Source organism: Rhodococcus sp. PML026, assembly GCF_000963615.1.
Lineage (GTDB): Bacteria > Actinomycetota > Actinomycetes > Mycobacteriales > Mycobacteriaceae > Rhodococcoides > Rhodococcoides fascians.
In genome coordinates, this window is sequence record NZ_KQ031368.1 from 57,672 (window position 1) to 115,342 (window position 57,671).

The following is a 57,671-nucleotide window of genomic DNA, read 5'->3' on the forward strand; positions in this document are numbered from 1 at the left end:
GAGTCTGTTGCGCGAGCATGGGGTACAGCTCGACGTCGTCGACGACCCCGCCTGTCTGCAGCTCATGGAACGCATGTTGGCGGAGCGCCCGGGCCTGTGGCTCGAAGACATCGGCGAGGAGGCATGAGCAACCGAGCCGATCACGAGTCCACCGCACAGAAGGCCGACGAACCGGTCGACCTGGACTACCCCGTCACGCCCGTGCCCCGCACTGCCCGCAAGCCGTTCTTCTCGTTGGCCATTGTGCTGCTGGGCTTTACCATCTTCACGCCGACAATGCTGGCCGGTGCTGCGCTCGGCACGGCGTTCAGTTTCTGGACCCTCATCCTGGTGATCGTCGCCGGCTCGGCGATTCTGGGCGCGTACGTGGCCGTGATGGGATTTGCCGGTGCACGTACAGGTTTGACGACCGTGCTCATGGCGCGTTACAGCTTCGGCACCCGCGGATCCAAGCTCGCGTCGTTGCTCCTCGGTGGTACGCAGATTGGTTGGTATGGCGTCATCATCGGCACCATCGGTGAGCTCACCTCGCAGGCATTGGGCTGGGAGTCCTATGCCGCGCGGGCGGCGGTCATGATCGGTGCGAGCATCCTCATGTGCATCACCGCCTGCTACGGATACCGCGGGATGTACTGGGTCTCGGTCGTGTCGACGCCATTGATTATTGCCTTGGCGTGTTGGGTGGTCTCCCGCTCTCTCGACGAGGTCGGTGGGTTCTCCGGTCTGACGTCGATCGCACCCACGACGACCATGACGGTCACGCTCGCCATCACGACGGTCGTCGGCACTTTCGTCTCCGCGGGGACACAGGCACCCAATTGGACTCGATTCGCACGATCCGGGTCGCAAGCGGCGTGGGCGTGCATCATCGGGTTCCTTCTCGGCAACGGAATGATGATTCTGTTCGGAGCGATCGGAGCAATCACCTTCGGTGAGGGCGATTTCGTTCTGGTTCTCTACAACCTGGGACTCGTCGGCTGGGGCCTGATTCTGCTCTTCGGTAACCTGTGGAAGAGCAACGCGGACACCGCATATGCCTTCGGCGTCGCCGGCGCGGAAATGTTCCGGCATCCCCGGAAGGCACCGTTCATCATCGGCGGCTGCGTCATCGGGACCGTGCTCGCACTCGTCGGTGTGCACAATCATCTGGTCGACTACCTGAGCTTGCTCGGCACCTTCATTCCTCCGTTGGGCGGTGTTCTCATCGGAGACTTCCTGTGCCGCTGGCGTCAGGGCATACCCGAGGGGCACACTCCCCCGCTCGTGCATTGGCGACATCTCGCGGTCTACGCCTTCGCGGCATTCCTTGCGTGGCTGTCCGGGGAACTCGAATTCGGAATACCACCCCTGATCGGCATCGTGGTCGCCATCGCGCTGACGGTGGTTCTGCATCGACGTGCCGCGGCGTCAGCAAGTGGCTCCGTGGCCGCTTAGGGTTGTCGACACGACTGTCAACCCCGAGGCCAGTGTTGGGCGAAAGAGGTGGCCGAAGCCGATGATCATCACCGGATTGTTCTTCGCGGAGTACGCGCGAGTCAGCGAAGACATGCTCGACATTCTCGGCGGTGTATAAGATACCTGCACGGTTCCTCGCGACACCCGAATGCTCGAATGCCGTCTCGTGGCGCTACTGCAGACGGGGCCCGACGACATCGGTAAGGACTTCCCCGCGACGCTCGAAGTGCTCGACGCGAAGGGCGAACACATCGTCAATCAACGTGGTCTCCAGATCCCCGGTGCCGGATTTACCGGGGAGAATCGATTCTGGTTCCTGCCGATGCAGATGGTGTTCCGCGACGAAGGACGGCACAACTTCATCCTCAGCGCCGGTGAAGCCACAGCGAGCGTAGGGCTTCGCATCGCGTTCGGTTAATCGAGCGGTAAGAGGCTTTCGGTCAGTTACTAGAGCGCCCGCAGCCGGGACAAGACGCCTGACTGCTAGTCGACCCACTCAGCGGGACAACGCGTGCAGGGTCGCCTCTCCCGCGCGATATCCTGCCTCGAACAGCCATGGCCACTCGGAGAAGTCCTCTGGATCGACCACTACCGTCTCCACGCGGCCGTTTCCCCGCCGCTTTGGCTTGTTCTCGGGATGCGACGGGAACCGATCCTTCAAATAGGCCGGCTCGAGGCTCTGCCGAAAGATCAGCCACGTTCGCGGTGAGAAACCCACTGCTTCAGCACGTTTCGCAAGGTCGATCCAGGCTTCACTGTTCGCATATCCACCCTCGAGTACCAGCCTCCGGGTCTCGAGCATCGGGAACACCCCGAACCATATCGGCGGATAGCTCAGCAGCGTCTGGCACCAGGCACGACGACGATCCGGCGGAATGGGTTCCCATTTGGCTTGTGCTGCTGCGAGTCCGTCATCTGCAGACATTTTTCACCTCGTCCTGGAGGTGCGACCTCCATCGACTTGCGCACCCGCGGTCGCGAGATGCGCCGGTTCTTCCCCTGGGGCACCCTGTCGATGGAGACGGGGTTGCCGGACAGCCGGCCAGGTACCTACGGCTGTCGCTCTTGAACCTTCCTCGACAATAGCCGAGGGGTACGGCTGCGACAATCCTGTGGGTCAGCGGAGCATCTTCCGACGAAATTCGCATCCAGATCGGGACCCGCACTTCAGCTCGCACACCAACTGCGCAGCGGCGCAGTATCTGTCCAGACGGACCGGTGGCACCGATCGCGTTGGGCCTCGGACCTGAAAGGTCACCTGCCCAGACGCTCACCGATCTCCGCGATGGACGTCAACGTCCGCTGATCGGCGTACTCGGCTTCATCGAAGTAGCGCTTGAACACCGACCGCATCAATTCGATGACCTCGATGTGCTGCGTCAGCACGACGCGCAGCGAGCGATCACCGCTGTAGGCAATCCTCTCGAACTTTTCGCCGAGCTGCCTGGCCGAATCCAAGGAGCCGAATGCCTTGACGTCGACCAAGTTTTGCGTCTTTACCACCATGTCTTTCAAGTGCCGGATGTAGGCAGCACACACCTCGTCACACCGGAACGCCACGCCTTCTGGAATCTCGAGCTGCCCGGAATCTGCCTGCATCGACAGCGCCTGCCACTGCTGCATCGACGACGCCAGCTCGTTGGTCTCCGAACCCATCGATTACATCCACCTATTCTTCCGACGGCAAGGACAGTCGGAGCGAACGCGCCAACCGTTCGACCTCAACACACGGATTTTCAAGAGGTGGTGTCATCACCAACCCGTCGAGATTCAGGTAGACGACGCCACCCGGGTGGCCGAAGGCGACGCCGCAGTTGACCTCGTCGTACTTGATGGTCCGCTGGAAGCGCATGCCGTCGGAACCCTCGATGGGCTCGAAATTCTCGAACGGTCCCCGCTCACGCAAGTAGTCCAGACTTTCCGTGGAAGAAAAGATGCCGACGCGATACCACGGCGTCGGCAGAGGGTTCGTCCAAAAACACGTCATCCAGTCTTCCGAAATTGGCAGATCTCCTACCAAGTTCGAGGACTTCGTCTCGACTGCCAAGCCTGCGTCCTCGATGGCCGAGTCCGGGATAGTGCACGGATCCCATGCACCATCTGCCGGTGCGGTTGTCGACACCGAGGTCGTCAACGGCGACGCAACAGGCATGCCTTCGGTCGCCCGTCCGCATCCGGTTACCGCCAGCATCACCCCGACCGCACCCGCGATCAGCAATCGCATCTTGCTCACAGCACTCCATCCAGGTAAGCCATCCTTGATGTTGGACGCAGCTAGCGACGCATCGGTTCCATTGGATCGGAGGCGAGCATGCCCTGCGTTTGCCGATAGGTGCGACGCGCTGTGGACCGAATGATCCCAGTGATGAACGGGCACCACTCCGGCCGAGGTTCTCGACGTAGATCGGACATCCGTCATCATTGATGCGTGATAAAACAGGCAACTTGTTTTGCTTTGCTCGGCGCTGTGATCGCGGTACTGGGTCACGCAGTGACCGGAACTTCGGGGTACGCGGCGTACGTCTCCGGCGAATCGTTCTATGGACCCGACACCACGCTGGGGCTATGGGTGCGACCCGTCGTCGCCGCTTCGACCGGCGCGGTGATCGGCATGTTCGCAGGGCTGGTGCTGCACCTGTGTGGCTATCGATTCATCGTCGAACCCTCTCGGCGCGTGGGGCTCGTAGTCGTTGCCGGTCTGGTCGGAGTGACGCTGGGGATGATGCCAGTGCTGATCCTCGTCGGCACAAGCTTCTCCGGTTCAAGTTCGGGCGTATCGACCGACTACGTGCTCCCGATATACGCAGGCACCGGAATATTGGCCTACGTGGTCGGAGTCGCCTCGGTCCGGTTGCTGCTCAGGGCAACTCATGATCCGTTGTCGTCTCGGACAACCAAGGTTGTAGCTGTCTTTCTCCCGATCGGAGGTGTCCTCGCTACCCTCGCTGGAATGGGGACCGCCTGGATTCTCGGATTCTCCACGACGGTATCCACTTTCGTCGCGGTGATGGTGGCGGTGCTGTGCGTACTCGTGGCAACATTCGCGCTCGCTCGGGCGTGGGCGTTGCGTACGACGGCATAGGCGCTCGAAGATCTACCGCCGAGATCGTTTAGCCTGAGGGCAATTCACGAACGAGCGAGCGAGCCGATGATCATCACCGGATTGTTCTTCGCGAAGTAGGCGCGAGTCACTGCAGACATGCTCGACGTCCTCGGCGGAAACCTGCACCGTCCCACACGAAACCCGCAGGCTCTAATGCCGGCTGGCCGCACTGTCGCAGCCGGGACCCGACGACATCGGTAAGGACTTCCCGCGACTCTGGGGGTTCTCGACGCCAAGGGCGAAGACACTGTCAATCAACGCGGTTTCCAGATTCTCAGTTCCGACTTCACCGACGAGGATAGATTCTGGCTCCTGCCGATGCAGATGGTTTTCCGCAACGAAGTACGGCACAACTTCATCCTCAGCGCCGGTGCCGCAGCAGCGGGCACCATCCGATCCGACGGCGTTTTCGGTGCCCCTCGCTATCGAACTTTGTGTGCCAGACGCCGTCCAGCGTCGATCAACCATTGTCGCGGATCCGCCATGGCGGCCTCACTGCTGCCGGCAAGGTCCGTCAGCGACACGGTCCGCACCTCGACGTCCGACTTCACCGCCCCGGCGACCACCACTACCGGAACCGAAGCGTCCGAACACATCTGAACTACATATCCGACCAGTTTGCCAGTCAGCGACGTGCGATCGAAGGTGCCCTCACCCGTCACCACGAGGTCGGCGGAAGAGACAGCAGCCGACAGTCCCGTCAGGTCCGACACCCGTTGCGCTCCGGCGGATACACGAGCCCCCAGCGCGCACAGCCCAAATGCGACCCCTCCCGCAGCACCGGTTCCCGGCATGGACGGGTCGGCCGGCAAGCCCGCATCGGCGAGCAGATCGGCCCAATACTCCAACGCTTCGTCGAGAGACTCGATGTCAGCGGCCGACGCACCCTTCTGCGGCCCGAAGATGTGTGCGGCACCGTCGAGTCCGAACAAGACCGCGCGCGTATCGGTCAGCAATTCGATATCGGACGGCACCCCCGCGAGGCCCGACGCATCCACCGACCGGGCGGCCACCAGACCTGCACCGCCCTCCGGAACGTCCTGACCCGATTGGTCCAGCACCCGAACGCCAAGCGCCCGAAGCACTCCTAGCCCGCCGTCGGTCGACGCCGAGCCCCCCAGCGCTACCGTAATTTGATCCGAACCGCAGCCTCGAATGACCTCACCGAGCCCGCGGGTGGTCGCAGCAAATGCATTCAGCGACTCCATCATCGCGATGCCCGACGACTCCGAAAGCTCGATCACCGCCCGGCCGTTGTCGAGCATCAACCATCGCGCGTCGACCGGCCGACCGTCCGGGCCGCAGACACCGCGCACCGATGACCACGTCGAGTCTGCCGAGCACGCTGCGAGCACGTCGAGCGTCCCTTCGCCCCCATCTGCCTGCGGCATCGACACCAGGTCGTCACCCTTGCGGACAGCCGCCCACCCCTCGATCAGTGCCGCGGCGGCATCCACAGCGTCGATGGTGCCTTTGAAGGAATCGGGGGCGAAGAGAACTCTCATGCGATCAGACTGGGAAGAACCAGATCGCGGTAGCGCTGCTTCATCGTCTCGATCACCTGGTCTCCATCGGTCGCCCACACGGCAGCGTTGAAGATCTCCACTTCGACATCACCTCGGTACCCAGCGTCCTGAATCCATCGGCCGATGGATTCGAAGTCGATCACACCGTCTCCCATCATTCCGCGCGACAGAAGCGGGTCGGCCTCCATCGGCACCAGCCAGTCGCACACCTGGTACGAGCTGATGCGGCCACGGTCACCTGCCGTTCGGATCAATGACTCCAGGTCCGGATCCCACCACACGTGAAAGGTGTCGACCACGACGCCTACCGCTTCCACCGGATGCGGCTCGGCCATCGACAAAGCCTGTCCCAGTGTGGAGATGACAGCACGGTCGGCCGCGAACATCGGGTGCAGAGGTTCGAGCGCTATGCGAACCCCCCGCTCGAGTGCATACGGAACGAGCAGAGCCAGCCTCTCTTCCACCCGAGCCCGCGCTCCGACGAGGTCGCGATCGGGGATGCCACCCATGACCATCACGAGCTCGGGCGCTCCGAGTTCGGCGGCTTCGTCGAGAGCGCGACGGTTGTCATCGAGACCGTCGTCGTCGATCGCCGTGAGGAACCCACCGCGGCAGAGGCTCGACACCCGCAGACCGGCATCGGAGATGAGCTTGGCCGATTCGCTGACACCGGCCTCCTGAATCCGATCCCGCCACGGGGCCACCGCACCCAGCCCGGCTCGCGCGGCCCCGTCGACGGCTTGCGTCAGCGTCCAGCTATTCGTCGTCTTGGTGTTGAGAGATAGTGACGCGTAGGGGTTCTCGATATCGAACGGTAACAATTTCACGAGGACACTCCGTTCAGATCCAGGTATAGCCCCATACGATGCGCAGCCAGCGACGGATCCGACAAGAGCCCGGCGCGATCGGCGAGGACGAACAGCGTGGTCAGGTGTTCCACACTGCGACCCGACGACAGACCGCCCACCATCGAATAGCCCGGTTGCTTGCCGTTGAGCCACGACAGGAACGCAATCCCGGTCTTGTAGTAATAGGTGGGCGCGGCGAAGATATGGCGGCCGAGCTCCTGCGTCGAACGCAGAATGGTCTCGGCGCGTGCAGTGTTCCCGCGGTCGAGCTCCTGCAACGCCGTCGACGCCGCCGGGTAGATGCCGGCGAAGATGCCGAGTAGTGCATCCGAATGATGCTGTCCATCGCCGATGATCAGCTCGGGGTAGTTGAAGTCGTCGCCGGTGTAGAGGCGGACGCCTGCGGGCAGCCCGGCTCGTAGTTCGATCTCGTGCTGAGCGTCGAGCAACGACACCTTCACTCCGTCGACCTTGGCTGCGTGCGACTCGATCAGCCCGCGGAAGGTACCCGTAGCGGACGAAATGTCAGCGCTACCCCAGTATCCGGCGAGCGCGGGATCGAACATCGTTCCGAGCCAATGTAATACGACAGGCTGTTCGACTTCGTCGAGCAATGTCGAGTAGACGTGCAGATAGTCGTCGGGTGACGTCGCCACCCGAGCCAGGGCGCGTGAAGCCATGACGATGACCTTTGCTCCCGACTCGGTGACCACCGAGATCTGCTCGCGGTAGGCGTCGAGCACAGCAGCGAGACCGTCTTTGCCCGACGGCAGCGCGTTCAAGTCGAGTTGGTCCGTTCCCGCGCCGCAGGCGAGTGATCCTCCGACGCGAGCGGCCTCGGCTCCAGAGCGACTGATCAGCTCGGACGTAGCGGCCCAGTCCAGGCCCATGCCGCGCTGAGCGGTGTCCATCGCATCGGCGACACCCAATCCGTAGGACCAGAGTTCATGGCGGTACGCCATGGTGGCGTCCCAGTCGATGTCGGCGGGTGCCCCCGGGGTGTTGTCTCCTGTGGCCCTGGGGATCACGTGCGCTGCGGCATATGCGACGCGTGAGGTGATGGGGGCGGTGGGCTTGGTCCACTCACCCGGTTCGCCGAGCGCGTAGACCCCGCGGCCGGGGAGGGTGATCGACACCCTGGAGTCGACGGCGGTCACAGCGCGATCTCCGGGACCTCGAGGCGACGGCCCTCGGCGGAGGATCGCAAACCGAGCTCGGCCAGCTGCACACCGCGGGCAGCGGAGAGCAGACCGTAGCGGTGCGGCCGTTCAGCGACGACGTCGCGCAGGAACTCTTCCCATTGCAACTTGAACCCGTTGTCCAAGTCCGCGTTCGCGGGAACCTCGAGCCACTGGTCGCGGAACGGTTCGGTGACGGGCAGATCTGGATTCCATACAGGCTTCGGGGTGTGCGAACGATGCTGGGCGACGCAGTTGCGCAACCCCGCGACCGCCGATCCGTGCGTGCCGTCGATCTGGAATTCGACCAGTTCGTCTCGGAACACTCGCACTGCCCACGACGAGTTGATCTGGGCGACAACGCCGTTCTCCATCTCGAAGATGCCGTAAGCGGCGTCGTCGGCGGTGGCGGCGTATTCGTTGCCCTGCTCGTCCCAGCGCGTCGGGATGTGGGTGGCGGTTTTCGCAATGACGGTCTCGACCTTGCCGAGGATGCCTTCGAGCACGTAGTTCCAGTGGCAGAACATGTCGACGACGATGCCGCCGCCGTCCTCGGCCCGGTAGTTCCAGCTGGGTCGTTGGGCGGGCTGACCGTCGCCTTCGAAGACCCAGTAGCCGAATTCGCCCCGTAGGGAGAGGATGCGGCCGAAGAATCCCTCGTCGACGAGCCGCTTGAGTTTGACCAGGCCTGGGAGGTAGAGCTTGTCGTGCACGACGCCGGCCGTGATGCCTGCGTTCTGCCCGATGCGGGCCAGTTCGATGGCTTGCGTCAGCGTTTCGGCTGTCGGCTTTTCCGTGAAGATGTGCTTGCCGGCCTTCATCGCCGACGAGAGCGCCTCGGCGCGCCGCGAAGTGACCTGAGCGTCGAAGTAGATGTCGACGGACGCGTCGTCGATGACCGATGCGCTGTCGGTGGTGTACTCGGCGATACCGTGTCGGCTGCAGAGCTCTTGGAGCTTGGCTTCGTTGCGGCCGACCAGGATCGGCTCGACCTGTATGCGTGAACCGTCGTCGAGGAGGAGCCCGCCGGCGTCGCGGATGGGCAGGATGGAGCGAAGAAGATGCTGACGGTAGCCCATGCGGCCGGTGACGCCGTTCATGGCGATGCGCAAGGTACGGGTGGGTGTGGGCATGAGAGATTGCCCTTTCTGTGCACTGATGACGAAGGACGTGGGACGACGGCGAGCCATGACGGATGGGGCCGCGGCGACGGTGTGGCGGAAAGTCCACTACGCGTCGTGAGGGAAAGTCAGCTTCGGAATGCGCTTTCCAAGCTATGCTGTCGATGTCGATCGGTCAAGTGCGACCGTCGATCACAACGATTTCGCAGGGGGTGAGGGGTTCATGGCGGCAGTCCGACTCAGCGATGTGGCTGCGGCGGCCGGCGTCTCGCAGGCCACAGCGTCGCGGGTGCTCAACGGCTCGTCACGAGTGCCCGGCGAGGGTGTCGCCGATCGCGTCCGTGCAGCGGCGGCGGATCTCGGCTATATCGCCAACGCGCAGGCCCAGGCGCTGGCTCGGTCGTCGACCGGACTGATCGGGCTCGTGGTGCACGATGTGGCCGATCCGTACTTCTCCTCCATCGTTCGCGGCGTGCAGAACGAGGCGCGCGACGCAGGCAAGCTGGTGCTCCTGGCCAGTACCGAGCGCGATTTCGCTCTCGAGCGGCAGTCGGTCGCCACCTTCATCTCGCACCGCGCCGATGCCATCATCCTGGCCGGCTCAAGGCAGAGCGGCGACTTGGACCGAGCGTTGGGACAGGAGTTCGCGGCATACCGCGACAACGGCGGCAGGGTGGTGGTGATCGGACAACCGGTGCCGTTCGCCTCTGCGGTCGAACCGGAGAACTTCGCCGCATCTGCGGCTTTGGCGCAGGCCCTGCACGAGCACGGCCATCGTCGCTTTGCCATCATCGGCGGACCGGGAAATATCCGGACCTCGACCGATCGTCGCAACGGCTTCGTCGAGACACTGTGCACACACGGCATCACACCGGAAATCGAAGTGGCCGGGGACTTCTCGCGAGACGGCGGCTACAGCGCCGCGCGGCGTCTGGCGGCTGCGCTCGAACTCTCCCCCGGCCACGGCGCTCCACCGTGCGTGTTCGCAGTCACCGACGTCATGGCCATCGGGGCAATCGCAGCGTGGCGTGAGCTGGGCCTGAGCGTGCCGGAGGATGTCTGCGTCGCCGGATTCGACGACATCCCTACACTGCGCGATCACTCTCCGAGCCTGACCACCGTCGCACTCTCGTTGGTGGATATCGGCGAGAGAGCCGTGCAGCTCGCCCTCGATCCGGACAGTCGCCCTGGCAGCCGGGAGTGGGCACCGGGCACCGTCGTCCTGCGCCGTAGCACCTCTCTGAACAGCTGATTGTCCGAATTGCTTGACACTGTGGGCGCGATCACACTACGTTGGGCGACAGCTTCGGAAAGCGCATTCCAGCGGGTGTAGACGGACCCGCCTCCTACTAGATCGAGGACTCCATATGACGACAACATCGTCGGTCGAAGTCCGTTCTGCCACTGCGTCGGTTCCTCAACCCGCACCGACCCGTCGTCGACGGTTCCCTTCGCTCCGCAATACCTGGTCCGGCCTCTGGCGACCTCTGGCCCTCGTGGCCGTGCTCGTCGCCGCATGGTGGGCCGTCACCGCCTCCGAACTCGTTGCGCCCTATATTCTTCCGTCACCCGGTGACACGTGGTCGACGATGGTGGACAACGCGTCCTACCTCGCCGGCCACACCTGGGTGACAACGTACGAAACCGTCGCCGGCTTCATCATCGCCAGCGGCGTCGGAATCGCCGTTGCAGTGGTGATGATCTACTCGTCCTCGATCGAGAAGACGATGTACCCGCTCATCCTGTTCGCACAGGTGATCCCGAAGATCGCCATCGCGCCACTGTTCGTCGTGTGGCTCGGCTTCGGTCCCAGCCCCAAGATCCTCGTGGCCGTCCTCATGGCCTTCTTCCCCATTGTCATCGCCGGAATGGCGGGATTGCGTTCCGTCGATCCCGAGATCCTCGAACTCACATCTACCATGGGTGCGAGCAAATGGAAGACGTTCTGCAAGGTGCGTTTTCCGGCGTCGTTGCCGCAGCTGATGTCCGGCCTCAAGATCGCCGCAACACTCGCGGTGACCGGAGCGGTGGTCGGTGAATTCGTCGGGGCCAACGAAGGTCTGGGGTACGTGATCCTCCAGGCCAACGGAAACATCGACACAGCAATGCTTTTCGCCGCACTCATCATCATGTCCCTACTGGGAATTCTCCTCTTCCTGATCATCGAGATCGCCGAGAAGTTCCTCATCCCCTGGCACGCATCGCGTCGCTCCACCGCGTCCGTCGGCGCTGTGTGACCCGCTTGCTCCCCTCCATCGAAGGACACATTGCATGAAGCTCAAAAACGTTCTGGTGGCGACCGTCGCGTCGTCCGCTCTCGTACTTGCCGGATGCAGCGGAGGAGGTGGAGGCGACGAAAAAGCCCCGGGTGCCGACGGTGAAACCACCGCAACCTCGCTGATGCTCAATTGGTATCCCTACGGCGAGCACGCCCCGTTCTACTACGGCGTGCAGGAAGGAATCTTCGCCAAGCACGGTATCGACCTCACCGTCACCGCAGGCCAGGGTTCGACCAAGACCGCCCAGGCAGCGGGCTCGAACCAGACCGATTTCGGCTGGGCCGACTCCGCGGCCGTCATGTCCAACATCGACAAAGGTGTGAAGGTCAAGAGCCTGGGCGTATTCCTGCAGACGACGCCGTCGGCCGTGCAGGTCTACGCCGACGGACCTATTCAGACCACCGCCGATCTCGCCGGAAAAACCATCGCCGTCTCCGCCGGGGATGCACCCACCACTACGTTCCCCATCTTCCTCGACCGCGTAGGCGTACCCGAGGACCAAGTTCAGCAGCAGAGTTTGGACTCCGCAGGCAAGATCGCCGCGATGCTCTCGGGTCAGGTCGACGGTCTCATCGGCTTCGCGCACGACCAGGGTCCCAACATCGCGAACAAGTCCGGACGCGAGATGCGCTACCTCCGATACTCCGACGAGGGCCTGAACTTCTACAGCAACGGCCTCATCGCCAACACGTCGACCATCGAGCGCTCCCCCGAACTCGTTCAGGCCATGGTCGACGCCACCCGCGAATCGTTCGAGGCAGCTATCGCCAATCCCGAAGCAGCCGTGGCATCGATGGTCGGTAAGGACCCGCAGACTCCGCCGGAGTCGGTGCTCCTACAGCAGTGGCAGGAAACCATTCCGCTGCTCACCACGGACAACACCGAAGGAATGGCTCCGGGTGTCAACAGCGACGAGGACTGGGCCAACACCATCAGCATCCTGAGCGATGCCGGACTCACCGAGGCTGGAGCCGAGTCCTCGACCTACTGGGACTCGACCTTCACCTCCAAAGAGGAATGAGACGTGACCATGAATGCGATCACCAGCGAACGGCCTCCCACCGTGACGGACACCGCGGTCTCTGTCGAGAACCTCACCGTCCAGTTCTCGTCCAAACGAGGTGATGTCACCGCTCTCTCCGATGTCGACCTCCGGGTCGGGAAGGGTGAGTTCGTCTCCATTGCAGGGCCTTCCGGCTGCGGCAAGTCCACCCTCCTCAAAGTGGTCGCCGGTCTCACCGGTGCTTCACGTGGGTCGGTCCAGCTGGTCGGTAAGGAGGTCAAGGGCCCGCAACGTAACATCGGCTACGTCTTCCAACGTGCCGCACTGCTCGAATGGCGGACCGTGCGCAAGAACATTCTGCTTCAGGGTGAGATGCGCGGGATGAACAAGAAGGCAGCGGCCGCGAGGGCCGATCAGCTCATTGACATGACCGGGTTGAGCGGTTTCGAGGGAGCACTTCCCCATGAGCTGTCCGGCGGCATGCAGCAGCGCGTATCCCTGTGCCGTGCACTGCTGCACGAGCCGGAGGTGCTGCTCATGGACGAGCCGTTCGGCGCTCTGGACGCCCTCACCCGCGAGAAGATGAACGTCGAGCTGCATCGCATCTGGCGGGAAACCGGGACGACGGTCATGCTCGTCACCCACTCCGTCGCCGAAGCGGTCTACCTCGCCAACCGAGTGGTCGTCATGAGCCCACGGCCCGGACGAATAGTCGATATCCTCGACGTCGACCTTCCTGTGCATCGGGACTACAGCGCAACGATGGAGAAGCCCGAATTCATCAGTGTTGCAAACACTGTGCGTGATCTGCTGGGAGCGACGACGAGCGCGGACTGAGTACAACTCCCATACTCGGCCCTGCAGATGACACCGGTCTGCAGGGCCTTCCGGCGTCTCGGCTCAGGACAAAGAATACCGATGCTCTTCTCCGAGACCGAACATATCTTGCCGTCGCTGCACGCTCATCGCACCAATTCGCGCCTCGCGCATGTTTGGATTGATCTGGCTGACATCCACCACAACGTCCCGCGGTCCGAGCGCCCACGAGTTCGGCCACCCACTTCCCGGGTCCTTGGCCGCGCACCGGACGGCTCTCTCGCACGTCTTCTGGCAGCTACTCGAATTCTGGACGCGCAACGGTGGCTCGATCGCAGCAGGCCGGCCGGCTCGAGGCTTCGGTTTCCGGGCCGATCGGTCGGGTCCATGTGACACAAGGCCCTAGGGTCGCCGGTCGGCATCGATGGAGGATGAACTTCCGACGCAGCCGCAGAGGGAAGGCGAACGTGATGACCACTGGACAAGAGCAGGGTGCAACCAACAAGCCTGATCTACGGACGCGGGCGGTCGCGCGCTTGAAGAGACAGGCGGACTTTCGGGTCCATCTGATGATCTACCTGATAGTCAATGGTTGCCTGACCGGAATTTGGGCGATGAACGATCGCCCGTTCTTCTGGCCGATCTTCTCGATCGTGGGCTGGGGAATCGGTGTGCTGTTCGACGCGTACGACGCCTTCGGCCACTCCCCCAGCGAGGCACGCATCGAGCGCGAAATGAAGCGCATTCAAGAACGAGGCTGACCCACCCACCACCGAGCAGGAGAATTCGATGTCCGCTACAGATCGAGAGCACACCCACCGCACGTCGACCCGTTCCACACCGGGAACCGGAGGTGAGGCGGTGTACTTCTTCGGCGGCATCGGCAGTCTGATCTTCTGGTGGCAGGCCGCGTCAGGTTTCGGCGAACACGTTGTCGCCGTGCTCAAGTCGTTCGTCTGGCCGGCGTTTCTCGTCTACCAGGCCCTCGGGGCGTTGGCCGGGTAGCCCGACGCCGTCTCGAATCCTCCGGATCGACTATCGCGACGCGGCCCGTTCCACTACCCGTCGAGCGGTTCGGGCCACTGCCTCGTCGATCAGGAATCCCTTGCTGTCGACGGCCACACCCGAGGTGGCACGTTCCAAGTCGGCCAGCATCTCCTCGGCCTCACGCACCTCGTCCTCCGAAGGTACGAACACCGTTCGCACGGGCGCGAGTTGAGCCGGATGAATACATGCGCGGCCAACAAAACCGAGACCGGCCAGAGTGCGAGTATCGGCCTCGAACGCATCGGCATCGCGGAAGTTTCGCGACACCGCAGCAGGCGGTGGATCAATCCCCGCCGCCACGCTGGCTGCGACCACCTGAGCCCGCACGAACGACAGTGATTCCGCGGAACCGTCGACGCCCAGATCCGCAGCGAGGTCCACTTCCCCGATCTGAAGAAACTTGACCCGAGGCGCACGGGCAATCTCGAGAGCGGCAAACACTCCGGCGGCCGTCTCGATCAGTGGCGAGACCACGCCGCCGCTCGCACCGAGAAGTGCGTCGGCCTGCTCTATCTCCCGAGCAGACGACACCTTCGGCAACCAGATACCGGTCAGATTGGGGTGCAACACCGCGCGAATATCGTCCTCTTGCAACGGCCCTTGGTTGACCCGCACCCAAATCTGCACGTCTCCCGGATCGCAGGACGCGACCCACTCGGCCACGGTCGCACGGGCATGGTCCTTGTTCGCCGCGGTGACGGCGTCCTCGAGATCCAGCACCACCGCGTCGGTACCCGATGCCAGTGCTTTGTCGAACCGCTCCGGCACGTCCCCGGGTACGTAGAGGTATGTCAGAGCGGACCTCATCCAATGACTCCTGTACCCGCGACGAGGGACTTGGCGATGACGGTGCGCATGATGTCGTTGGTGCCCTCACCGATGGCCATCAGCGGGGCGTCCCGGTAGAGACGCTCGACGACGAACTCGGTGGAGTATCCGTAGCCGCCGTGGATGCGCATCGCTTCGAGGCTGGCGGTGATGGCGGCCTCGGACGCGAAGTACTTCGCCATGCCGGCCTCCATGTCGACGCGCTTGCCCGAATCTGCCTGTGATGCAGCCCAGTACGTCATCAGACGTGCCGCCTGCAGCTGGGTCGCGATGTCGGCAATCTTGAGCTGGATGGCCTGGAACTCGGCGATGGGCTGACCGAATGCGGTGCGCTGCTTGGCGTATTCGAGCGCAGCGTCGTAGGCAGCCTGCGCGATGCCGACGCTGCGGCCGGCGATGTTGAGACGGCCGATCTCGAGACCCGACAGTGCCTGCTGCAGACCGCGACCCTCGACGCCACCGAGCACTGCGTCGACGGGAACGCGTACGTCGGTGAACGTGATCTCACACGATTCGGTTCCCTTGTAGCCGAGCTTGCCCATGTCGCGCTGTACCTCGAACCCGTCGGTCGTGGTGTCGATCAGCAACAGCGACATGCCCTTGTGTGCCGGTGTAGTCGTGGTGTCGGTCTTCACCAGTACCGGAAGCACATTCGCGTGCCGTGCGTTGGTGATCCACGTCTTGGCACCGTTGACGACGTAGTGGTCGCCGTCGCGTTTGGCGGTGGTCTTGATGCCCTGCAGGTCGGTGCCGGCACCGGGCTCGGTCAGACCGACACCCGTACGCCATTCACCCGACGCAAGCTTGGGCAGCAGAGTCTTCTTCTGCTCCTCGGTGCCGTGCTTGCCGATCATCCAGCACGAGAGGTTGTGGCTGCCGAGAATGCCGGCCACACCCATCCATCCGCGGGCCAGCTCCTCGTACACCAGGGTGAACGACACCTTGTCGAGGTCGAGCCCGCCGTACTCCTCCGGCGTCGTGATCCCGAACAGGCCCATGGCCTTCATGTGCTCGACGATCTCGGTGGGGTACCGTCCCGTCTTCTCCCACTCGTTCGCGACGGGGATGATTTCCTTGTCGACGAAGGTGCGCAATGCTTTCCGGAAGGCCGTCTGCTGCTCGTCGTACGTGAAGTCCATGATGATGTCCTGTCGGTTGGAGTTTCAGGTGGCCGGCGCGATGGCTGCGGCGAGATCGAGAATGGCGGTCAAGTCGGTTTCGTCGACCAACCCGAGGACGCGGTCGGCCAGCTCGGTGGCACGAGAGTCGTTGCCACAGTTGGCGAGAAACTTCTCCAGCAGACGGTCGTCGCTCAACGGGAACCCGGCGGATCCCTGACTGCCGCCGACGGAGGCGTCGAGCACTCGACCGTCGGCGAGCGTGAGAACCGCCCTGCCCGACGCGGCGGCCGCGGGAACCTCGGACGGGAGGTTCGTCACCCGCACCTTGCGGGCAGTGACGAGAACGTCCTCACGCGCGATGGATTCGTCGGTGTAGGTCGAGACGGTGATCGCGCCGTCGTGCAGCAGCGCGGCCACACTCCACGGCAGATCGAACTTGCCGTCGTAGGTGCTGCGCGGGGACGCGACCCCGGTGTTCGGTCCGCAGACGAACGGACTCGAATCGGGGTGCACGAAGACCTCGATGTCGGCGATCTCGCCTACGTGAACCGTATTGTCCGCGAGTGCTTCCGATACCGCGTCGAGCGTCACGTGCATCAGCTGGCAACTCGGATACGGCTTGATTCCGATTCGGGTGGCTTCCCACCGCGTGCCGAGCCCCTCCGTCAACGCCGCGAAGTTCGTCGGCCGATCGGTCAACGCAGCGTAGATTCCGCGTCGACCTTCCAGCACCGACGACGGTCCCGTGGCACCGGCAGCGGCGAGCCGGGCGGCCAGCACACCGTTCATGCTCGCCGATCCGGGATGCAGTGCCTTGGTGTCGGCGTCGGTATCGAGAAACTCGAGCAGCCCCGAGCTGGACGACCCGGCGATCCCCAGGGCGTTGACCAGTGTTTCGGTGTCGAACTTCGAGAGGTGGCCGGCTACGAGCGCGGCGGTCAACGGACCCACCGCGGCGGTCGCATGAACACCCCGAGCGTGAAACCCGTGCGGGCTCACTTCACCGAGGCGACAAGCGGTTTCGAGTCCGAGAGCCGCGGCGGTCAGCACATCGGCACCCGAGGCCGACACTTGCTGTCCGACGGCGAATGCCGCAGGAAGCGATACCGCCGTCGCGTGCACCAGTGCGCCCGCATGAGTGTCGTCGAAGTCCAGGGAGTGCAGCATCACCCCGGTCGCGAAGGCGGCTGCCGGCGCAGACAGGCCTCGTGTACCGGTGAGGGGCCGCGCCTCCGGTGGGCCGCCGAGAGCATCGGCCACGGTCCAGCCCGGTCGACCGTAGCCGAGCCGTTGGGCCGCAACGGTATTACCCACGCCATCGAGAAGGTGCCGCGCAGCAGCGTGCCGGACGTCCTCGGACAGATCGGCGACGGTGACACTCGATGCCCACTCCGCCAAGATCGTCGAGGTCACGCCCGCACCTCGTCCTTCGCCGTACCGAACGCACCCTCCGCCTTCAGTTTCGCGACGCGTTCGTCATCGTAGCCCAGTTGGTCGCGCACGATGTCGTCGAAGTGCTCGTTGCGCTGCGGCGCTCGGCGGTACTGCTTGGCCTCGGCACCGAAATTCACCGGTGACGCGACCTGACGCACCGTGTCGTACACCGGATGCTCGGTCTCGACCACGAGATTGCGTGCGAGCGTGTGAGGTTCGGTCAGTGCGTGCTCGACGTCGTTGATCGGACCGGAAGGCACCCCGGCCGGGCCGAGCTTAGAGAGCCAGTGATCGACGGTATTCGTGGCGAACACCTCTTCCAGGATCGGCAGCAGCACGTCCTGATGCTTGCCACGAAGCGAGAAGTTGCTGAACCGCGGATCGGCACCGAGATCCGGGCGATCGATGGCGACGACGAGCCGGTCCCAGAACTTCTCCTTCGCGCAGCCGACGATGAGCCAGCCGTCTGTTGCCTCGAAGGCCTGGAACGGCACCAAGGACGGGTGAGCGGAGTTCTTCGTGCGGATCGGCTCGAAGCCAGCGTTGAGATGCCACGTCGCGGGATACGTGAGTAGCGACATCGCCGTGTCGTACAGCGAGACATCGCAGTCACCGCCGACGCCATCGCGCTTGGCCGCGTGCAATCCCGACAGCAGCGAGATCGCGGCGACGAATCCACCGGAGTAGTCGACCAGTGACAGACCGGATTTGGTGGGCGGGCCGTCCGGGTCGCCGGTCACACTCATCCAGCCGGCGAGACCCTGCAGAATGTAGTCGTAGCCAGGCTCTTTGGAGCGAGGGCCGGTCATACCGAAGCCGGTGAGGCTGCAGCACACGATCGCGGGATTGAGATGCTTGAGCTGGTCGTAGGTGATACCGATCTTCTCCGGCACATCACCACGCAGGTTGGAGTAGACGGCGTCGCTGGTACGAACGAGATCCTCGAACACCGCTCGCCCACTCGGGGTCGAGAGGTCAAGGGACAGGGAACGTTTGTTGCGGTTGAAGCTCTCGAAAAACAGCGAGTCCTCGCCCTCGTTGTAGGGCGGGACGTACCGTCCGACGTCGCCGCCGACGCTGGGGTCCTCGATCTTGATGACGTCCGCGCCGAGGTCGGCCAGGTGCAAGCTACCGAACGGGCCTGCGCCGTACTGCTCGAGGGAAATGATGCGTACGTCTTCGAGTGGCCTCATGCGTCGGAATCCTTAGTCTGGGGAAGTTCGAGCGGTCCGTTCTGCGCTTCGGGAAAGTAGTTCTGCCCGATGCCACTGTCGCGGGTTGCGACCATGACCGAGCGCTTCCACGAAATGACCTCGACGCCATCCTGATTGAGGCCGCGGGTGATCATCGAGACGATGCCGGCGTAGGGGCGTGACTCGGACTTGCGCAGCCCGGTACAGATGCTTTCGGCGTACAGGGTGTCGCCTGCATAGACCGGGTGGGACATCTTGATGTCGGTGAAGGCGAGGTTGGAGATCGCGTTCTGGCTCATGTCGATCACCGAAAGTCCCAGCACCACAGAGACTGTGAAGCCGGAGTTGACGATGACCTTCCCATCGGTGATGGGGTTCTGCGACGCCAGATGCGCGTTGAAGTGGTTCTGGTTGGTGTTGAGCGACAGCAGCGTGATCCACGTGTTGTCGGTCTCCGTGATCGTCCGCCCGAAGGGATGTTGGTAGACGTCCCCCACGGTGTAGTCGTCGAAGAAGCGCCCCAGAACGGCCGGATGGATTGCCACCGTGTCTCCTCGTGTCGGTTTGGCGAGTGCCTTACCTAGACCATAAACATCAGATGTTTACGGCGTCAAGGGTTCGAGAAAACCGGTAATCGGCAGACTTCACCTGAATCGACTCGGTAAAGAGCAGATGTTTACGGATTACGAAGTCGATCCATCTGTCGGTACGAGTCACCGAGGTGGTCGAGATGCTTACGCATCAGATCCATGGCGGCCATCGAGTCACCGGCCTCCACCACGTCGAGCAGTCCCCGGTGGTCGCTGTCGACGCACTGCCAGAAGCCCTCGGGCGCATGGTCACGACCGAATCGACCGGACAGGACACGGAAGACGGGTGCAGTGATGAGCTCGAGCAGCGGATTGTGGGCCGCGCGCAGCAAGACGAGGTGGAATTCCTGGTTCTTGGCGAACGTCTCGGGTCCCTGCACTTGATTGGGATCGAAGATGGTCGCGTTGAGCTGCTCGAGATGCTCGTCGGTGCGGCGGAACGCGGCAATGCCCGCCGCCGGAACCTCCATCAGGTTGCGCACTTCCATGAGCTGGTCGACGGTGACAGTCTCCGCGGCAGCCATCAGAGCGACACCGGTTTCCAGGTGCTCACTGATGTGTCCAACACTGGGGACGGCGACGAAGCTTCCCCCGGTCACTCCCCTGGTCGTCTCGATCAGGTTCTGGCTGGCCAGGGACCGGAGCGCTTCACGAATAGTGCTACGCCCGACGCCGAATTCGGCGGTGAGCTCGGCTTCGCCGGGTAGCCGCTCTCCCGGCTGCAGCTCACCGGACAGAATGCGGCTCCGAAGATGGCCGGCGAGAACCGCATACGCGGGGACACTCTTGGCGGTCGCCTTGAGCGGAGCCGATTGGGCCACGTCTTCCCCCTGATGTCGCTCGACTGTTTCTACTGACCGGTCGGCTCGAGCTTAGCGTGACCGATGCCCCGAGATGCGGAGATCGCAACCCTCGATACATCCGCTTTTTAGCAAGAAACCACGCATACCGACGCGAATCTAGGCCGATATCTGGACAAAACCGACGCAATACATCAGAGGTATTGCTTTTCCCGTCGATCATCGCCACTATGACTCATGTCACCTCAGCAGTGACCCCACGACTTCGTAGGACACGCGGAGCACGCCTTCCCGCTCCCCTCGGGCACCGACAGAACGGACGCAGCATGAAACGCATTGGAGTCGACGTCGGCGGCACGTTCACCGACCTCGTCCTGTGGGACGACGACGGCACGGTCGTCGTGCACAAGACCCCGTCCACCAATCACGATCCCTCGATCGGCACGATGGACGGCATCAAGGTCCTCGCCGAACGCGCAGGGATCGACCCGTCCGAGATCGACATGTTCTTCCACGGCACCACCGTGGCCACCAACATCGTGCTCGAGCACAACGGCTGCGACGTCGGCATGATCACCACCGAGGGTTTCCGCGACCTGCTGCACATCGCGCGCAAGAAGCGTCCTCTCAATTACTCGAACTACCAGGATCTTCCGTGGCAGAAGTGGCAGCTCGTGCCACGGCGCAACCGGCGGGTGGTCCCGGAACGCATCGATGCCGCAGGAAACATTCTGACCCCGCTCGACGAAGATGCTGTGCGCGAACAGGTTCGACTGTTGCGTGAGCGAGGCGTGCAGGCCATCGCCGTCGCATTCCTGCACGCGTACCGCAACCCCACCCACGAGCAGCGCGTGCGAGCCATCATCGAAGAAGAGTTCCCGGGCGTCTTCATCTCCCTCTCCAGCGAGGTGGCCCCGCAATACCGCGAGTACGAACGCTTTTCGACCGCAGCACTCAACGCGTTCATCGGACCGAAGACCTCGAAGTACATCGAGAACCTGGCCGGTAAGGCGAAGGCAGCGCAGGTCGGCGAGGACGTACACCTCATGACCTCGGCCGGCGGGCTCGTCACCTCCCGCAGCGCCAGCGAAATCCCGGTCTCACTTCTGACCAGCGGGGTGGTCGCCGGCCTGCTCGGCGGCTGCGCCATCGGTAAGGCATCCGGGTTCCCCAGTGTCATCACCCTCGATGTCGGCGGTACCTCCGCGGATGTCGGCGTGGCACCGGACGGTGCCCTGCGGATGAAGCATCTGCTCGACACCCGAATCGGCGACTATCACGCGATGGTGCCCATGGCCGAGGTCGACACCATCGGTGCCGGCGGCGGATCCATCGCCGTGGTCGACGACGGCGGCATGTTCCGCGTCGGACCACGCAGCGCGGGTGCCGTTCCCGGTCCCGCCTGCTACGGACACGGCGGCACCGAACCGACGTCCACCGACGCCATGGTGATGATGGGATGGCTGCGCGAGAAGAGCTTCCTGTCCGGAACAATGGAGGTCAAGCCCGAGCTGGCGCGCGAAGCGATTCAGACTCACATCGCCGACAAGCTCGACACCCCACTCGACGACGCCGCGATGGGCATCTTCAAGATCCTCGCCCATTCCATGACCGAGGCGATCAGCCTGCACTCGGTGCGTAAAGGCTATGACCCGCGCGACTTCTCACTGATCGCCGAGGGTGGAGCCGGTCCGCTGTTCGCGTGGCAGATCGCCGACCAGCTCGGTATTCCGCGGGTCATCGTGCCCGGTCACCCCGGCATCACCTCCGCTGTCGGCCTGCTCACCACCGACATCCGCTACGAGGAGCCGACGACGGTGTGGACGTCGTCCGCCGACCCGAACATCGAACTGCTGCAGGAGCAGGTCGAGCGTCTGTCCGCACTGGCCGTCGCACAGCTCGAGAAGGACGGTGTTGCGGCCGAGAACATTTCGCTCGAGCGCAGCGTCGACTGCCGATACGTCGGCCAGGGCTACGAACTCCGCGTCGCTGCACCGGACGGCGACATCGACGACGTGTGGGTCAAGACCGTCGCCGAGGCATTCCACGACGTGCACGGACGCACCTACTCTCAGCGGTTCGACGACAAGCCCGTGCAGCTGATCAACGTCCGCGTCACCGGCGTGGGTGCGGTTCCCCACGTACAGATCGCCGATATCGCCGTGGGCTCCGCCGACTCCTCGGCCGCGATCAAGACGACCACGCAGGCACTGTTCTGGCAGGACGAGACGTCCGCGCCGCAGTGGGTGGACACCCCGGTCTACGAGCGGTCACTCCTGCTGGCGAACAACGAGATCGACGGTCCTGCGATCGTCGAGCAGTTCGATTCCACCACGATCATCGGCATGAATCAGCACGCCACCGTCGACGCCGTCGGCCACATCATCATCGAGAGGAACCCCGCATGAGCAAGGCGCTGATGCCCACCACCGGAGTGTCACTGGCGGGCGAATCCACTCGAACCTGGAACGACGTCGAGGTCGATCCCATCACGCTGCGCGTCATCGGCGGAGCCCTGCAGTCGATGGCCAAAGAGATGGCTCAGGTGCTCTACCGCATGGCGTACTCGTCGCTCATTCGAGAGTCCGAGGACCTCGGCGCGGGCATCTTCGACATCAACGGACGCGAACTCTGTGAATCGGATTCGACTCCGATGCACTGCGGTTCGATTCCCGCCTACATCAAGGGCGTCAACCGTCGCCTCGCCGGAACGTACAAGCCCGGAGATGTGGTGCTGCACAATCATCCGTACCACGGAGCGGCTCACTCCCCCGATTACGGCGTGATCATTCCGATCTTCTGGCAGGGCGAGCACATCGGCTTCGCCGGGTGTACCGGTCACGTGTCCGACGTCGGCGGCAACTTCCCCGGCCTGTGCATGGACGTCGTCGATGTGTGGGCCGAGGGCAAGCTGATGGACTCGATGAAGATCTACGAGGCCGGGGTCCGCAACGACTACCTGATTCAGCACATCCTCGACAACGTCCGTACGCCCGAGCAGAACCGCGGCGACCTCGAAGCACTGATCGCGTGCTCTCGCATCGGCGAGAAGCGATTCACCGAGCTGCTCGAGAAGTACGGCCTCGACACCGTGATGAGCGCGGGCGAACGCTGGATGGACTACTCCGAGTCCATGCTGCGCAAAAAGATTCGTGAGATTCCCGACGGCAGCTACACCGCGCCCATCGGATACCTCGACGACGACGGTAAGAACCGCGACGAACCGCTCAAGGTGGCTGTGCGGGTGCAGGTCGAGGGCGAGGACATTCTCATCGACCTCACCGGCTCCAACAGCCAGGTGCCCACCGCGTTCAACGTCCCGTTTGAGGGTTCGGTTCTGCCGGTGGCTGTCTCGGCCATTCGTACGATTCTGCTCGACGAGGATCTGACGGAGGAATTCGTTCCTCAGAACGACGGGTGCTTCCGACCCGTCAAGGCCTATGCCCCCGAGGGGACGATCTTCAACCCGGACTTTCCCGCGTCGTGCTTCGCGCGGTTCTCGCAGGTGAACCGGGTGTTCGACTCGATCAATCTCGCTCTGGCCCCGGTGCTTCCGGATCACGCGATCGCGGGATCGTCCGCCGCCCTGTGCGCCATCGCCTACTCCGGTATCGCTCCGGACGGCGAATCGTATTGGGTCTACATCGAAATTAACGAGGGCTCCTACGGTGGCCGCAATGGCAAGGACGGCATGGACGCCGTCGACGCCCTGATGGCCAACACTCGCAACAACCCCATCGAGGAGCTCGAGCTCAACCACGCTATGCGCGCGTTGCGGTACGAGCTGCGCGACGAGGCACCCGCGCCAGGGAAGTGGCGCGGCGGTATCGGCAGTGTGCGCAAGTGGTTGATGGAGACCGATACGTTCCTCGGTTCCGAGGCCGACAACCGATCGGATCCTCCGGCCGGAGCTCTGGGTGGACACAACGGTGTGTCCGGCTCGTTCACCAGGAACGCCGGGACTGACCGCGAGGAAGTGTTGTACTCCAAGGTCACTCAAGAGACGATTCGTTCCGGTGAGACGCTGGAGATCAAGCTCCCCTCAGGCGGTGGCTTCGGAAACCCGTTCGAGCGTGATCCGTTCCAGGTGCTCAGCGACGTCTGGGACGAGTACCTCACCGAGGACGATGCTCGACGCGACTACGGTGTGGTCGTGAACACCGATTCGTGGACGGTCGACGAGGACGCGACGGCCGAGCTGCGCGCCCGGAGCGCGGCCTGATCGAGGACGGGACCTTCGGCGGTGTCGTCCGGTGGATCGACGACCGGAACGACACCCCGGGGCCCCTGTCCGGCCTGAGCATCGGAGTCAAGGACAACATCGACGTGGCCGGCGTCGAGACCACCTGCGCGTCGGAGTTCTTCGAGCACAACGTCGCCGACGCTGATGCCGAGGTCGTCACCCGCCTACGTGACGCAGGCGGGTCGGTGGTCGCGAAGCTGAACATGGCCGAGTTCGCCGTTGGTGTCACCTCGCAGAACTCGGCTGCGGGCCCGTCGTACAACCCGTGGAATACCGCTCGGGTGCCCGGCGGATCGAGCGGCGGTTCGGGGATCGCCGTCGCCGCCGGACTGGTCGACGCGTCCCTGGGCACAGATACCGGCGGGTCGGTGCGCCTCCCCGCCGCGGCGTGCGGGATCACCGGTCTACGCCCCAGTTGGGGATCGATCAGCAACGACGGCGTGTTCCCGGTAAGCGAGCAATTCGACACCGTCGGCCCGATGGCAAGGTCGGTCGCAGAGGTGAAGGCGCTTTTCGACGTCCTGTCCCCCATTGCGTCCAAACCATCAGCCGTGACCCGTATCGGTGTCCCCAGCGTCTTCCTCACCGCGGACGTGGATCCGGGCGTCGCGCAGACCGTCGCAGCCGCGGTGCGCACGTTCGCCGAACTGGGGTATGAGATCGTTCCCATCGAGCTGGAGCATGCCGCCGATGCTCAGGACATCGTCTACACGATCGTCTATAGCGACCTCGCTCGCCGCCATCGGCACCGGCTCGACACCGAGCCTTCTCGCTTTCAAGCCGCGACGTACGAGCGAATAAGGTTGGGCCTGAGCATTTCCGAGTCCGACCGTGCCCGTGCACTCACCGGTCGCGATCGGTTCCGTCAGGCCATGACCGCCACGTTCGAAAGTGTCGACGTGGTGTTGACCCCTGCCATGCCCGTCGATGTTCCCCCGAGGGACGGGGGCGACGACGTCGTCGCGCTCTCGCGCCGGATGGGACAATTCACGTACCCGTGGTCGTTGCACGACGGCCCGACGCTGGCTCTGCCGGTCGGGTTTCACCCGTCCTCGGGCATGCCGGTGGGAGCGCAACTCACCGCTGCGGCGCACCGTGAGGGCGCGTTGTTCGGCGTGGGCGAGCGCTATCAGTCGGAGACGGGCTGGCATCGAGCCACTCCACCACATACATCTGATCTTTAACTCATGCTGCATGGTCAATCAATGGGCTTTGTCCGGATTTACCTCACCTTGACGCCTAAAACATCTTATGTTTAAGTGGTGAGCAGCTGTTACGTACGTCTCACTACGGGTGGGCCTGCGACAGCCGACACTCCCACTTCGGCACCGTCACGCCGATCAGCAAGCGAGGACGCAGATGCATTTACGCCGAATCACCTCGATCATGACAGCAGTGGCGCTATCCGGCGCGCTGGTGGCATGCGGATCGGATCCCGGCCCCGACGCGGACCCCGCCAATCCGGTCACGATCGATGTCACCGTCTCGGCAGCGGCCGAAATCTACAGCATCCCTTGGCTTGTCGCGCAGAAGCAGGGACTGTTCGAGAAGCACGGCGTGATCGTCGAGAACATCGTTCCGGGCAAGGGCGGCAGTGCGACCATGCGCACGCTGCTCGACGGCAACATCCCCATCGGTGAGGTCAGCTACCCGTCGATCGTGCAGGCGGACGCGGCCGGTTCCGAACTGCGCATCGTCGGCGGCGGCACGCAGGGGCCGTACCCGATGAACTTCTACGCGCTCGCCTCGAATCCCAACATCAATTCCATCGAGGACGTCCGCCGTTGGGCCTACACCCGGCCCAACTCGGCGTCCGATGCTCTGACGCGTCTGCTTCCCTCCGTTGCAGGCGTCGACCCGAGCCGGATCGAGCGGGTTGCCTCCGGCGGAATCGGCGAGGGCTTCGCACTACTCGAAGCCGGCAACGTCGACATTGCACTCGTTCCCTCTATCGTCGCCGAACAGCGGCCGGAGGATTTCAAGCTGATCGTCAGCAGCCCCGACTACATGTCGCGGTTCCTGCAGTCGACGATCACGACCACCAAGGATTACGCCGCAAGCAATCCCGGTGTCGTACGGGCCATCAACGCCGGTTACACCGAGGCGGTCGCATCCATCAAGGCCGATCCTGTTGCGGCCGCCCAGATCTACGCGGACTACACCGGCTTCGATGTGGAGTCGGCGACCGCGGTGGTCGAGCGTGCATCCTCGGTCGACACCTGGGGTGGCGGCTTCGATACCGCGTCCGTCGAATCCGCCCAGGACGGCGTCGAAGCGTCCGGGAGCGATCGAGTACCCAATTTCTGCACCCTGTTCGACCCGGACTTCCTCGCCACGGGAGTAGAGACCGACGTTCCCGGCGACTGCGACTCCTGACCGCAATTTCCCACCACCAGAAGGTAGCGACGTGACTCACGCAGCGACTCGACCCCGCCCCGACACCACCTCCGCCATCGCCGTCGCCTCGTCGGTGTCGCGGCACTTCGGTGATGTGACCGCCCTCCACGAGATCGACTTATCCATCGGTAGGGGCGAATTCGTCTCCGTCGTCGGGCCCAGTGGCTGCGGCAAGTCCACTCTGCTCGAGGTTTTCGCCGGACTCCAGGATCACGATGGCGGCACCGTGCAGGTCGACGGGCAACCGCTTACCGGTCCTCGATCCAAGACTGCGGTCATCTTCCAGGAATCGGCGACGCTGCCCTGGCGAACCGTCCGCGACAACGTCGCGTTCGCTCTCGAAGTCCGAGGTGTCGGCAAGAAAGAAGGACGAGCCCGCGCCGACGAGCTGCTGAACACAGTGGGACTGGGCAAGTTCGGCGACCACTACCCCACCCAGTTGTCCGGCGGTATGCGTCAGCGTGTGGCCATCGCGCGTTGCCTGTCCATGGAGCCCGACCTCATTCTCGCGGACGAGCCCTTCGGAGCGCTCGACGAGCAGACGCGGTTGGTCATGTCGTACGAGCTGCTCAAGATCGTCGAGAAGCTCACGTGTGGAGTCCTGTTCATCACCCACAGCATTCAGGAAGCGGTATTGCTGTCCGATCGTGTGCTGGTGATGAGCGCGCGGCCCGGTCGATTCATCGACGAGATGGACATCGACCTGCCCCGTCCGCGCTCCGAAGACGTTCTCGCAAGCCCGGCGGCGACTGCTCTGCACGAACGTATTTGGTCGAGTCTGCGCGACGAGGCCAAGAAGACGATGAGCATTGAGCCATGAGTTCGCCGACGCGCGAGAGCGACCGCGCCTCCGTGGTCCCCGGATACATCCGGCCCGCCCCCTCCACCCAACTCGGCCTCCCCGCATGGGGCTGGACCGTACTCATCCTCGTCGCGGCACTGGTGGCCATCGACATCTCGGCACGGTTCTTCGCTTCTCCGCTCGACATCGTTCCGGTGACCGACATGATCTCGACGTCGCTGAGCCTGCTGACCGACCCGGACTTCCTCGTCGACGAGTTGGGCCGCACGCTCGGCATCATCGTTCTGGCGTTCGTGCTCAGCTCCGTACTCGGTGTCGGCGCCGCGTACGTGCTGTGGCGGTACGAGCTGTGGGACAGAGCGTTTCAGCCCTACCTCAACGTGTACTACGCCGTCCCGACGTTCGCGCTGTACCCGATCATGGTGGTGCTGTTCGGTGCTGGCGTGGCTCCGATCGCCATCCTGTCCACCATCTTCGCTTTCGGTGTGGTGGCGTTGAACGCACGCACTGGTTTCAACGCGGTGTCGCCGATCGTCACCAAGCTCGGGACCACTCTGATGTTGACGCGGTGGCAGTACTTCCGATCGGTTCTGCTGCCGTATGCGCTGCCGAGCATCGTGACCGGACTCAAACTGGGGCTCTCGTACGCCGTCATCTCGGTCTTGGCCAGTGAGTTCATCCTGTCGACCCAAGGCCTGGGCCACTTCATCTCCATCGCCTATGACGGGTTCGACATCGCCGACATGTACGCCGGGATCCTCATCGTGGCGCTGATCGCTTTGCTCTCGACCTCGCTGATCTCGCTCGCGCTCAACCGATTCGATTGGAGGCGCCGCTGATGAGCAGCACCTTGGACAGAGTAGCCACCGCCCCTTCAGTTCCCCCGAAGGTGACCCCGTCCGCGGGACGCACGAACGCTCGACGGTTTCTGCCTCCGGTGGTCGTGGCCGTCGTCGCGGTGTTGATCTGGTGGATCGCGGCCGTTCTGGTCGACAGTCTCATCTTCCCGACGCCTGCCGAGGCCATGGCCTCGCTCGTCGAGGACCTGGGCAAAGCAGACTTCCGCGCCAATGTCGGCGACTCGCTGCGCATTCTTGTGCTCGCGTTTCTGGCCAGCACGGTCGTGGGTTCCCTGCTGGGTCTGACGCTGGGTCTGAGTCCGTTCTGGACCCGAACCATCGCCCCGATCGTGTACTCGATCAACAGTATTCCTAAGATCGTGCTGTACCCGATCTTCCTGTCGTTCCTCGGTATCGGTGCACTGAGCCGATTCGGCTTCTCCTTCTACGCCGCCTTCATCCCGATGTTCCTCGTCGCGGTCGAGGCCACGGCATCGGTCCAACGAATCCATCTGAAGATGGCGGCGTCACTGCAGGTGAGCTGGCCCCGGCTGATCCGTCAGATCGTCATCCCCGCAGTGCTCCCGGCATTGGCGACGGGTATGCGCATGACCTTCGGCTTGGCGTTCCTGGGACTGCTTCTCGCCGAGATGTTCTCGTCGTCCAGTGGCATAGGCTACGAACTCCTGCGCAACGTCAGCCTGGTGCGAATGGAAAACATCATGGGCACGGTTGTGCTGATCCTCGTGATGGCACTGCCGCCCACCATCGCCCTGCAGTGGTTGCAAACTCGCATCACCTCGAAATACGGCGGTCGGTGACCGCAGTAAATCGGCACACACGCAGGGCTGCGCTCCGTCACTCGAACGCAGCACCGACGGCAGACCGGACCAATGCCGATACCGCTGGCGATCGGACTCCGGCTGGCCACGCAATGACCGTCGTGATCATCGGCGCATCAACGACAGGTACAGCCACATGCTCGGGCCACTGCCACGCGCGACTCGACGCTGGGATCACCATCAGCGCTTGACCCAGCGCGACCAGTTGGGCGATCTGCGATTGAGCGCGCACCTCAGGCCCGGGCCCTTTCGGATAGGTGCAGTCGAGCTGTGGCCACCGAGCCATCGGCAGATCCGGTACGTCACGGATATCGTCCATGCACAGTTCGTCTTTCGAGGCCAAGGGGTGATCACGCGGAACGATCGCGACCTGCCCCTCGGTGAGCAGGTCCTCGGAGTCGAACCCGACGAAATCATCGACGCGGTCAGAGAAATCGCGGGGAGCAACGGCGCAGACGGCCGGCGGAAGCTGAGACCGGAAGGGCGCTACGGCAGGGTGAAGATGCGCGCACACCTGGGCCGGACCACGATTCCCGGGGCACCATACAGTGAGGTGGAGAGCAAATTTAAAGCGTTCTTCTACAACGGTTTTCGCCGATAAGTCGGGATCAGAACCACGATCCGATCGGCAGAGGGCATGCGAGCAGGCGATCTTGTCAACCGAGAGTTCCGGGCCGAGCAACCGAATATGTATGGGTCACCGATTTCACCTAATGGGGTGGGTCTATATGGTATTCACCATCGACGTGTCCTCCCGGCGGATCGTCGCTCGGCATGGCTCGATGTCGAAGACCGTGGACCTGAACATAACTGACCCGTCGATCCTAACGGCCAGCCCCGACGTGGGAGTTGCGCCTCGAACGGGTCCTCGATAGGCATAGACGTTCCTCGGGGTGCCAACACTTACGTGGGAGAGGCTGAAGCCACCGGCTTCGGCCTCTCCCAATTGTCAAGACGTTGAGGACATGTGTCAGTTGTCAGCCACCGCTGCTTCCTGTTCCGCCGAATGGTCCGCTGCTGCTTCCTGTTCCACCGCTTCCGGTACCGACGCCCGGTTCGGGTTCGGGTTCGAGACCGTCCTGCTCTCCGAACGAGAAGACCGGCGTATCGCCTTGGGCTTCGCCCTCGACGACTGTCACCGGCACCTCCACCGAGCGTCGCCCCGCCTGCTCGATAATTAGATGGTGGTCACCGATTTCCGCGTCCGCAGGCACATTCACGGACAGGATCGCTGAACCGCTTTCATTCGTTTCCGATTCTCCGATGATGACCGGATCCGAAGCGAACTGCACCGCCCACGGCTGCTTGGCGAGCCATCCGCCTACGGAGATTAAGAGTTGCTGTCCACGCTGCAGCAACGTCGGTTGCGGTGTGACGACCGGTAGCGCATATCCGAGGTCTTGCATCACGCGGTAGGCAGCGCATTCGTACAGCACTACGTCCTTGACGCCGTTGACATTGCATTTTGGCAGCTTCGTCTTGGGAGAACCGTAGGACCCGTGGATAGCTATGCCTTTAAGGTCGACGATTAGGGGGTTACAGACACTATCCCCGGCCAGGCAGAACGTGCTCACGACATTGAGGTTCGATTGGAGGTAGCCGTTGATGTCGGCATCTGCTCCCCCGACACCAGCCGCGACCACACCGAAAGCGCCGAACGCGGTGCCCGAGTGTCGTTCTCCCACACGCAACGGGCGGGAGTTCGGATCGCCGAACTGGATAACCGACTTCACCATGCCGAGTTCCGAGGACGCAGAGGTGCCTTTGTTGGTCTCCAACAGGTACTTATTGATGACGTTGGCACCCTGCGAGTAGCCAGCGAGTACAACATCCGTTTCCGGTCCACAGACGGCGTGCAGTGCGGCCATGATCCTGGATAGATTGGCGTACCCAATTTCGACCGATTCTCGGTATTCTGCCTTGTAGTAGTCGGCCTCGGTCCAGCCGACCGGTATGGCCGGATATGCCACAGACATTACGTTGAAGGCGTAGTTAACCGAATTCTGTTTCTGCACATGGGCGAAAACCGGGGCGAGGCGTCCGCCCATTCCGTTGTCCGGGCCGTCCAGGTTGTATGGCTTCTCGGTGCCGGCAGATGCGCGGTAGTCGTCGATGCCACGGTCCTGCGGGTATTCTCCCGAACCGCGAACACCGATGAATGTTGGAACGTTGCAATCGGTTCCGGGCTTCAAGTCTTTGGATCCGGTTTGCACCGCGGAAGAGATTGCTTCACTAAGCTCGGCTGTGTTCGTCGCCGTGAAATAACGCCCCCCGGTCGCGTTGGCGATGCAGCTCAACTCCCCCTCCGCCGCTTCCGGGGCGTTGAAACCGACTGCATGAACTCGGAAATTGATGCCGAGGTTGAGCTTCAGCTCGCTCGCCACCGCGCAGGGATCTCCGCAGCTGCTCTGCCCGTCGCTGATCAGGATGATCGTTCGGTCACCGGTGGGAGGAAGGTCACCCGCTGCTGCCCGTAACGCGTCCGGCGTGGGGGTCAACCCGTCGGCATTGAGCCCATCGGCGGCCGCCCCGAGTTCGTCCTTGTTGTCGGTGCCGACCGGGACCAGCAACTTGCCACCGTCGCCGCACTCACCCGCGAACGAACGTAGTCCGGCTGCTTGCCCGGGGGCCAATGCATCTATCCCGGCTCGCAAAGCTGCCTTGGCCTGCTCGAGTGGTTGGCCGTACATCGAACCGGATGTGTCCACGACGAAGAGGACACTGGGCGCAGCGGGCTGCGCGTGCGCGAGCGGCACCGACATGCTCCCGACGGCCAGCATGAGAGTCGCCGCAGCGCTGATCACTACGCGGCTGAACCTCCTCAGTGGCGGTGCCCCACCCGAACGCTTACCCCACCCAAGTCCGTATGACATCCAATTCCTTTCAGCGATGCGGTCGACCGACCACGCGCGTTCGAGCGCCGCTGATGTTTATAGCAACAGAATGATGTCGCCGTCTGTCATCCAATCGTGCTAACCCGGGCCGCCGGGAAGCGAATTTGTCGAGCTTGAGTGCCCCCTCTCGCCACCTTTCGGGTGATGAAATCGAGGAGGAAAGTGTTATCGGTATCGCCATTTACAACTAAGAGTGCAGGTAGTCGATACGGTGACACAGTCCATTTCGTCGGCTGTTTCGGCGCTCCCATTCGATCGACAACATAGAGGACTATTGAACGCGCACATTTCGGGTCCAACGCGATCCCAGCCGTCGATCTCGGTTTCACCGTCGCCATCGAGATCGACCACCCACTTTCCGCACTGTCGCCAGTCCGACGCGAGGTCCTGACCGGCAGCGTAGTCGGTGAGAACGTTGGCACGGATGGAGAACATCATGGGCAAGTCATCTTGATCCTGGTGATGGCATTGCCGCCCACGATTGCGCTGCAGTGGTTGGAAAGCCGCATCACGTCGAAATACGGAGGTCGGTAATCTCGGTAGATCGGAGCACGCCGAAAAGGCTGCGCTGCGTCACTCGAACGCAATCCCGACGGCCGATTGGACCAATGCCGCTACCGCTGGCGATCGGACTCCGGCCGGCCATGCGATGACCGTCGTGATCATCGGCGCATCAACGACAGGCACGGCCACATGCTCGGGCCACTGCCACGCGCGACTCGACGCTGGAATCACCAGCAGCGCCTGACCCAGCGCGACCAATTGGGCGATCTGCGATTGAGCGCGCACCTCAGGCCCGGGCCCCTTCGGATAGGTGCCGTCGAGCTGTGGCCACCGAGCCATCGGCAGATCCGAGACGTCACGAATACCGTCCATGGCCACCTCGTCTTTCGCGGCCAAGGGGTGATCACGCGGAACGATCGCGACCTGCCCCTCAGTGAAAAGGTCCTCGGAGTCGAACCCGACAAGGTCGTCGACTGGGCGATGCATCAACGCCACGTCGGCATCACCGCGGCGAAGATATCCGGCCTGCTCACCGACTTCACACAATAAGACATCCACGTCAGCAGGGTACGCATCGAGAACGCGGCGAAGGAGCTCATGGGACGCACCGGCTTTGGTCACCAGCTTGACTCTGGCACCGGCCGCTCGTGCTCGCTGCGCTGCCGCTGAAACCGCGTCGAGCGCCGTCGCAGCGTCCCTCAGGAACACAGCACCGGCAGCAGTGAGTGCGACTCCGCGACGATTCCGATCCAGGAGGACGACGCCGAGTCGGCGCTCCATCCTGCTGATCGCCCGCGAGAGCGGTGGCTGGGCGATCCCCAAGCGCTGTGCTGCGCGTCCGAAGTGCAGCTCCTCGGCAACGGCGATGAAGTACCGGAGTTCGCGTGTTTCGAGATCGTCCACTCCAACAGCGTAGATGTGATACCCGTCGAGTATCACAGGTTGGTCGATCGGTATTGGACGCACCCGCGCTCGAAGCCGACCATGGACCGCATGACAACGAAGACCGCGCTGATCACCGGCGCCCACAAAGGGATCGGCTTTGCTATCGCACACGGACTCGGAATGCAGGGAATCAGAGTAGGAATCGGGGCCCGCAACGATGCACGACGACAGGACGCGGTGGACAAGCTTCGTGCTGCGGGCATCGATGTGTTCGGAGTCCCCCTCGATGTCACCTCCGACAACAGCGTTGCTGCCGCCGCCGACTCGATCCAGGACCTAGACATTTTGGTGAACAACGCAGGCATCTCCGGCGGCGACCAACAGAATCCGACGACGCTGGATATCGACGTATTGCGGACTACCCTGGATACCAACGTGTTCGGAGTAATCCGAGTGACGAACGCACTACTCCCGACGCTTCTCCGGTCTGCCTCGCCGCGCATTGTCAATGTCTCGAGCAACATGGGCTCGCTCGCGCTACAGACCGGCCCGATCATGGCGGCATACGCTCCATCCAAGACCATGGTGAACGCGATGACCGTGCAATACGCACGGCAGCTCGTGGACACTGCGGTGATAGTGAATGCATGCTGCCCGGGCTATGTGGCAACGTATTTCACCGGATTCGCGTCCACACGCACGCCGGAGGAGGGTGCGCAGATCGCACTGAAGCTCGCCACCCTGCCCGACGACGGACCGCGGGGCGGATTCTTCGACGACGCCGGATCGGTGGCCTGTTGAGAATCTCGGTATCGATTCGATCCCGAGAATACGAAGCCGCAGCTGCAGTCAACCTCTTGCCGCTGGATGAGTTCTTGCACAGCAGCATTCGCCCACTCCAGGCACGAGTTCTCGTGACCGTTTGTCATAACCAGAACGGTCAGCGAACCGAGTTGCTCTGCGCGCCCTGCGCAACGACGAACAGACGCTACTCAAGCCAGATCCGCTGCTCGAAGCCGCCGCGCTCCGCCCGCTTGTCAGCAGCTACCGTATCGAGATCCGCGTCGCTCAGGTTCATATGCGCGGCCAGTGCACGGACGACCTCAAGGACGTCGGCCAACTCCTCCGGCCTGCCTTCCGGTGTTGCATCACGAAACTCGCGCGCTTCTTCAAACAATTTGTCAATCAGCGCGTTTCCATAATCCTCAGCCTCAAGGGTTCGATATTTCGGGACGCGACCCGAGGCTTCGATGATCGACGGAATCAAATCACGAACAAGTTTTCCCATGCTCAGTAGTGTGCAGGTATGTCGATTCCCTCGCCCGCTGATCCGCTGACGCTTGGGCAGCACCTGGTCAGCGTTCTCGACTCCGGAGCGCGTGTCGCCACCTACAAGCTGGCCGTCCTGGTCGCGCTACTGGAGTTCTCGGTCGAGAACGTTCCCGAGGATCACGGTTCAGCGGTCGATGTTGATCTCGACGACTTGGCCCAGCGCGTTGTCGGTCTCTACTGGCGGCAGGTGCGTGACTTCGACGGTCATTATCTCCGCCAGTCGACGCAGGCGAGAGCAACGATTCCCGACGCTGTTCGGGAGTTTGCTCGTGCCACGGCAACCGCCGGCAGAGAAACGCCGTTGGACATCGCGGCCCGGAGAAACCTGGGTCTGTTCCGCGAGATGATCAAGAAGGTGAAGCTTGTTCTCGTGCAACAGCCGCTGCATCGCCTGCAGCGAGTCCCGGGCGGGTATACGGGAGAGTCATTTCTGTATGACGACACTTGGATAAGCGCCAAGGTGGGCACGAACGCTGTCTTTGCCCAGGGCAACCGGATTACGCTGTACCCCGGAGTGTGTTTTGCTCTGGCGCGATTGTCCTCGTTGCTCAAGCCCGCGTTGATGCTCGCATGGGTCGACGATGTCCGGCGAAAGAACAGCTTTCTCGACGAGGACGTACCAGATCTCGAAGGCCATCTCTTCGGCAACAGCCGAATCGCACTGATCCGTCCCAAGGCCGCGTTGATCGAGGCATTCGGTCCGACATGTTTCTATTGTTCAGCGCGCGTGGGATCGGACGCCCATGTCGATCACGTACTCCCTTGGTCAAGAGTGGGCATCGACGGCCTCGCGAACTTGGTGTTGGCTTGCCCATCGTGCAACACGAGCAAGTCTCAACTGCTGCCCGAGCGATTGCACGTCCTACGCGCGCTCGACCGTGGCCGCGACCCCATCACCGAATTGGCGGCAAGCATCGACTGGCCTGTGCAATTCGATCGAGTGGTCACATCGGCACGGGGACTTTATGCCAGCCAACCAGAGGGCTCCCCAATCTGGTTGGGCCGGAACAAAGTCACAGCTATGCAAGTCGACTATTCCTGGTTGCAGGGGTACCACATCGACGTGTCGAATATTGCCGCGCCCGAGTAGGTCGACCAACACGACGGCGAATCCACCTGAAGATGGCGGCGTCACTGCAGGTGAGCTGGCCCAGGTTGATCCGTCAGATCGTCATTCCGGCGATGCTGCCAGCGTTGGCGACGGCTATGAGAATGGCCTTCGGGCCGCGTTCCTGGAACTGCTCGTCGCCGAAATATGTCCCCTCGGTCGAAGCGGGATTCAAAAGTGCCGGGACGAGTGCTGCCGCGGATCTATGCGTGAATCAACGTCGACATCCAGCAATCGTCATCGTATCGCCCACTGAGCATCCCACTCCGGCAGCTCAATTCCGAGGCGAGCGCTGTGCCGAAAAAGCGGAGGCTATCCGCATTGACGTTGTTGCTGTAGTGCCGGAAGCATAGCTGTCCTCGGCTGTAACGCCATACGCCAAACCCCGATACTCAACGGGCTCGCGAGGGAGCTCCTTCTCTATACAGATCGGAATGTAGCGTTGCGTGTTTCGTTGTTGGTCGCCGTTGTGTCAGGCCTGCTGATCCTGAGCGGCTGCAGCTCAGACGTGACATCGAGTGCCCCCAACCCGGGAGCGACCACTCCGTCGACCTCCGCCACCGTCCCTACCCCGGCGGTAACCAGTAGCTCGGAACCTATGCCCGCCCTCACTCCTGTAAAGAGTCCGGTGGCCGAAATCGAAGCTGCACCTACCCTGGCCGAGCCCTTCGTTGTCGAGTGTCTGTTCGGGACCCCGGGGCCTGCCCGATGGAGCGACGGCACCACGCGTTTTTCCCAGTGGTGTTTCGATGAGCTGGACGGCGATGGATACCTGCGGTCCGAACGAGAAGCCAACACATTCGAGTGCGACGGCTACGTATGTCGGAACCCGTACAACGGAGCGACCCGTCCCGATCCGGACGCGGTCACACCGGTACCTACAGGCACGACGTCCGGCCGCGGATATTCCTGCAACTCGAACGAATGTTATTGGCCTGACGGCTCCTTCGTGATCGGTGCAGATCGGTGCGGCCTTCTGTGCGGAGAACCGCCGACGTCGGGCGATATCCAGACCCGATCGGGCTGCGAAGCCGGGTACATCACCGATCCCGACCTGTGCAGGTCCGTGGGTAACTAGTTTCCGACGCATTCGCGTTGTAACACCGCCGCCATTGAAACCGACCATATGGTCGTAACTGTCTGGCTCAGTGCCGGGCAACAAATCCCGCGGCATTCGAGAAAGACAAGCGATGAGCAACCAGTTCCACAACAGCCCGAACTACGGCACGATCAACATCCATCAGACCACCCATGTCGGATACGTTGTGCCACAACGATCGTGGTCGCGTCGCCATCCGATACTGACCGCGTTCCTGGTGCTGCTCGCCATCGGGTTCGTGGGATCCAATCCATGGGTGCTGTTCGTCGTCGCGGCGATCTGGATCGGCATGAAGATCTACAAGTCGAACGAGGCGAAGAAGTTGGCTGCTCAGCAGGAACATCAGCGTCTGATCAACAGCGCGAACGCTCAGAATGCGGCCTTCCTGCAGGGCCACCAGTTCGGCACACACGGCCACTTCCCGACACAGCCCTAACGCAGTGCCGCGGTCGATCGGCTCAGAACCACTATCTGAGCTGATCGGCGGCGATGCGAAGTCCAATACTGATGCGGTCGGGGGTCGTGTCCCAGCAACGAATCGCGTGTCGCCCGCGACTGACTCAGCCCTTACTCCCCTCGCGCTCGTCTACGGTCCTCCGAAGTGAAGGCTGACACCGAACACGCATCGACACCGGCCGAGCGCTTTCGATGCTGATAGTCCGCCACCGAATCGAAGGCCGCAGTCACACCTATCGACGTCGAGACGTACGTCATCGACTTACCGCGCTGGAAGCCCAGATCGGCACCCACCTCGACGGCGTCGATGTTCGATCCCAAGAACACGAAGTCCCAGCTGTACTCGGACTCCTGCCGCTGGATCAATTCCCGCACAGCAGAATTCGTCCACTCCTGACTAGAGTTCTCGTGACCGTCGGTCATCACGAGAACGGTCACCGAGCCGGGACGCTCGTCCTCCGGCATCGCGGCCAGACCGGCACCGACCTCGCTGATTAGCCGGCCGATCGCGTCGTACAACGCGGTGCCACCCCGCGGCTCTAGCACGAGTGGTGGAACGTCCTCGATGGGGACGCTGTCGTAGACAAGCTCGTACCGGTTGTCGAACTGTGCCAGCGTGACCACGGTCCGACCCTCTGCTTCACGCTCCTTGGTGATGAATGAATCGAATCCGCCGCGGGTGTCGTCGGCGATGGAATGCATCGAGCCGGACCGATCGAGCAGCGCGGCGACGAGTGACAGTTGAGGGTTGGTCATAGTTTCCTCCTTCAGGTCGCAGCCGAAACTGCTCCGAGTGAATTGGGTTGAGAGCTAACGGAAGAGCGGATGTCGATGGCTACCGAAGTGCAACCGTCGTACCTCCCGAGAACGCCGAATCGTGCAGCTCGATCTCGGCAGGCACGGTCCCGACGGGGACGTCGAACACGACGGTCGTGTCCAGCGCGTTGCCCGGGTTGATCTGTTCGTAGCCGATGCCCTCGTCGAGGTAGGCAGTCGCGAGGCTGTCGACGGAGTACTGCTTGCCGTCCGCGTCGAGCAACTTCTGCGAGGACGCGTCCAAGCTCTGTGCTCGGTCGCCGATGTTGCGGACGGTCATCGTCACCTGGACGTACTCGCCCTGTGCGGTCTGCGTCAGGTATTCCGAGCCGACGGTCGCGACGGGTGGCGCGACGGCCGTGACGATGAACTCGAACTTGCCGTCACGCACTGGTACGCCGATTCCAGGCTGAGCCGGCTCGGCCGGGGCTGCAGGAGCCGCTTCTTCCGACGACGGGGATCCGGCCGGCGCGGGAGCTGTCGGGCTCTCCGACGAACCACCACCGATGAGCCGAATGAGGACACCCAGCACGACGATCGCCAGGATGACGGTCAGGATCTTGTGTCGGGCAAACCAACTCTTCTTCTGCTCGGGAGCGGGCGGAGCGTACTGCTGCTGGGGGTTCGGGTTGTGGTTGGTCATGTCGAAATTCCTCTCGTTCGGCGATGCATCAACCACACCGCAGTCGGCCCTGTCCGCGCCTCGGCTGACCGGTCGGTGCGCCTCCTCCTTTCGGTCGCATCCGATCGGTCATGCGGGCCGTTCGGACGATTCGCAGTGTCGGTGCACGGCCGTACGCTTCTCCTCGTGAGCACCCATCGGACAGGCACCCTGCGCCGCAAAGCCTGGACGACGGCGGCGGTGGCCTTCAGCCTGTTCTGCTCGATGATGACCGCCGGGTTGGCGGGCGCGTCCGGGACGCCCGGGTGGAACCTGGGCCTCGGCGTCGCGCTCAACCTGATCGCAGGCGTCGCCTTGATTTGGCGACACGAACGGCCATGGGTCGTTGTGGGACTGGCGTCGGCCGGGCCGCTGTTCTTCGCCACCGATGCGACGGCAGCGTTGATTGCTCTGTTTGCTGTCGGTGCGTTCGCGCGAACCAAGCCGCTCGTGATTGCCGCAGTCGCTGTGTATGTCGCGTGCGGGGTGTCGTTGACGTACGACGCCCATCGCAGCCGGTACTACTCCGTCCTGACCATCGGTTCGACGAAGGCCGAGGATGGGTCCATGCCGGTGGAATGGGACGTCCCGGCGTGGATTCCGTGGGTCGTCGCGGCAGTGCTCGTCGGGTTGGTCGTGGGTGGAGCAATGCTGCACCGCACGCGATCCGACCTGACGGAGGCTGTGGTCACGCGAGACAAGGTGACGGTGGAGTCCAACGCTCTTCGCGAGGAGATGCTGCTGAATGCTGAACGTGCCCGCATCGCCCGCGACATGCACGACACCCTCGCTGCCAGCCTCAGCCGCATCTCGTTGTTCGCAGGCGGAATGCAAGTCAACAGCGGCGATGGACCCGAGAAGGTCGCCCAGACGGCGTCGATGATTCGGCAAACCGCCCACGATGCGTTGGACGAGCTCAAGCGCATCATCGGCGTGCTGCGCGGATCGGCCGATGCCTCGAGCGGTGGTCGGCAAAGCGTCGAGGGCATCTCCGATCTGGTGCACTCGGCGCGGGGCGCAGGCTTGCACACGACGTTGATACTCGACGTAACGCCCGGTGAAGTTGGTGCTGCGAGCAGTCATGTGGCGTATCGGGTGGTGCAGGAATCGCTCACCAACGCGCAAAAGCACGCTGGCGGTTCCACCATTCGGGTGGCGGTGTACGGGTCCGATCAGACGGGCGTGCGCGTCGATGTGCGCAATCAGCTGATGGGTCAACCGGCGTTCGAGCACGGGTCGGGCACGGGGTTATCAGGGTTGGCTGAACAGGTCCGCGGGGTGGGCGGCACATTCGCGGCCGGCCCGCAGCCGGGTGAATTCGTGGTCTCGTGTTGGTTGCCGTGGTACTCCTGACGGACGGTGTCGGAAGCGCGTTCTAAGCTCAGCGAACCATGACAGCGCCAGCCGTGATCACCGTACTGATCGTCGACGATGACCCCTTCGTTCGTCGTGGAGTGGCGGACATCTTCGCGAAGACCCCCGACATTTCGGTGGTGGCCGATGTGGAGGACGGCGACCAGGTGCCAGCTGCGGTGACGGCGTTCCGGCCGCACGTGGTGCTGATGGATCTTCAGATGCGACGGGTCGGCGGATTGGATTGCACCCGCGAGTTGATGACGCTCGCTGATCCGCCGAAGGTCATTGCGATGACGGCGATGGATGTGGACGATCTGGTGGTACGCGCCATCGAAGCGGGGGCGCACAGCTTCCTGAGCAAAAGCGAGGCACCCGAGACGTTCCATCAGTCGGTTCGAGCAGTGGCATCCGGCAACACGTTGTTCAGTGAGGATTCGCTCCGGAAAATCGTGGCGACGTCGGTGTTGCCGGCGGTTCCGGCATCGGTGTCGATGGACGTGCTGAGCCCGCGGGAGCGAGATGTGTTGCGCATCTTGGCTACTGGATCGACCAATGCGGACATCTCCGCCGAGCTGTATCTCAGCGAGACGACGGTAAAGACCCACATCTCCGGGATTTTCGTGAAACTCGGTGTGCGCAATCGAGTGGAGGCGGCGTTGGCTGCATTTCGGGCGGGAATGGTCACGTGAGCGAGCCGGGCCGCAACCGCTGAGGAGCAATCGAATTGGCTGTGCACATCCTGCATCGAACGAATGACGTGCCGCGAAAGGGACCGTCTGTGCCGTTCTCTGGTCAGAAAATCACACTGCTACTTCCGGATCCGGGGACCGGTGACGTCAAGAATCAACCCCAGAATCCAGAGCACCGGAATGGCTACCGCCACCGCGATGACCACGAGAAACACTGTTCCGACAGTCTCCAGATGCGTGAGCGCCCACCACAACGCCACGAACGCAAGCAACACCCCGACCGCGTAGACAGCGATACGGTCAAGCGTGCGGTCCGCGATCACCGGGCCACGGCCGAGGCGCCGCAATTCGCCCTTCGAGGTGAGTGTGTAGAGCCGAATACCGTTCTCACGCGCGAACTGTCGAGCCTCGGTGCTGTACCCGCCGTGAGAGGTGTGGAATCTGACCTTGTTCTTCATACGATCCAGCAGATAGACGTCCCGGTGGATAGCGCGCAATGTGTCGACGTCGACGTGTCTCGAAGAGACTGTTCCTCGTCCGATCACTCTCTTCCCGTCGATGTGAAAGGTCTGATCCGCAGCGCCCTTGCGAGTGCTGGCGTCGGCGAATCCCAACTTCTGCACACTGCGCCGGACGGGCTCTCGGACATCGCGGCGGGTCAGCGGCACATTCATGACGGGTAACTCTTCCTGGACGGCGATCGTAGTTTGATCTCGAGATCGTAACGGAGCCGACCGACGCGCTAACGCAGCGCCGAGAAATTCGCAGGGTCAGTCGTACGTGGCGAGTTCGCAATGTTCCTCGTCGAACTCGCGCGCTCGCAGCCGGCGCGTGACGGTCGGTGCACTGGTGCGGTGCGTGAGATCCCACCAACCGTCGGGTTGCAGCGTCCAGGTGTACCGGTGCCCGTTCCATGTGGTCTGTACCTCGATGGTCACCGGTTCATGGTGTACTAACCGCGTCGGCTCGTCGACGTTGTCGCGCTCCACTGCTCGCTGACGGCTCTACTACTGGATTTCCCGCCACCGGTCCGGCGTGAACCAAGGCCGGCCGTATTGATACTCCGTATCGACCGCCGACAGTAATTCGCGTGCCTTGCGGCCGGCTAAGTGTCCACTCTCGGGGATGGACTCCCGCCCACACCGTGTGGCGACCGCGTCAGCAAGTATTCCGTTCTCGAACACGACGGCAACGGCACCGACGCACTGCATGCACGAACTGGTATTCGGATCGAAATCAATTTCGACCTCGTCCAAACCGATGATCATTCGCGGACTGGTCGCCACCAACGACAGCACCAGGTCGCCGGCACGCATCTTGCCGCGGACCGACCAAAAATCTCCGGTGCCATAGCCGGAGTACATGTCCCTCAGCGCTTCGGGATAGGGAGTTCCGTAACAAATGTGCAGCTTGCTACGAGGCTTCAGCAACGGAAGTGGCAGCAAGTAGGACCGTGGTGGGATCGTCAGCTTGTCCATGGGGTCGAGTGTGCCAGTTCCAAGTCCGACGCATTCCCTGATCAAGCTGACCGGCAGGCGCATCTACAGCAAACGTGTCGATCTCTCGGCGGTTGTTTCCCACCGATGCTTGTTGCCGCCTTGGACACCAGACGGGGCCGGCGTTCCTAAATAGAGGGCAACCTGTAGCGATCCGAACACGCTCGATAGATTTGTGTCGAAGCTGGTCGAAGAATTAGGAAGGCAAATAGTGGGAATGTCCGCTGAAGTCGTATTTCGCTCACTTGGGAACGCCGAATTCGAGTGCGAGGTGCGCAGCCCGGAAGGGTTGACGATGCGCTGCAACGGCGCACTCAACGATCTGGAGCCTCGCGTCCTGGGTGACGATGCATTGGGAACCAACCCCGCCTTGGTCCACAACGCGTGGGCCTTCGCCAAGCACGATCACCTGTACCGCACCCTTACCGACGGCGCTGAGCGGGAAAGCCATCACACGCAGGCGATGGCACATCGTAGGACTGCGGCTGGCATCGCAGAACTGGTCGACAAACTAGGAACCGCGTCGAAGAAATCGTGGTGTTCAGCATGCTTCACGCGAAGCGACCATCGGCGTTTGACACAAGGATTCGGCACGATCCCCGCGTACCTGTGCGAATCGTGCGGTTCGCCGACACTGGGATGCGCAGGTCCAGGGTGCGCCAACATGGCCACGCGAGGTTTCGCAGCGGTACTGGTGCCGCGGTACTGCGCCGAGCACAAGCACGAGATCCCCGGGTTCGAGAGGGCGTCCTTGAACTTTGGGGCGCTGGAGGATTACCACGAATTCCTCGAATTCGAGCGCCGTAACCTCGCTCTAGGATCACGTATCGCAGCGATCTCTGTTCTTTCCGCGGGCGCACTCGCGACCGGTGCTTTTCTTGCTGCCCCAGCGATCGGCGGGGCAATCGGCAGCCTGAGCATCGCGGGGGGCGGCTACGCGGGGGCCGCGGCCAGCAGTTACGGGTTGGCTCTGCTTGGTGGTGGCTCGATCGCTGCGGGTGGGCTGGGGATGGTTGGCGGGACAGCAGTCGTCGCAGCCGTTGGCGGAGCCCTTGGCGGTGCACTGGGCAGTTCGGTGACAACTGCTTACATCGGCGCTGACAAGTCGTTCAACATCGAGCTGATCAAGCCGGGGTCCGGAATAGCCGTGATCGTAGCGAATGGGCTGTTCAGCGAAGGGACTGACACGCGCTCCGACTGGAAGAAGCTTGTCGCACGGCGCTACCCGGGTTCACCAGTCTATCGAGTTCACTGGGGGAGCAACGATCTCGGAGACTTAGCAGCAATGGTAAAAGCAATGGGTGGACAACCCGCTGCGGCGCTGGGGCTCAAGGGGCTGGCGGCAAAGGCGACAAAAGCAGGCGCGAAGAAGTTGGGTCCGTTGGCACCCGCTCTGGCGGCAGCAGCCGTTGCCAAAAACCCCTGGCATACTGCGAGAGTCAAGGCAGACCGAACGGGTGTGGCTCTGGCTGGACTGTTGGCGAGAACCGACGCTAAAAGCTACGTGCTTGTTGGACACAGCCTCGGTGCCCGCGTTGCAGCAACAGCTGCCGAAACCCTTTCGAGGTCGAAGAGTAAGCCGAAGATCGACACGGTACACCTGATAGGTGCCGCAATGGGATCGAAAGGTGACTGGCGACTTCTCAGCAATGCAGTCACCGGTGCTGTGCACAACTACCACTCGTCGAACGACAAAGTGCTCAAGTACGCCTATAAGACCGCCCAAGCTGGACAAACAGCGGTCGGATTCGCAGGCTTCCGCACCGAGTTCGCCCGCATCCACGACCACGATGTCTCAGCTATCGTCGATGGGCATTCAGAGTATCTGCAGAGCGTGGAGCTTAGCTAATAGAGCTTCGCTACCGAGTACTGCTCTCCTGCATAGAGTTTCGATCCATATCGCGCGGTTGGCATAGACGTGAACTATCGCTGAACGCACAGCTACCGCACCGTCAGGATGGGAATCCCACGTTCCTTTGACTCGTGGATCTGTTGTCTGTCCCCGGTTCACCGGAGACAGACAACAGGCTTCTTCTACAAACCTGTCGGTGCCCTCGTGTACACATGAAGTTGCAGGCAGTCTGGTAGTCCGGACTCCACTTTCGCCGACTTTCTCGGCAACACCTTCGCTCTACACAGAGGAGAACTATGGAACAAACACGCCTAGGGCCCAACGACATACCCGCTGGAGATCCCGGATTCATGGTGGCAATAGAGGTCGACCATCTGTTTTCAGACCTGCCGCCCCAACGGCGTACCGAACTGCTTCGCAGCGTCGACATGCAGTCAGCACACGTGGAGGAGTCCGCGTTCGGGAATGCCCGAGTTGTCTTCCACACCGCCCACTGCGGATGGGGGGACGCAGGACGTCTCGCCCTCCGAACAGAAGAAGACGTCCGCCTGACGTGGCCTACCGTCGGAATCGAAATCTGCCGCGCCGACGTGTGGAGCGATGAACCGTTCTTCGATCACGAGCCCGACGGTCTCGGCGCGCTACCCGACTGGTGCCATCGGAGCGATCCACGACGCCATTCGACAGTAATCGTGGAGGTCGAACCCGAAGCCAAAATACCTTCACGCCTGCGAGACTCAGACCTGGTGAGCGTCATGTATACGCCACGGGATGCACGAACGAGTCGCTCCTCCATCGGCCGACCACATCTGATCGTCGAGCAGCACTTCCATGCCGCCAGCGCCGCGATGTCGACGGCCAAACCCGCAATTTCGATCGGCATGCATCGATCGATCACCCGCATTCGATCCGTGCGATCCGACATCTATCGCGCCGAGGTTTCACATCGCGCGACGGCCAACAGTCTCGCAGCGATGCCGCAGATCCCGGAGTGGCATTACAACCTCGACGACGAGGGCCACCGATATGTCGTGGTGACCGACCTTCGAGTCCGGCTGGAGGGGTGGAGTGTCGAAAGTGTGGATGCCGACGAGACCGTTACGCGAAGTGACTTCACCTTCGGTGCCATCTGGGCCGATCAAAGTGGACGCGTGAACGGCACCGACGACGGCTGGGCGAAGGACGTGTGGGAAGCGCCGGCCGAACCAGGTTCACTAGTCCGTGCGTTCATCGTCGATGGTCGACGGTTGGAGGTCGATCAATGGGACTCGTTGGCCGCATGGATGATCGAGTCTCTGTACGACAAGCCGGTCGGATTCATCGTCGAGGTGGGTCCCAGCGACTATGTTGCCGACTCCACCGATGACGCCCCGGTAGTGTGCTCGCAGGTGGTCGTCCTGAGCGGCGGTGTGTTGATGCTCAGACGATCGCGGACCGAACTCGGCCATCTACTTCTTGCGGACTATTCGTCCGCAAGCCTGCCTCTCGACGAGTGGCAGAACGACGGCCACTTCGAGGACTGCACCGACGGATATCTGTTCACAAAGGACATTCGTCTGGTCGCGCGGTCGTGCATCGCGTGGATCCGAGTCAATGCCGCCGTGAACACGACAGGCAACATCGGTTGTTCCTACCGATTCGCCGACGAGCTCCCCCGATCCTCGTGACGCACCACCGAGTAGCTACTTTTACCCCAACCGACAGGAGATAAAAATGAAAGATCTTGGATCGATCTACCGCGCAACCAAGCTCAAGGACATGGACTCGGCTGCATTGGTGTTCGCCATCTTGCACGAGATTGATACCGACCGTGTCGACCGAACGCAGCTTGGCAATGCCCTTGAGTTAGCGACAGCCGCTCACATGTCCCAGAAGCGGATCGGGCGTGCCGCATACCCTGTAGACCCATACATCGTGCACCCCCTCAGGAACGTCTTGCGCCTGATCAGGCTCGGTTGCACCGACACCGATGTTCTCGCCGCGTCAGCTCTGCACGACACGGTCGAGGATCAACCGCGGGAGATCGTGTCGATTCTGGATGAGTCACGGCTATCGGACAAATCGAATCAGCAGGCGGCACTGGACCTCATCACCGAGCACTTCAACACAGAGACCTCCAGACTGGTTGCTGCAGTGACCAATCCGTCAACTGATGCCGTGCTATCCAAGGCCGAGAAGAACGCGGCCTACGCCGAGCATGTCGCTGACGTCATCAAGGACCCCAAGATCTTCCTGGTCAAGTTCGCCGACTTCGTCGACAACGCTGGCAGCGTGAAGTATCTCGAAGACGAGGCCAAGCGAGCGAAGCTTGCAGCCAAATACGCTCCGGTGGTCGACCGCTTCATCGCGGCATTGAACGTCAACCGCAGCCTGCTCGGTCTGGATCAAAGCGGACTGGATGACCTCGACGCCCGATTGAGGGAATTGTCGACAACACTGACGATGCTCGGGCAGTAAATTCGGGTGCTTCCCTTCGCTCGATCAGCCAACGAGAATGCACCCGAGCCGCTGCGAGCAAGCAGACAGACACTCATTTGACCACTAAGCGAAGGGCAAACACTTGAGAATTTCTATTGGTGGCAGAATTGGGCCGATACGCGCTTCGATACCCTTGGTGTCTGGGCGAGAGCTTCGCAATCTCGGCAAAGCAGGGCGCGGTTTTGGACCGCTATTAATCATAATGCTTCCATTTGCCCTGGTAATCGTAGCGCTGTCATATGTCGTATCGGTGATTATTGGCGTTAACTATGAATCGGTTGTCCCATACGTCACAGCGATAATCTTCGTGCCGATCATTGGCGGCCTGTTCGGCACAGCCCTCTACCTCTTTTACCGCACCGGCAGGGTGATCTGGACAACTCGAGGTGCACTGGTAGAACCCATCGCCATTCGTTGGCCAATACTCAAAGTGCCGACAACACTCCTTGTCAATGCGACCTTGCTATTCGTTCCATTTCTAGTCGTCGTATTCTCGGCTGCCGGGGTAATTTCCTGGGTAACCGGATACGCCGTTTCTACGATAGCGCCGATCCTCATTCGATCGACGGCCGCCGCGCTGGTCTTATGGGGAGCTATTTCCGGCTACCGCAAGCTCCGAAGTCGGCGGCCCGACCCTGTTGCCACTCCACTTCAGGGCGCGCCGGACGTCGAAAACTAGACCACCCGTTGCAGGTCCGCGAATTTGGTCCACACACTTCCGCTGGTACAGTTTTGAATTTTTCAGGGTGGCAAGACTAAGAAGATTTGCTCGACGATTTCGGTCCGGAAATACAGCTGCTCGCAGGGTTCCCATGCATGTAGAACAATCTTTCATGATGAGGCCGCAAACGTCTCAAAGACCGGTGCATTGAATCTGACGACGGCAGGGGCATTCGATTCAATGGAAATTATAGTACTGAAGTTTGGGTGACTCCACAATTCCTAGAATACAGACGCCAGCACATGAACCGTTCCGTCGAAGTGGCTACCAGGCTGTGCGTCGGCCGGAGCGTAGTTGTACCGATATCGTGTTGGCTCTGCGAGCCGATTCCGCGCCGACTGCGCGGTCAAACGCCCGATCGGAAAGGCGGTCACGATCTGGACGTCGTCACCTGATACCGAGCCATAGAGCAGTGCAGTCGAATTGGCCGTGGGGCCGCCTATATGCACAGTGCGCATACGCCGGCGATGATCTACGACTTCGTCGAAGGCGAGAATCGTGCGACTGTCTGCAATCGGGTCGGTCAACACCGGTATCACCACCGACGAAACACGTTCCATCAGCGGCACAGCGGATGCAGTCGGAATGAAGAACGAAGGCTCCAACCCGAACGCTTGAGCCAAATTGTGACTCAACCACCGCTCCCGCTTCAGGCCGTAGGGAGTTTCGACCGAGGACAGCAAATAGCCATAGACGTGCATAAGCCCCGCATGTCCGATTGGAAAATCGAACGTAGCAGCTACGCCGTTATGCAGCCACGAGAACACGCGCTCGTCGAACACTGGCGCTTGCACGTTGTCATCGATAACAGTGGACGAGGCCCACTTCGCCATCTCGGCCGGATCAGACCTCGATGACAAGACTTGTTCGACAAACCAGTCAGCATCGATATCAGCGGGAGTGGGGCCGCCATCACCTGATCTAATTATGGCGTTCTCGATCTCCGACAACATTAGCGAAATAGGCTTCACAAATCACTCCCATCACAGGTATCGAAACCTTGCTGATCTATTGCCGACCGAGTATTGCGGTATGAGTAAATCATACCCTGACAAAGCGTCCCGGACATCGAGACGTCGAATTTCGCGCGCATGAACCGCAACACCAACGGGAAGTCCACTAGCGTATGCGCTCGCCCAAAAATTGACAATTGAACGGCATCAACTAATCGTTCTCCCCGAACCGTCATCATACGTCCACACTGCCATGTTCGATGCCGCAAGCTTTCCACCACCAATAAAGGTCTTTACCCCAACCTCCGCATAATGAACAGTCGCATAGCGGCGATTAACTAGCTTGGGGTATTTCATTGCCCGAGTGATCTGAATTTGTCCTGTTTTGGGGTCGTAAATACCCGTTACGCGCTCTCCGAAGCAATCAAGACGGACACGCACATGCCCGACGCCCGACATCGGAGGCAGTCCTTGGGGCGGCTTTGCTCCTACTGCTTTCGCCGATCTACTCGGTGTAACAGGTCTTGTCCTGGGGGCTGCAACAGGTCTCGTCGTGGGTGGAGTGACGACACGATCTGTTTTGGGAGTCTTCGTAGCCGCAATCGGGGCGACTGCGCTCCTATCCGGCGTTGCCGGAACCGGTGTCACCACGTTCCCGGGTCGCGAGGGCGACCGCACATTGCCGATTCCCAGCAAATCCCAGCGATCGAGGCCATGCTTGATCTTGACCAATCGGAAAGCGTGGTGACCCCACCGGGGCCGGCTTGGATCCTTGGCAACCCAGTCGTCGACTTCACGCCTCACGCCGTCTGCAACCTCCTGAGCGGGAAGTAGGTAGAACGCAGTAGGCGTGACAGAGCAGTCGATGAAAACCCAGACATCGGCATGGGTGTCGTCAAGACGCCGATCCTCATCGGACTTCTGGCCCTGCCAGTCGCCACTCGTTCGGACACGTACTCGGGCAACATGCCTGCGCCCGTCTGGGTGCCGAATCACGAACGCCGTTCGTCGTGTCCCTTGTACTCGATGAGCGGTCGCACCGCCTCGCTCTACCGCCATAACAAACTGATGATGAGCGATTTCGACGTCGGAAGCTTGCTCTACCGGGATCGCTTTAGGTACCGCAGGCGGTGTTGTGACGACCGGACCATGCACTACAGGCTTCGAGGCAACAGCACTTACTGGAGACCCCACACCTGAGGCTCCCGACAGCGCAGTCCACAACTCCCAGAGTCGGACATCGGACACTTCGACTAGCGAGCTGCCCAACTCAGCGCGAAGAGAGTGCAAGGTCGGAGTAATGCCCTCGTTACACTCGTGCACCCTAGCCAGGAGGGTGAGAGCTTGGATGCGTTCACTCTTCTGAGCCGGCAGCCGACCTCCATAGCAGACAAGCTCAGATCCGATCGGCATCCAATTAATGCTGGTACCGACGTTCCCGACGAGCAACGTTTCTTTGATTTCAGGATCTGGTAGAAGCTCGACAAGCTCCGACCACGTTGCTAGGCCCTCGAATTCGTCGACAATATTCAAAATAGCTTCGACCGTCCAGTCTTCGGGTTGGTCCATCTCAGTACCGTCCGGGGCAGACTCCACCAACGAGGAGCCATTCAGTTCCGGTTCGAGCTCCCCGGGCTGGTCTGATTGTTCCACCGCCAGCCAGTCAGACAGGATTTCGACAGCCTCCCCCGCCGCTGCACGCTTGACCTCAACTGCAATGTCGGTGATCTGTTCGAGGAACGTCTCGTGTGCGCCGCCAGCCGGATCCTCTGAGGTGCCCGCGACATACACGATCACAAAGGTCGCGTGTCGTCCGCTCACTTTTGGCCGGATGATGCGGCCCATTCGCTGAATCATCTGTCGCCGGGACTTGCTGGCAGCAAGAATGATCCCAACCTCAGCCTCCGGTATGTCGATTCCCTCGTCCAAGAGCTTCGCAGTAGCGAGCACCGATAGCTTGCCCCTACGAAATTCTTCGAGAAGGGCTTCGCGCTCGCGGGGTGTTGCGCCGCTCGTCATCGATGCGACTGGCACACCGCTAGACGCCAGCTGCTCGGCGGCCGCATCGGCGGCATCTATCGTCTCTGAGAAGACAATGGATCGCGCCGGGCCCTGCAAAGCAGGCGCAAGGCGGGCGAGCAACTTCATCTTCGCGTCACTGTTGGCCAATACTGCACGACGAGCAGCGAACGCCTTTAGGTATCTCCGTGCCGCCCAGCAGCCAGCGCCCTTGGTTTCGTCCTTGGAGAGCGAAACGACCTCGGACATGAAAGTTCCGAAAGGTGTTTGCGAGACTCCGAAGTGAGCGATCAGCTGACTGCGCGAGTGTTTCGCGTGCTCATCGGCCTCGTTGTATGCCAACTGTTCCGCGACAGTGAATGCCACACCGACGGTCATCAGCCTGATGGGAGCCAAGATGCCCTCGCCGTATCCGCGACGGTAGCTGCACCCGTCGATGGTCGTGCCGAAGAAGGGCCGCAGCACGGTGTCTACAGAGTCGTCCGCTCGCTCATACGTGGCCGTCAATCCAAGCCGCTCGGTGAATCCGATGGACAGAGTTCGCGCGAACGACGACGCACCATACCGATGGACCTCGTCAGCCACAAGCAGACAACCGGATTCGCCGTCGAATGGTGCCTTTCGCGATGCTGACTGAACCATCGATAGCAAGACATTGTGGGTGCCGAGCGAATCGGCCGATCCATCCCCCTGCCTGCCAACCCGTACGCGCGGGAGGTACTTCTTCAATGACCGGGCCCACTGGTCCATGAGGCTGATGCTGGGAACCAAGACAACGACTTTCAGGCCTCTGCGCACGGCATCCGCGATGGCCGCGATTCCCACCGCCGTCTTGCCCGTTCCTGTCACGGCCTCGACGACGGCGTGTTTTCCAGCTGCCAGCCACTCTTGAAGCGCATCCTCCTGCCACGGGCGAAGGGCCAACTCAGGCACGACGCGAGTGAGAGGAAAGTCCGCGCCGGTGAGGACGCTCCACCGCGGCGGATTCGCGCCGTCATGCTCGAACAACGACGTGCCGTCAAAAAGGGCCCGCTGCACAACCGACGCAGACATTTGATCCTCACCGATGGCCTCGACCAGCTCTTCAACCGTGGCAGACCCCGATCCCCTCAGTAGCCAAAGCAGTTGAGCGGACCCCGATGTCACGTTCACCGTCCCCTTCCGTGTCAGAACCTTCGGTTAATCTTGGCTTGTAGCTAATAAGACATATCACCACATACCGACAGGATGTTTCAGGAATGGACGCGACGCCCCATACGGTTCGGACACTGTTCGGCGCGGATGAGTGTCTCGTCGTGCCGATCTTTCAACGCCCCTACGTGTGGACCCGTGAAAAGAACTGGGAACCCCTCTGGGACGACGTCCTGAGCATGTACACGCTGTTCAAGAACGACGAGGACGCCAATCCTCATTTCATGGGCGCGGTTGTGCTCGATCACATGAGGATCGCCAAGGGTGCCATGCCGTCACGGCAGGTGGTCGACGGGCAACAACGACTGACCACGTTGCAGGTTCTGTTTTGCGCCGTACGCGATGCACTCACATCACGAGACCAGGATGCACGATTCAGACGAGCTCTCACCCAGCTCAGCCGAAATCAGGACGAACTATCCGGCGACCGGCACGCAAAGTACAAGGTCTGGCCCACGCTGTCCGACCGTGAAGCCTTTTCCGACATCATCGACGCGGAGACGCCTGACGATATCGACGACTTGTTGTCCCGGCCTCACGAGACCTCCACACTCCTGAACGCATACCGCTACTTCTACGAAGCTACCTTGACCTGGTTCGATTCGATCGAAGAGGACCTCGAACGCGAGATAAACCACCTCGTGACGGTCCTACGCGAAGGCTTACAGCTAGTAGTCATCAACCTCGGCGAAAACGACAATGCGCAAGTCATTTTCGAGAGTCTCAACGACAGGGGAACTCCCCTGCTACCGAGCGATCTCATCAAGAACTTTGTTTTTCAGCTTCTCGAAAGTCACGCTTACGATGCAGAGCAGATGCATTCGTCGTATTGGCACCAATTGGAAACACCCTTTTGGAAGAAAGAAATCCGGCAAGGAAGGCTTCTTCGGTCGCGCCTGGATGCATTCTTCTCGCATTACCTCACCATGCGATTGGGTAAAGAAGTACTTGCGCCATCACTGTTTACAGAGTTCAGAGAGATGGCTACTGGTTTGAGCAGGGATGGGCTGGGCGAGCTGATCTCTGACATCTCCCGGTACGCCGCCGTCTACGAACGCATCACGCAAAGCTCCGATGAGCATGACGACAGTCGATTTTATTCAGTTGTTGCCGCATTGGATACTTCCGTCCTCACACCGGTCTTGATGTACTTGTCGTCCGAGGCCACTGCCGAGGCACGTGCAGATGCTTATCGCGTCCTCGAATCTTGGCTTGTCCGACGCCACGTTTGCAAACTGACGTCGAAGAACTACAACCGCCTGATGCTCGACCTCCTGCAGACGATGAAGAACTCGGATGCACCTGCAGGTGAGGCCGTCCGTGACTTCTTCCTTGCTCAAACTGCCGACTCGTCCTTTTGGCCAGACGACGAACGCGTGCAGGATGTCCTACTCACGCGGCCGCTTTACCGGCTGTTGACACGCGCTCGACTACACATTGTTCTCGTCGGTTGCGAGCAGGCACTACGCCAAGAGACACAGCAAATATCACACACGGCCGGCCAACGACTTTCGCTGGAAAAGCTCGCTACACCGGACAGCATCACAAACGACGACTCCGACCAAGAGGGAAAGGCTGCACCTTCCAGTTTGTTGGACAGCCTCGGCAACCTCAGTCTCGTGACGGCGAAGCTCGACAGCGCCACTGCAGGCGGACCCTGGTACCGCAGACGCGAGAAACTGGAGCGCGACAGCTCGATTGCGTTGAATCGCGAACTACCCCCGAAGTTTGGCCACGAGGAAATTCTCGAGCGCGGAGTAAAGCTTGCCGAAGCATTCTGTCTCACTTGGTCGCACCCTCTCAGCGCTGCTCCAGAGCCCAGTGCGCAGGTTCAATTCGATCCGGACGAGGATGCCGGCCTCGAGTCACGTGACGCCGTTCCGCCTGCTCGCCCCACGCAAAAAGCACCTCAGCCATCAGCGCCTGAAACGAAGCCACCCGTGGTCCCGCACGCCACCATTCGACCGACGCCTGCGATGATGCCGGTGTTCAGTTCGGCGGCGTCCTCGCCCGACCTGTATCAAACCGACGACCGCCTAGTGTCACTGCTGCGTTCTGCTATCGAAAGGATCTTCACCGGCCTCCCCATCGGAACGCTACTCACGGGCGCAGAGATCGAGAAGCGGGTGTTGGAATCCTCCGACTTCGATCGAATCGACCCATCCGTACTCGAAGGTGCCGTGCACGGCCCGCCCCTACACGGCGTGGAGCTGCTGAAGAGCCCGACGCTGTTGCTCGAAAAGATCTACGTTCCCGCGAACCATCGCCAAGGTGTCAGTGCCGGAAACAGCAGTCCCCGCCAAAGCTACGATCCGGACATCCTCGCATTGATAGAGCGCGGCTACATGATGCCGGGCGACGTTCTGGTTTTTTACCAAAAGAAGGCACAGCGAAATTACCAGGCTCGAGTTCGTCGAGACGGGACGATCACTGTTGGCAACGAAACATTCACAGCTGTCTCAACGGCTTTGGGCTTTTGCCTCGGATACTCCGTAAACGGATGGCAGAGTTGGAAGCTACAGCGAACCGGTGAACTCATACACGATCTACGCCTGCGAGTACTCGGCGAAACACACTAGCCTTCTGCGGACAGTAGATCCGCCTTGCTGCCGGAGTGCAGAACAGACAGACGCTCCCTCGCCCGCGAGCCCGCGACGTACAGCACTCGACGAATCTTGCGCTCTTCCTGCTCCCGTTCCGCCCCGGCCAGCTGCTTTACGTAGTAGGGGGGGAAGGACGCAGACCCAAGCCTCGCCAAAGCGACCGCCCGGAATTCAAGCCCCTTCGCGCGGTGCATGGTCATAACTCTGACCGCGTCACCTAGCTTGTCCTCGTCGGAGCGATCGGTCACAACAACATTGGGGACGTCGGCGGCAGTAAGAGCCTCACTGATGTCGGTAACGCTACGCTTGTCGATCGCAAAAACTGCAATGTCGGACTTCTTGAAGCCCTGAGCAGTCCACTTACCAATTTCTTCGACTAGCCCGCGATCCTCGCCAGGCTCCGAGTCGAATTTCAGAGTGTCCGGGGCCGGTCCACCGAACACCGATCGGGCACCTGCCAAAGTGTCCGATTCCACGTCGAGGTCGTCGACGTCGGCATCTACGACACCTAAGCACCACTGCAGAATCTCTTTGGAAGTTCGATAATTGATGGTGAGTCGACGGGATCGTCCACGCGTCTCGATACCGTAGCGAGACAACGGCGCTGGTTTGCCGTAGATCCTTTGATGAGCGTCACCCACGATGAAAAGATCGTCAAGTCCTTCAGGAACCAACGCCCGAAGTAGCTTCCAGTGCGCGGGGTGCAGATCCTGAGCTTCGTCGATCACGGCGTGCCGATATCCGAGTTGGTCACGAAGCGAAGGGTCTGCCGCCAATGCAGCTGCCGCTTGCGCTGCCAGCTGAGTGAAAGTGATCATGCCCTGGGATCTCATCAGTTGTTCGAACTGCTCGACAATTTTCCACACTTCCGCGCGCTGGGGTCGACTCAACCGCTTACTTCGGCCGCTGCGCGTGACTCGAAGGTATCCGGACTCTTCGGTGATCGCATTGCCGAGCACCACCTGTGACCACTCGTCGGAAAGAAAAGTCGTATCCCACTGGCCGGTCGCGACCAAAGCTGCACTACCCCAAAGTTCCTTCACTTCAGCACTATCGACCGCAACAAAACGAGCCGACTGCACCAGTGCTCGGCCAGAATCCGAAGCCGTCATCACCCGGCGTGCTAGCGCATCGATATTTACAACATCGACGCGATCAAGCACCTTTCGGCCGGCAAGTTGCTTGAGTTGGGATTCGATTGTGCGCGCGAGATTCTTGGTAAAAGTAGTGAAAAGCACCTTGTGTGTCGCAGGCTGCGTTTCGAGTTGACGTGCCAGGAACCGCGCGCGATGAATGGCAGTCACTGTCTTGCCGGTGCCCGCACCACCAGTGGTGCGGAATGGCCCGTTCCAACCCTTGTGCGTGGCAAGCTTTCGCTGCAACGGGTGAAGCCAGACGCGCCACTTGGCAAAATCGCCTTCGAGCACGGCAAGAAGTTCTTCCTCGTTATCGCCGTCGAAGCTCGTGAAACTGAGCCTGGACAGTGGACGCTCCAGCGCAGCTTCCAAATCTTCGACGTCAACATCGCCTGGCTCGTCGATGACCAGATCAGCCCAGACCTCGTCCGGGCTCTTGCCATAGGCCAAATCCAGTACAGCGTTGCCCTGCGACGATGGCAGAGCCGACACGATCGATTCGAGTGTGTCCTCGTTGGTGACCTTCTTGAGCTGTTCTGCGATGGTGTGCGCTACGCCGAACCTCTCGAGGTCTGCCTGACTGACGTTCTTGGGCATGAGCGGCTCGAGTGCGGCTGCTTCAGGGGATGCCGATTGCCTCGCATGTGCGACGGCTGCGTCGAGCGCCTCCGCGTCGAACAACTCAGCCGCTCCGGTTTTGTCGTTGACTTGAAGAGTTAACTTGCTCGCATAGTCGTACGCTGCGTCGTGGGTCTTGACCGCGACCAGGTAAAGGGTGCTGGTCTGGCTGTCCTCGCCTGCTGCAATCAACACAGCCCTGTAGTTATCGGTCACCCTCGCCGTGCGCACGTACTTGGTCTTCGCCAGTTTCGGAATCTTGAAATCGAGTCCCGCAGCGTCGGGGTCTTGCTGAAGCTTGATCATGAAGCTCAGCACTCGTCCACGCACGCTCCCATCGAGGTCGTCATAGGAGTTCTTGAACAGATCATGCATCAGGACCTGTGTCTTCACTGATTTCACCCTTTCACTGCCTCTTCGAGCTCACGGATGAGCGTATCCGGGACGCCATCCGCGTCGACGGATGTCACTGTCCAGCCCGTAGCTGCAAGCCACTCGTCACGCTTGTCATCGATGTCCACGACTACCGCGACTTTGGCGCTTGGCCATGCCAACTCGACCTGCCAGACAGACTCGTTGGGGCCGACCTCCGCTCCAGCTTCAGGTATCTCGACGCCTGCTTTGGACAAGGCAGCGATCAAGCCTTCGAGAACTGGACTTGTGTACTCCTGCACGACACTCCATTCCGGGTCCAACTGTGCTCCCACTGAAGTGCCGACCTGAATCGCGGGTGCAGACAGCGGTAGATGAGTCTGGGCGAACAGCTCGATCGAGCGTTGGGTCCAGATCTCAGCCATTCTCATTGGCATCTCGTGTCCGAACTTGGGCAACCGCAAGAACTGCAGCAGGTTCGACCACCGAAGCCAGTCCCGCCACATGGCAGCGTGCGACGGACCGCCGACTTCAGCGACGCGGTCGTCGAGCACAGTGACTACGCCGGTAGTCGTGCCGGGGTTCTGGGGATCGGCGACCACATAGAGCGGTAGTCCCCTGAGTGAAGAACGGGGAACAACCATCACATTGCCGCCGGGAGACGGATTGAACTGTGCTCCGTGGCCCAATCCAACGAGGGTTCGAGACAATTCGGCCGGCCGCACCATGATGGGCGCGGATTCCCCGTGCTTGCCCGGACTAACAATGGCATGCACGGTTCCGATCGCTCCGTCCGCCCATATTGCGGCGTCCGGGTCAGCCAGATACTCGACAAGGAAGTCAATTGAGTTGCCCCACAACGCTTTTACGCGCGCGTCTTCAATTCCGGCGCTTGCAGTGTTCTGCACCTGCTGATGCACCAAGTCCGGCAACGCTGCTTTGAGCGAGTTCGAAAGAAAAGCCTGCA

General features: G+C 61.7%; 54 protein-coding genes and 1 riboswitch (2 of these 55 cut by a window edge). Of the genes, 27 read left to right on the forward strand and 27 right to left on the reverse strand.

Features of this window, described 5'->3' with window-relative positions; genetic code table 11:
- The 3 genes from VF34_RS03170 to VF34_RS03180 form a co-directional block, all read left to right on the forward strand.
- Window positions 1–127, forward strand: partial view of a nucleoside deaminase gene (locus VF34_RS03170; protein ID WP_032368971.1) — the end only. 338 nt of this gene lie to the left of the window's left edge; 127 of the gene's 465 nt are visible here — the last part of the coding sequence; its start codon lies off the left edge, out of view; its stop codon occupies window positions 125–127.
- Window positions 124–1,434: a cytosine permease gene (gene codB, locus VF34_RS03175; RefSeq protein ID WP_045840804.1), complete on the forward strand. Its 1,311-nt coding sequence runs from the start codon at window positions 124–126 to the stop codon at window positions 1,432–1,434. Before VF34_RS03170 ends, codB begins: the two co-directional genes overlap by 4 nt.
- 187 nt (window positions 1,435–1,621) lie before the next feature.
- Window positions 1,622–1,873 carry a hypothetical protein gene (locus tag VF34_RS03180; RefSeq protein WP_045840805.1) on the forward strand — a complete coding sequence of 84 codons (252 nt, stop codon included), beginning with the start codon at window positions 1,622–1,624 and terminating at the stop codon, window positions 1,871–1,873.
- Window positions 1,874–1,951: 78 nt separating this feature from the next.
- Here VF34_RS03180 and VF34_RS03185 read toward each other — a convergent pair whose 3' ends face one another.
- From VF34_RS03185 to VF34_RS03195, 3 genes are all read right to left on the reverse strand, one after another.
- The gene (locus VF34_RS03185) at window positions 1,952–2,380 is read right to left on the reverse strand and encodes a hypothetical protein (protein ID WP_027497761.1); all 429 of its coding nucleotides are present in this window, start codon (window positions 2,378–2,380) and stop codon (window positions 1,952–1,954) included.
- A gap of 27 nt (window positions 2,381–2,407) precedes the next feature.
- Window positions 2,408–2,526: riboswitch (SAM riboswitch) on the reverse strand.
- A gap of 183 nt (window positions 2,527–2,709) precedes the next feature.
- Complete coding sequence (locus tag VF34_RS24190; RefSeq protein ID WP_052054987.1) at window positions 2,710–3,111, reverse strand: hypothetical protein; 402 nt, start codon at window positions 3,109–3,111, stop codon at window positions 2,710–2,712.
- Between the two features lie 13 nt (window positions 3,112–3,124).
- Window positions 3,125–3,943, reverse strand: coding sequence for a DUF3558 domain-containing protein (locus VF34_RS03195; protein WP_231578172.1), 819 nt, complete (start codon window positions 3,941–3,943; stop codon window positions 3,125–3,127).
- Window positions 3,944–3,946: 3 nt separating this feature from the next.
- Here VF34_RS03195 and VF34_RS03200 point away from each other — a divergent pair, with 3 nt between their 5' ends.
- Entirely contained in the window at window positions 3,947–4,537 is a 591-nt protein-coding gene (locus VF34_RS03200) for a hypothetical protein (protein ID WP_156158478.1), read from the forward strand.
- A gap of 443 nt (window positions 4,538–4,980) precedes the next feature.
- On the opposite strand, the gene VF34_RS03205 is transcribed toward VF34_RS03200, so the two are convergent.
- Genes VF34_RS03205 through VF34_RS03220 form a run of 4 tightly spaced genes read right to left on the reverse strand, consistent with a single transcriptional unit; the run spans window position 4,981 to window position 9,243 of the window.
- The gene (locus VF34_RS03205) at window positions 4,981–6,063 is read right to left on the reverse strand and encodes a glycerate kinase (protein ID WP_045840808.1); all 1,083 of its coding nucleotides are present in this window, start codon (window positions 6,061–6,063) and stop codon (window positions 4,981–4,983) included.
- Window positions 6,060–6,911 (reverse strand): sugar phosphate isomerase/epimerase family protein, encoded by an 852-nt coding sequence (locus VF34_RS03210; RefSeq protein WP_045840809.1) that lies wholly within the window; start codon window positions 6,909–6,911, stop codon window positions 6,060–6,062. Before VF34_RS03210 ends, VF34_RS03205 begins: the two co-directional genes overlap by 4 nt.
- Window positions 6,908–8,089: a dihydrodipicolinate synthase family protein gene (locus VF34_RS03215; protein WP_032406918.1), complete on the reverse strand. Its 1,182-nt coding sequence runs from the start codon at window positions 8,087–8,089 to the stop codon at window positions 6,908–6,910. Before VF34_RS03215 ends, VF34_RS03210 begins: the two co-directional genes overlap by 4 nt.
- The gene (locus VF34_RS03220) at window positions 8,086–9,243 is read right to left on the reverse strand and encodes a Gfo/Idh/MocA family protein (RefSeq protein ID WP_027497766.1); all 1,158 of its coding nucleotides are present in this window, start codon (window positions 9,241–9,243) and stop codon (window positions 8,086–8,088) included. The genes VF34_RS03215 and VF34_RS03220 overlap by 4 nt, the downstream gene beginning before the upstream one ends.
- Window positions 9,244–9,454: 211 nt before the next feature.
- Between VF34_RS03220 and VF34_RS03225 the strand changes: the two genes are divergently transcribed.
- The 6 genes from VF34_RS03225 (at window position 9,455) to VF34_RS03250 (ending at window position 14,334) form a co-directional block, all read left to right on the forward strand.
- Window positions 9,455–10,483 (forward strand): LacI family DNA-binding transcriptional regulator, encoded by a 1,029-nt coding sequence (locus VF34_RS03225; RefSeq protein ID WP_032406992.1) that lies wholly within the window; start codon window positions 9,455–9,457, stop codon window positions 10,481–10,483.
- A 115-nt stretch (window positions 10,484–10,598) separates the two neighbouring features.
- Window positions 10,599–11,468, forward strand: coding sequence for an ABC transporter permease (locus VF34_RS03230; RefSeq protein WP_045840810.1), 870 nt, complete (start codon window positions 10,599–10,601; stop codon window positions 11,466–11,468).
- Window positions 11,469–11,502: 34 nt separating this feature from the next.
- Window positions 11,503–12,531, forward strand: a complete 1,029-nt coding sequence (locus tag VF34_RS03235; RefSeq protein ID WP_045840811.1) for an ABC transporter substrate-binding protein — start codon at window positions 11,503–11,505, stop codon at window positions 12,529–12,531.
- A 9-nt stretch (window positions 12,532–12,540) separates the two neighbouring features.
- The gene (locus tag VF34_RS03240; RefSeq protein ID WP_045840924.1) at window positions 12,541–13,350 is read left to right on the forward strand and encodes an ABC transporter ATP-binding protein; all 810 of its coding nucleotides are present in this window, start codon (window positions 12,541–12,543) and stop codon (window positions 13,348–13,350) included.
- 449 nt (window positions 13,351–13,799) lie between these two features.
- Window positions 13,800–14,090 carry a 2TM domain-containing protein gene (locus VF34_RS03245; RefSeq protein ID WP_045840925.1) on the forward strand — a complete coding sequence of 97 codons (291 nt, stop codon included), beginning with the start codon at window positions 13,800–13,802 and terminating at the stop codon, window positions 14,088–14,090.
- Between the two features lie 28 nt (window positions 14,091–14,118).
- Window positions 14,119–14,334, forward strand: coding sequence for a hypothetical protein (locus VF34_RS03250; protein WP_045840812.1), 216 nt, complete (start codon window positions 14,119–14,121; stop codon window positions 14,332–14,334).
- 30 nt (window positions 14,335–14,364) lie between these two features.
- On the opposite strand, the gene VF34_RS03255 is transcribed toward VF34_RS03250, so the two are convergent.
- The 6 genes from VF34_RS03255 to VF34_RS03280 form a co-directional block, all read right to left on the reverse strand.
- Window positions 14,365–15,183 carry an HpcH/HpaI aldolase/citrate lyase family protein gene (locus VF34_RS03255; protein WP_045840813.1) on the reverse strand — a complete coding sequence of 273 codons (819 nt, stop codon included), beginning with the start codon at window positions 15,181–15,183 and terminating at the stop codon, window positions 14,365–14,367.
- Window positions 15,180–16,343, reverse strand: coding sequence for an acyl-CoA dehydrogenase family protein (locus tag VF34_RS03260; protein WP_032393088.1), 1,164 nt, complete (start codon window positions 16,341–16,343; stop codon window positions 15,180–15,182). Before VF34_RS03260 ends, VF34_RS03255 begins: the two co-directional genes overlap by 4 nt.
- Window positions 16,344–16,367: 24 nt before the next feature.
- Entirely contained in the window at window positions 16,368–17,738 is a 1,371-nt protein-coding gene (locus VF34_RS03265; protein WP_045840814.1) for an MmgE/PrpD family protein, read from the reverse strand.
- Window positions 17,735–18,952: a CaiB/BaiF CoA transferase family protein gene (locus VF34_RS03270; RefSeq protein ID WP_045840815.1), complete on the reverse strand. Its 1,218-nt coding sequence runs from the start codon at window positions 18,950–18,952 to the stop codon at window positions 17,735–17,737. Before VF34_RS03270 ends, VF34_RS03265 begins: the two co-directional genes overlap by 4 nt.
- A complete protein-coding gene (locus VF34_RS03275; protein WP_032368993.1) occupies window positions 18,949–19,497 on the reverse strand; it encodes a MaoC family dehydratase in 549 nt (182 codons plus the stop codon). Before VF34_RS03275 ends, VF34_RS03270 begins: the two co-directional genes overlap by 4 nt.
- A gap of 131 nt (window positions 19,498–19,628) precedes the next feature.
- Window positions 19,629–20,363: a FadR/GntR family transcriptional regulator gene (locus tag VF34_RS03280; RefSeq protein ID WP_032364336.1), complete on the reverse strand. Its 735-nt coding sequence runs from the start codon at window positions 20,361–20,363 to the stop codon at window positions 19,629–19,631.
- Between the two features lie 305 nt (window positions 20,364–20,668).
- Here VF34_RS03280 and VF34_RS03285 point away from each other — a divergent pair, with 305 nt between their 5' ends.
- From VF34_RS03285 to VF34_RS03315, 7 genes are all read left to right on the forward strand, one after another.
- Entirely contained in the window at window positions 20,669–22,750 is a 2,082-nt protein-coding gene (locus tag VF34_RS03285) for a hydantoinase/oxoprolinase family protein (RefSeq protein WP_045840816.1), read from the forward strand.
- Entirely contained in the window at window positions 22,747–24,564 is a 1,818-nt protein-coding gene (locus tag VF34_RS03290) for a hydantoinase B/oxoprolinase family protein (protein WP_037148397.1), read from the forward strand. Before VF34_RS03285 ends, VF34_RS03290 begins: the two co-directional genes overlap by 4 nt.
- Window positions 24,510–25,769, forward strand: coding sequence for an amidase (locus VF34_RS03295; RefSeq protein ID WP_231578173.1), 1,260 nt, complete (start codon window positions 24,510–24,512; stop codon window positions 25,767–25,769). Before VF34_RS03290 ends, VF34_RS03295 begins: the two co-directional genes overlap by 55 nt.
- Window positions 25,770–25,944: 175 nt before the next feature.
- A complete protein-coding gene (locus tag VF34_RS03300; protein ID WP_045840817.1) occupies window positions 25,945–26,961 on the forward strand; it encodes an ABC transporter substrate-binding protein in 1,017 nt (338 codons plus the stop codon).
- Window positions 26,962–27,037: 76 nt separating this feature from the next.
- Complete coding sequence (locus VF34_RS03305) at window positions 27,038–27,802, forward strand: ABC transporter ATP-binding protein (protein ID WP_045840928.1); 765 nt, start codon at window positions 27,038–27,040, stop codon at window positions 27,800–27,802.
- Complete coding sequence (locus tag VF34_RS03310) at window positions 27,799–28,623, forward strand: ABC transporter permease (protein WP_045840818.1); 825 nt, start codon at window positions 27,799–27,801, stop codon at window positions 28,621–28,623. Before VF34_RS03305 ends, VF34_RS03310 begins: the two co-directional genes overlap by 4 nt.
- Window positions 28,623–29,444: an ABC transporter permease gene (locus tag VF34_RS03315; protein ID WP_045840819.1), complete on the forward strand. Its 822-nt coding sequence runs from the start codon at window positions 28,623–28,625 to the stop codon at window positions 29,442–29,444. The genes VF34_RS03310 and VF34_RS03315 overlap by 1 nt, the downstream gene beginning before the upstream one ends.
- A gap of 37 nt (window positions 29,445–29,481) precedes the next feature.
- Here VF34_RS03315 and VF34_RS24490 read toward each other — a convergent pair whose 3' ends face one another.
- The 3 genes from VF34_RS24490 to VF34_RS03335 all read right to left on the reverse strand — a co-directional run bounded on the left by VF34_RS24490 (window position 29,482) and on the right by VF34_RS03335 (window position 33,766).
- Complete coding sequence (locus VF34_RS24490; protein ID WP_231578174.1) at window positions 29,482–29,979, reverse strand: LysR substrate-binding domain-containing protein; 498 nt, start codon at window positions 29,977–29,979, stop codon at window positions 29,482–29,484.
- Window positions 29,980–30,442: 463 nt separating this feature from the next.
- Window positions 30,443–32,269 (reverse strand): cutinase family protein, encoded by a 1,827-nt coding sequence (locus tag VF34_RS03330; protein WP_045840820.1) that lies wholly within the window; start codon window positions 32,267–32,269, stop codon window positions 30,443–30,445.
- Window positions 32,270–32,932: 663 nt separating this feature from the next.
- Window positions 32,933–33,766, reverse strand: coding sequence for a LysR family transcriptional regulator (locus tag VF34_RS03335; RefSeq protein ID WP_045840930.1), 834 nt, complete (start codon window positions 33,764–33,766; stop codon window positions 32,933–32,935).
- Window positions 33,767–33,856: 90 nt separating this feature from the next.
- Here VF34_RS03335 and VF34_RS03340 point away from each other — a divergent pair, with 90 nt between their 5' ends.
- Window positions 33,857–34,549 carry an SDR family NAD(P)-dependent oxidoreductase gene (locus tag VF34_RS03340; protein ID WP_231578175.1) on the forward strand — a complete coding sequence of 231 codons (693 nt, stop codon included), beginning with the start codon at window positions 33,857–33,859 and terminating at the stop codon, window positions 34,547–34,549.
- A gap of 187 nt (window positions 34,550–34,736) precedes the next feature.
- Here the strand turns inward: VF34_RS03340 and VF34_RS03345 are convergent, their stop codons facing one another.
- Window positions 34,737–35,036 (reverse strand): nucleoside triphosphate pyrophosphohydrolase, encoded by a 300-nt coding sequence (locus tag VF34_RS03345; RefSeq protein WP_045840821.1) that lies wholly within the window; start codon window positions 35,034–35,036, stop codon window positions 34,737–34,739.
- A gap of 18 nt (window positions 35,037–35,054) precedes the next feature.
- Between VF34_RS03345 and VF34_RS03350 the strand changes: the two genes are divergently transcribed.
- Window positions 35,055–36,170 (forward strand): HNH endonuclease, encoded by a 1,116-nt coding sequence (locus VF34_RS03350; RefSeq protein ID WP_045840822.1) that lies wholly within the window; start codon window positions 35,055–35,057, stop codon window positions 36,168–36,170.
- A gap of 1,208 nt (window positions 36,171–37,378) precedes the next feature.
- Complete coding sequence (locus VF34_RS03365; RefSeq protein ID WP_045840824.1) at window positions 37,379–37,723, forward strand: hypothetical protein; 345 nt, start codon at window positions 37,379–37,381, stop codon at window positions 37,721–37,723.
- A gap of 131 nt (window positions 37,724–37,854) precedes the next feature.
- Here VF34_RS03365 and VF34_RS03370 read toward each other — a convergent pair whose 3' ends face one another.
- A complete protein-coding gene (locus VF34_RS03370) occupies window positions 37,855–38,499 on the reverse strand; it encodes a vWA domain-containing protein (RefSeq protein WP_045840825.1) in 645 nt (214 codons plus the stop codon).
- A gap of 79 nt (window positions 38,500–38,578) precedes the next feature.
- Window positions 38,579–39,202, reverse strand: a complete 624-nt coding sequence (locus VF34_RS03375) for a DUF4352 domain-containing protein (RefSeq protein ID WP_045840826.1) — start codon at window positions 39,200–39,202, stop codon at window positions 38,579–38,581.
- Between the two features lie 135 nt (window positions 39,203–39,337).
- On the opposite strand from VF34_RS03375, the gene VF34_RS03380 reads away from it, so the two are divergent.
- Both VF34_RS03380 and VF34_RS03385 read left to right on the forward strand, forming a co-directional pair.
- Window positions 39,338–40,573, forward strand: coding sequence for a sensor histidine kinase (locus VF34_RS03380; RefSeq protein WP_045840933.1), 1,236 nt, complete (start codon window positions 39,338–39,340; stop codon window positions 40,571–40,573).
- Window positions 40,574–40,611: 38 nt separating this feature from the next.
- Entirely contained in the window at window positions 40,612–41,265 is a 654-nt protein-coding gene (locus VF34_RS03385) for a response regulator (RefSeq protein WP_045840827.1), read from the forward strand.
- Between the two features lie 119 nt (window positions 41,266–41,384).
- Here the strand turns inward: VF34_RS03385 and VF34_RS03390 are convergent, their stop codons facing one another.
- The 3 genes from VF34_RS03390 to VF34_RS03395 form a co-directional block, all read right to left on the reverse strand.
- On the reverse strand, window positions 41,385–41,939 hold the full coding sequence (locus VF34_RS03390; protein WP_045840828.1) for a hypothetical protein: 555 nt from the start codon (window positions 41,937–41,939) through the stop codon (window positions 41,385–41,387).
- A gap of 96 nt (window positions 41,940–42,035) precedes the next feature.
- Window positions 42,036–42,203 (reverse strand): hypothetical protein, encoded by a 168-nt coding sequence (locus VF34_RS24860; RefSeq protein WP_156158479.1) that lies wholly within the window; start codon window positions 42,201–42,203, stop codon window positions 42,036–42,038.
- Window positions 42,204–42,272: 69 nt separating this feature from the next.
- A complete protein-coding gene (locus VF34_RS03395) occupies window positions 42,273–42,806 on the reverse strand; it encodes a hypothetical protein (protein WP_045840829.1) in 534 nt (177 codons plus the stop codon).
- A 172-nt stretch (window positions 42,807–42,978) separates the two neighbouring features.
- Here VF34_RS03395 and VF34_RS03400 point away from each other — a divergent pair, with 172 nt between their 5' ends.
- Window positions 42,979–44,610, forward strand: coding sequence for a DUF726 domain-containing protein (locus VF34_RS03400; protein ID WP_045840830.1), 1,632 nt, complete (start codon window positions 42,979–42,981; stop codon window positions 44,608–44,610).
- Window positions 44,611–45,047: 437 nt separating this feature from the next.
- Here VF34_RS03400 and VF34_RS24865 read toward each other — a convergent pair whose 3' ends face one another.
- Complete coding sequence (locus VF34_RS24865; RefSeq protein ID WP_156158480.1) at window positions 45,048–45,233, reverse strand: hypothetical protein; 186 nt, start codon at window positions 45,231–45,233, stop codon at window positions 45,048–45,050.
- A gap of 126 nt (window positions 45,234–45,359) precedes the next feature.
- On the opposite strand from VF34_RS24865, the gene VF34_RS25445 reads away from it, so the two are divergent.
- The 3 genes from VF34_RS25445 (at window position 45,360) to VF34_RS24870 (ending at window position 47,770) form a co-directional block, all read left to right on the forward strand.
- Window positions 45,360–46,280 carry a hypothetical protein gene (locus VF34_RS25445; protein ID WP_231578176.1) on the forward strand — a complete coding sequence of 307 codons (921 nt, stop codon included), beginning with the start codon at window positions 45,360–45,362 and terminating at the stop codon, window positions 46,278–46,280.
- A 46-nt stretch (window positions 46,281–46,326) separates the two neighbouring features.
- Window positions 46,327–47,070: an HD domain-containing protein gene (locus VF34_RS03410; RefSeq protein WP_045840831.1), complete on the forward strand. Its 744-nt coding sequence runs from the start codon at window positions 46,327–46,329 to the stop codon at window positions 47,068–47,070.
- Between the two features lie 157 nt (window positions 47,071–47,227).
- The gene (locus VF34_RS24870; RefSeq protein ID WP_156158481.1) at window positions 47,228–47,770 is read left to right on the forward strand and encodes a hypothetical protein; all 543 of its coding nucleotides are present in this window, start codon (window positions 47,228–47,230) and stop codon (window positions 47,768–47,770) included.
- A gap of 263 nt (window positions 47,771–48,033) precedes the next feature.
- Here the strand turns inward: VF34_RS24870 and VF34_RS24875 are convergent, their stop codons facing one another.
- Together VF34_RS24875 and VF34_RS24205 are read right to left on the reverse strand one after the other, a co-directional pair.
- A complete protein-coding gene (locus VF34_RS24875; RefSeq protein WP_156158482.1) occupies window positions 48,034–48,783 on the reverse strand; it encodes a hypothetical protein in 750 nt (249 codons plus the stop codon).
- Window positions 48,784–48,972: 189 nt separating this feature from the next.
- Window positions 48,973–51,936, reverse strand: coding sequence for a DEAD/DEAH box helicase (locus VF34_RS24205; RefSeq protein ID WP_052718570.1), 2,964 nt, complete (start codon window positions 51,934–51,936; stop codon window positions 48,973–48,975).
- Between the two features lie 86 nt (window positions 51,937–52,022).
- Between VF34_RS24205 and VF34_RS03425 the strand changes: the two genes are divergently transcribed.
- A complete protein-coding gene (locus VF34_RS03425; RefSeq protein WP_045840832.1) occupies window positions 52,023–54,554 on the forward strand; it encodes a GmrSD restriction endonuclease domain-containing protein in 2,532 nt (843 codons plus the stop codon).
- Here the strand turns inward: VF34_RS03425 and VF34_RS03430 are convergent.
- Window positions 54,551–56,725, reverse strand: coding sequence for a UvrD-helicase domain-containing protein (locus VF34_RS03430; protein ID WP_197077422.1), 2,175 nt, complete (start codon window positions 56,723–56,725; stop codon window positions 54,551–54,553). The two genes, VF34_RS03425 and VF34_RS03430, sit on opposite strands and share 4 nt — an antisense overlap.
- Window positions 56,726–56,730: 5 nt before the next feature.
- A protein-coding gene (locus VF34_RS03435) for a DEAD/DEAH box helicase (protein ID WP_045840833.1) crosses the window boundary here: on the reverse strand, window positions 56,731–57,671 show its end. The gene runs 5,320 nt beyond the window's last position; only the last 941 of its 6,261 coding nucleotides appear in the window; the start codon falls outside the window, past its right edge; the stop codon is at window positions 56,731–56,733.

Bases quoted from the DNA above. Each gene is read 5' to 3' on its own strand.
- VF34_RS03310 (WP_045840818.1), top strand. From the start codon at position 27,799: ATGAGTTCGCCGACGCGCGAGAGCGACCGCGCCTCCGTGGTCCCCGGA.
- VF34_RS03385 (WP_045840827.1), top strand. From the start codon at position 40,612: ATGACAGCGCCAGCCGTGATCACCGTACTGATCGTCGACGATGACCCC.
- VF34_RS03220 (WP_027497766.1), bottom strand. From the start codon at position 9,243: ATGCCCACACCCACCCGTACCTTGCGCATCGCCATGAACGGCGTCACC.
- VF34_RS03400 (WP_045840830.1), top strand. From the start codon at position 42,979: ATGTCCGCTGAAGTCGTATTTCGCTCACTTGGGAACGCCGAATTCGAG.
- VF34_RS03285 (WP_045840816.1), top strand. From the start codon at position 20,669: ATGAAACGCATTGGAGTCGACGTCGGCGGCACGTTCACCGACCTCGTC.
- VF34_RS03410 (WP_045840831.1), top strand. From the start codon at position 46,327: ATGAAAGATCTTGGATCGATCTACCGCGCAACCAAGCTCAAGGACATG.
- VF34_RS03205 (WP_045840808.1), bottom strand. From the start codon at position 6,063: ATGAGAGTTCTCTTCGCCCCCGATTCCTTCAAAGGCACCATCGACGCT.
- VF34_RS03270 (WP_045840815.1), bottom strand. From the start codon at position 18,952: ATGAGGCCACTCGAAGACGTACGCATCATTTCCCTCGAGCAGTACGGC.
- VF34_RS03395 (WP_045840829.1), bottom strand. From the start codon at position 42,806: ATGCGCCTGCCGGTCAGCTTGATCAGGGAATGCGTCGGACTTGGAACT.
- VF34_RS03425 (WP_045840832.1), top strand. From the start codon at position 52,023: ATGGACGCGACGCCCCATACGGTTCGGACACTGTTCGGCGCGGATGAG.
- VF34_RS03315 (WP_045840819.1), top strand. From the start codon at position 28,623: ATGAGCAGCACCTTGGACAGAGTAGCCACCGCCCCTTCAGTTCCCCCG.
- VF34_RS03260 (WP_032393088.1), bottom strand. From the start codon at position 16,343: ATGGACTTCACGTACGACGAGCAGCAGACGGCCTTCCGGAAAGCATTG.
- VF34_RS03235 (WP_045840811.1), top strand. From the start codon at position 11,503: ATGAAGCTCAAAAACGTTCTGGTGGCGACCGTCGCGTCGTCCGCTCTC.
- VF34_RS03250 (WP_045840812.1), top strand. From the start codon at position 14,119: ATGTCCGCTACAGATCGAGAGCACACCCACCGCACGTCGACCCGTTCC.
- VF34_RS03350 (WP_045840822.1), top strand. From the start codon at position 35,055: ATGTCGATTCCCTCGCCCGCTGATCCGCTGACGCTTGGGCAGCACCTG.
- VF34_RS03240 (WP_045840924.1), top strand. From the start codon at position 12,541: ATGAATGCGATCACCAGCGAACGGCCTCCCACCGTGACGGACACCGCG.
- VF34_RS03185 (WP_027497761.1), bottom strand. From the start codon at position 2,380: ATGTCTGCAGATGACGGACTCGCAGCAGCACAAGCCAAATGGGAACCC.
- VF34_RS03255 (WP_045840813.1), bottom strand. From the start codon at position 15,183: ATGAGGTCCGCTCTGACATACCTCTACGTACCCGGGGACGTGCCGGAG.
- VF34_RS03345 (WP_045840821.1), bottom strand. From the start codon at position 35,036: ATGGGAAAACTTGTTCGTGATTTGATTCCGTCGATCATCGAAGCCTCG.
- VF34_RS24190 (WP_052054987.1), bottom strand. From the start codon at position 3,111: ATGGGTTCGGAGACCAACGAGCTGGCGTCGTCGATGCAGCAGTGGCAG.
- VF34_RS03340 (WP_231578175.1), top strand. From the start codon at position 33,857: ATGACAACGAAGACCGCGCTGATCACCGGCGCCCACAAAGGGATCGGC.
- VF34_RS03390 (WP_045840828.1), bottom strand. From the start codon at position 41,939: ATGAATGTGCCGCTGACCCGCCGCGATGTCCGAGAGCCCGTCCGGCGC.
- VF34_RS03300 (WP_045840817.1), top strand. From the start codon at position 25,945: ATGCATTTACGCCGAATCACCTCGATCATGACAGCAGTGGCGCTATCC.
- VF34_RS03370 (WP_045840825.1), bottom strand. From the start codon at position 38,499: ATGACCAACCCTCAACTGTCACTCGTCGCCGCGCTGCTCGATCGGTCC.
- VF34_RS03375 (WP_045840826.1), bottom strand. From the start codon at position 39,202: ATGACCAACCACAACCCGAACCCCCAGCAGCAGTACGCTCCGCCCGCT.
- VF34_RS03245 (WP_045840925.1), top strand. From the start codon at position 13,800: ATGACCACTGGACAAGAGCAGGGTGCAACCAACAAGCCTGATCTACGG.
- VF34_RS03290 (WP_037148397.1), top strand. From the start codon at position 22,747: ATGAGCAAGGCGCTGATGCCCACCACCGGAGTGTCACTGGCGGGCGAA.
- VF34_RS03230 (WP_045840810.1), top strand. From the start codon at position 10,599: ATGACGACAACATCGTCGGTCGAAGTCCGTTCTGCCACTGCGTCGGTT.
- codB (WP_045840804.1), top strand. From the start codon at position 124: ATGAGCAACCGAGCCGATCACGAGTCCACCGCACAGAAGGCCGACGAA.
- VF34_RS03365 (WP_045840824.1), top strand. From the start codon at position 37,379: ATGAGCAACCAGTTCCACAACAGCCCGAACTACGGCACGATCAACATC.
- VF34_RS03225 (WP_032406992.1), top strand. From the start codon at position 9,455: ATGGCGGCAGTCCGACTCAGCGATGTGGCTGCGGCGGCCGGCGTCTCG.